Below are 56,694 nucleotides of genomic sequence, written 5' to 3'. Positions count from 1 at the left end.
CTGCCCGTCCACGGTGAGCCCGTCCGCCTCCGGAGCGGTCGGCCGACCGCGTCGCCGCCGGCCCGCCAGGACCCGGGGATGTCCGGAAGTCAACCGTCCGGATAGTCCCCGAGCCTGGGGGAGGGCGTCGGCGAGCGCGAGCGGTTCGCTCGGAGTCCACATCGACGCGACGCGCCGCTCGTGCCACCGCTGCCTGCCCTGGGATACGTCCGTCGTCACACGGGCGGCCCTGTTCACACGGGGCGGGTCAGCACTCGCAGGAGCAGCGGGTCAGCAGTCGCAGGAGCAGCAGCAGTCGCACCCGTCGCAGTCGCAGTCCCGGCAGGCACCTTCGCGCTTCTTCCGGGACCACGGCCCCTCGTACTCCTTGGCGCAGCACAGCTTGCAGGTGCAGCACAGCAGCCAGAACATCCCGCAGCCGGCCCAGAACCCACGCCGGCGGGGCGGCTGCGGCACCGGCGCGCCTCCACCGAAACCGCCTCCGCCGAAACCGCCGCCACCGAACCCGTCTCCGCCGTACGCCCCTCCGCCACCGGCGTACGGATTCCCGCCCCCGCCCGCGTACGGGTGCTGCGGGGAGCCGTAGGGCCCCGGCGGCTGCTGTCCGTGGGGGCCCTGCTGCCCGTAGGGCCCGCCGCCCTGGTGGGAGGCGCACACCGGCACCGTGCCGAAGGCCCGGTCCACCGAGCGCCGCAGTTCGTGCACGAGCAGCAGATGGACGAGCTGTGCGTCGGTGAACTCGACGTCGCGCAACGCCAGCCGGACGCCGTGCACCGCGTCGTCGGCGATCCGGCGGACCTCCGCGAGGGAGGTGCCGGTCGCGTCGATCGGGTTCCAGGCGCCTGACGCGGCGTCGGCATGCCGGTCCTCCACAGCGTCCAGCAGATGCGCGAGGCGCCCGAAGAGCCGTCCGGCCTCGGCGAGCGGCTGGGCGTTCCGCGGCCGGCCGGCGAGGATCGCCGTGTGTGCGAAGGCGGCGGCGGTCGCGGTCTCGGTCGGTTCGGTGACCGTCAGGAGCGGCGTCCCGGGGCCGGCCAGCGCCTCGATCCCGGCCTGCCGGTCCACGGCGTCGACCAGGAGGGCGGTGTCGAATCCCACGGCGGTGCCGGTCCGGGCGCCGGCCGTGTCCCAGCTCGCGGCGACCCGGCGCGCGGCACGCGCCACCGGCTTGCGGGCCAACAGCCCGTCACCGTCGGTGACGTGGTCGCGTACCTTCGCCGAGGCCAGCACCAGGGAGACGGCCGCCGCCAGCCGGGCCCCCTCGCCGTGCGCGACGGAGGCGGTGCGCATGCCACGCAGCGGGCACGGTCCGGCCGTTCGCCGCCCGGCACCGTCACTCTCCGTCTGAGCCTCCGTCAAAACCGATATGAGCAGTCCGTCATAGTTCGTCACTATCCGCGCGAGCTGTCCGTGGTCACCGCGCAGCGCGAGGCAGAGCCCGCACAAATGCGCCATCCACTGGCTTGTGAGCTTCTCTCCGAGCCGGTGTCTACAGGGCCTGACGATTCCGAACACAACGCTCCCCCGAGCTTCGTAACGATGCTGAGCTGCGGCATCGTATCGGTCCGCGCATTCACCCGTACGCCCCGGCCGTCACCCGTACGCCGAGAAGAATCATATTTCACTCACAGTCAGCAGCCGTTTGGGAAACGGCCCTTGGGACACACGGACTCTCGACGGATTCGCTGTGCACCAGTACCGTCACAAACCCCCCGTGCGGCGTCTATCCACTTGGCGCGCCATCCGCATCATGGACGACCATAGGGATGCGGAAAGCAGAAAGACCGCTGTGAGAGGAGGCGTCCATGGGATCGGTACGCAAGGCAAGTGCCTGGCTTGGCCTCGTCGACGACAACGAAGACGAGCGTTACTACGACGACGACTACTCCGACGGGACCGAGCCCGGGGAGGCCTGGGTCACTGATCCGCGCGTCAAGGTGGCCTCGGACGTCGCCGAGGAGAGGGGCCGCCGCATCGGCACGGTGACCCCGGACAGCTTCCGGGACGCACGCGCCATCGGCGAGCTGTTCCGCGAGGGCGTGCCGGTCATCATGAACCTCACGGCCATGGAGGCCTCCGACGCCAAGCGCGTGGTCGACTTCGCGGCCGGGCTGATCTTCGGCCTGCGCGGTTCGATCGAGAGAGTGTCGACCCGCGTGTTCCTGCTGACCCCGGCCAACACCGAGATCGTCAACGGCGACCCGGCCGCGCACCGCGCGGACGGCTTCTTCAACCAGAGCTGAGGCAGGGCCGCTCACCGGCCCTGCCCCCGCGCAGGGTTACCGGACCGGTCTACCGGAAGGCGTCGAGTCCGGTGAGCGCCTTGCCCAGCACGAGCTGGTGCATCTCGACGGTGCCCTCATAGGTGAGCACCGACTCGAGGTTGGTGGCGTGCCGCATCACGGGATATTCGAGCGAGATCCCGTTGGCGCCGAGAATGGTCCGGGCCGTGCGGCAGATCTCGATCGCTTCCCGGACGTTGTTGAGCTTGCCGAAGCTGACCTGCTCGGGACGCAGGCGGCCGGCGTCCATACGCCGCCCCAGATGATGGGCGAGCAGAATCCCCTTGTGCAGTTCGACCGCCATGTCGGCGAGTTTGGCCTGGGTGAGCTGGAAGCCGCCGATGGGCCGCCCGAACTGCTCCCGTGACTTCGCGTAGTCGACCGCGGCCTCGAAACTGCTGCGGGCCGCGCCCATGGCGCCCCAGACGATTCCGTAGCGGGCGTGGGAGAGACAGCTGAGGGGCCCGCGCAGACCGGTGACCTCCGGGAGGACGGCATCGGCGGGCAGCCGGACGTCGTCGAGTACGAGCTCGCTGGTGACCGAGGCCCTCAGGGACCACTTGTGCTTGATCTCGGGTGCGGAGAATCCGTCACTGTCGGTGGGCACCGCGAAGCCGCGGATGCCGTCGTCGGTCTGCGCCCACACCACCGCGACTCCGGCGACCGACCCGTTGGTGATCCACATCTTGCGGCCGTTGAGAATCCAGTCGGAGCCGTCGCGCTTGGCGTACGTCCGCATGGAGGCCGGGTCGGAGCCGTGGTCGGGCTCGGTCAGCCCGAAGCAGCCGATGACCTCGCCGGCGGCCATGCGGGGCAGCCACCGCTGCTTCTGTTCCTCGCTGCCGAACCGGTGAAGGGCGTACATGGCGAGGGAGCCCTGCACGGAGACGAGGGAACGGATGCCGGAGTCGGCGGCCTCCAGTTCCAGGCAGGCGAGTCCGTACTGCACGGCGGACGCCCCGGCGCAGCCGTACCCGTCGAGCGACATCCCGAGGGCGCCGATGCCGCCGAGCTCCTTGGCCAGCTCCCGGATGCCCGGCAGCTCCCCCTTCTCGTACCACTCGGCGACATGGGGCAGCACCCGGTCGGCGGCCCAGGCCCGCACCGTGTCCCTGATCCCGAGGTCCTCCGGCTCCAGCAGGTCGTCCAGACCGAGGGGATCGGCGGGATCGAAGGGAGGCAGCTTGGACGAACCGGACATGATCGACACCCTCCGAGACTCTTTAACTAGCACCGCTAACCAGACGCTACGACGCCCACCCACCCCGGCACCACCCGTAGCCGCACACCGGGAGTGGGGGTGTGCGTCACACCGAGACGCGTGAGTCCGCCGCGTCCCTGGGGGCGGGCAGGTCCACCGGACCCGGCTCGCACTGCATGACCCGCGGCAGCCGCAGGGCCATCACCGCGCCGAGCAGCAGCAGTCCGGCGCTCACCAGCAACGTCACATGCAGCCCGTGCACGAACGCGTCCCGGGCTGCATGGCGCAACGCGGCACCGGCGGACCCGCCCAGCCGCGCGGCGACCTCGTACGCCTCCCCCAGCGAATGCCCCGCGGACGCGGACGCCGAGGCAGGGACCCCCGGAACGCCCGACAGCCCGGGCGCGTAGGCCGCGTTCATCACCGTGCCGAGCAGCGCGATCCCGATCCCGGCTCCGAGCTGGTACGACGTCTCCCCGATCGCCGCCGCCCCACCGGCCTGCTCCTGCGGCGCCTCGCTCAGCATCGACTCGTAGGCCCCGAACAGCGTCGTCTCCAGCCCGAAGCCGAGCAGCACGAACCCGCTCACCATCAGCGCGCACTCGTCCGTCCGGCCCAGCGCCGTCAGCAGCACCACCGCGAACGCCGTGAGGCAGAACCCGGTGCACACCATCCGCCGCGGCCCGAACCGCCGCAGCATCCGCGCCCCGGCCAGCCCGGCCGCCATCGCCGCGAACGTCAGCGGCAGCAGCCGCAGCCCGGTCTCCAGCGGCGACAGCCCGAGCACCAGTTGCAGGTACTGCGCCGCGATCAGTTCCAGGCCGACCAGCGCGAGCATCGCCAGCACGATGCACCCGACGGATGTGCTGAACGCCGGCCGGGCGAACATCTTGAGGTCCACCAGCGGATAGGTCCGCCGTCGCTGCCGCCGGACGAAACCGGCCAGCAGGAGCGCGCCCACCACCAACGGCAGCACGGTGAGCAGGCTCCCCACCGACCCCCCGCTGCCGAGCCGCTTCACGCCCAGCACCACACCGAACAGCCCGGCCGCCGCCATCAGCGCGCCCACGACGTCCCAGGGGCCCTCGCGGTCGCCCTTCGACTCGGGCAGCAGCAGTCGTCCCACCGGGAGACTGACCAGCATCAACGGAATGTTGACGAGGAAGACCGACCCCCACCAGAAGTGCTCCAGCAGGAAGCCGCCGAGCAGTGGCCCGACCGCCGCGCCCACCGCGGCCACGGCGCTCCAGATGCCGATCGCGAGCGCCCGCTCGCGCCGGTCCGGGAAGACCTGCCGCAGGATCGACAGGGTCGCGGGCATGATCATCGCGCCGCCCACGCCGAGCAGCGCCCGCGCCACGATCAGCACCTCGGCGCTGTGGGCCAGGGCGGCTAGGCCCGAGGCGACGCCGAACAGCGTGTATCCGAGGAGCAGGACTCTCCGGCGGCCGATGCGGTCGCCCAGGGTGCCGAACAGGATCAGCAGCGAGGCGCAGACCAGTGGGTAGACGTCGACGATCCAGAGCAGCTCCATCCCGCCGGGCTTCAGGTCCTCGGTGACGGCGGGGACCGCCACGTGCAGCACGGTGGCGTCGACGGCGACCAGCAGCAGGCTGGCGCAGAGGACGACGAGAACCACCCAGCGGTCGGCACCGGCCCCGGCCGCCCGACGGCGCAGCGCAGCGGCGGCCGTGGTCGTCCCGGACATGTACGTACCTCCCAGATGTTCCCTCGCGATCGGCGGGCTCACGGGGTGGGGGACGCCCCCGCGACTCGGCCGGAGAGGAGCGGTGGTCTCCGGCCCGCGCAAACGAAAAGCGAGTGACACGTCAGCGTACGCGAGTCCCCGCCGGAGGCCAGTGGCGGACCTCTCACACCTCCAGCGGACGGATGTGGCGTACGCCACTGCCCTCGACCTCGTCGACGCCCCGGGCGGCCGGACGGTTGCGGCCCGGGTCGATAATCGGGGCCGTGACCGATCTTGAGACGCGCGCGGCCCCGTCCCGCGCCGGGGCCCTGCGCCGGGCGGCCCCGGCGCTCGCCGGGTACGCGGCCGTCCGCGCCCTGGGCCTGCTCGCCCTGTTCCTGTGGAGCGCGGCGCGGGACAAGAACGCGTACACACTGCTGACGGCCCGCTGGGACGCGCTCTGGTACGTCAGGGTCGCCGAGCTCGGCTACGGCTACGAGGTGCGCCTGGCGAACGGGGACGTGCACTCGAACCTGGCGTTCTTCCCGCTGCTGCCCTGGCTGGAGCGGCTGGTGGCGGCGGTGTCGCCGCTGTCGTACGCGGACGGGGGGTTCCTGGTCAGCCTGTGCGCCTCGCTCGCCGCCGCCTGGGGCGTCTTCGCCGTGGCGGACCATGTGTACGGCCGCCGGGCCGGGGTGTGCGCGGTGCTGCTCTGGGCCGTCCTGCCGGTGGGGATCGTGCAGTCGATGGCGTACAGCGAGGCGCTGTTCACGGCACTCGCGGCCTGGTCGCTGTACGCGGTCCTGACCGGCCGCTGGGTGACGGCGGGCGCGCTGGCCCTGTCGGCGGGGCTGACCCGTCCGGTGGGACTGGCCGTGGTGGCGGCGGTGTGGGTGACGGCGGTGGCCTCCTTCGTAGAGGAGAGAGGTGCGGCCGAGCCGGACGGCGCACCGGGCGCGCCACGCCCCGGTGCGCCCGGGACCCGCGCCCGGCGCTTCCTCGGCATGCTCCTGGCTCCCCTCGGCGCCACCGGCTACGTGCTCTGGGTCGGGCATCACACCGGCAGGGGCCCGCTGGGCTATCTCGACGTCCAGGCCGGGTGGCGCAACGGCTTCGACGGCGGTTACGCCTTCGGCCGGTTCGTCGCCGACAAGTTCACGTCGTTCCCGTCGGCCCTGGCCGGTGTGGGGCTGATCCTGGGGGTCGCGTCAGTCGTCTGGCTGTATGTGGCCGGAGTACGTCAGCGCCAGCCGCTGCCGCTGCTGGTCTACACGGGGATCGTGACGGCGCTCGCCCTGTGCGCGTCGAGCTACTTCGGCTCGAAACCGCGTCTGCTGATGCCCGCCTTCCCGCTGCTGCTGCCCCTCGCACTGGCCCTGGCGAAGACACGAACGCGCAGGTCAGCGGCGATACTCGGGGCCGTCGGGGTGGTCTCCGCGGTGTACGGGGCGTTCTGGCTGAACGGCTCCGGCCCGCCCTGACCCGCTGTGAGCGCCAGGGGAATTCCGCACCATGCCCGGGTGAACGAATTCAAAAGCGCAATAAAACGCGCATCCGGAATGATCAAAGGAATTGAAGGCCGCAGCCCCAGGCGATAGCAGATTCGGTGGAAATAAACCTCCTCCTGAGAGGAATCCCACATCACATCGTCATCACAAAGCCGTTGATTCGCACGGGATCTGAGCTCACTCGCTGTAACGTCGATTGGGTGCGTACCGAACCGAAGCTCACCCGTCTGGACCGGGTGTTCGCCCGGCTGGACCGTGAGCCGGAACGACCGGCCCACATCGATGTGCCGAAGATGAGCAGGCACCGCATCGTGCTCTTCGCGGCGACCCTGGCCTTCTACGGCGCGATCGTGTGGGCCGTGGTGATCACGTCCTGGCTGGTCCGGCTCGACTGGCAGGTCATGTTCTTCCGCCCGTACCAGCAGTGGTCGGAGATCCACTGGTTCGTCGACTACTACGTGGTCCTCGGACAGCGCGGCCCGACCGCCGTGATGGTCGCGGCCTGGCTGGGCTGGCGCTCCTGGCGGCAGCACACCCTGCGGCCGCTGCTCGCCCTCGGCGTCTCGCTGCTGCTGCTGAACATCACGGTCGGCGCCGCCAAGTACGGCATGGGCCGCCTGGGGCCGCACTACGCGACCACCATCGGCGCGAACGAGATGTGGCTCGGCGGCGATATATTTCCGAGCGGTCACACCGCCAACGCCGTGGTGACCTGGGGAATCCTGGCCTACCTGGCCTCCGGCGCGAGAGCGCAGCGCTGGCTGTCCGCCGTGTCCGCGGTGACCTCGCTCGGCGTGGGGATGGCCACCGTCTACCTCGGTACGCACTGGCTGAGCGACGTGCTGCTCGGCTGGACCGCCGGCCTGCTGATCCTGCTGGGCCTGCCGTGGTTCGAGCCGCTGATCGCCCGGGCCGAGGCCTGGATCTTCGACCTGCGCGACCGGCTGCGGGCCCGCGGGCGAGGCACCTCGGCCGTCCCGGCCGGCGCGCCGCCCGTGTCGGTCACGCCGCTGCCCGAGCGAGAGGACGTCGCGGCCCGCTCCCCCCGGACCCCGGTCTACCTGGCGCCGGGCCCGCACACGACCCGCTCCGAGCGCACTCCGGTCACCCCGGCCGGCAGTCGCCGCCCGCCGCACCCGGAGCGCCATCCGCGCGGTTCGACCCCCTCGGCCCGACCTCTGACCGGCGGCTGAGCACGGGACGGTGCGCACCCCGACCGGCAGGGCGAAGGCCCCGGTTCCCAGCGGAACCGGGGCCTTCGCCCTGTCTCAGCCCTTCCAGGCCCGCGCCACCCGGCCGCCCCTGACCTCGAAGTTCAGCCGGCCCACGCGGTACTCCATCGTGATGATCGCCCCCGGCGGCAGCGAGCGCACGGTCGGCCAGCCCCGCTCACGCGCGAGGTGTTCGGCCCGGCCGGCCTCCAGGCCGACATAGGTGTCCGGGCTGTCGTCGGGTTCCGCGGAAGGTGTCGGATTGGATGCCATGCCGCCACGCTATGTCCTGCCCGGCGACCGTGGAAGTCCGGGCCCGCCCGGTCACTGTCCGCCCCCGGTCACGCTTCTGTCACAAGATCACGACAGGCGTTTCGGGCGCCGTCCGTCACACGGACGAGCGGTTCCGTACGCCTTCCGCAGGCATTCGACCGTCATTTCCGCGTGTCACGTGAGCTCATGGAAAGGCCCCGCGGAAAGTGCCGGGAGAAGTGCCTTGGGGACTCCTTTCCTTTACGGTTCCGCACCCGTCAGGCGGAGCCGGCGCGCTTCGGGAAATGCATGGCTTCGGCGCGAAGAGGCCGGTACGCCCCCTGTCGGAGCGCGCGGTGACGCGAGCATCATGGCGTGAGCTCGCGGGTTCGTGGAGGCGCGGGCTACGGCGGGCCCGGGACGCGATGAGCGAAGGGGCGAGCGAGCGATGGGGACGCAGACCGTACAGGCGGCGGCACCGCACGCGCCGCGCACGCGGCACGGGCGGGTGGTGGTCGACTGGCTGACGACGACGGACCACAAGAAGATCGGCCATCTCTACCTGATCACGTCGTTCCTGTTCTTCATGGTCGCCGGGGTGATGGCGCTGCTGATGCGCGCCGAACTGGCCCGTCCGGGCCTTCAGATCATCGACAACGAGCAGTTCAACCAGGCGTTCACGCTGCACGGCACGATCATGCTGCTGCTGTTCGCCACCCCGACCTTCGCGGGCTTCGCGAACGAGCTGATGCCGTTGCAGATCGGCGCGCCCGACGTCGCCTTCCCACGGCTGAACATGTTCTCGTACTGGCTGTTCCTGTTCGGCGGGCTGATCGTGCTCGGCTCGCTGCTGGTGCCCTCCGGGCCGGCGGACTTCGGCTGGACCGCCTATGCCCCGCTCAACAGCGCGGAGCGCACGCCGGGCATCGGGGCCGACCTGTGGATCATGGGGCTGGCGCTGTCGGGCTTCGGCACGATCCTCGGCGCGGTCAACTTCATCACCACGATCATCGGGATGCGCGCCCCGGGCATGACGATGTTCCGGATGCCGATCTTCGTGTGGAACACCCTGTTCACGTCCATCCTGATCCTGATGGCGTTCCCGGTGCTGGCGGCGGCGCTGCTGGTGCTGGAGGCGGACCGGCGGTTCGGCTCGCAGGTGTTCGACGCGGCCAACGGCGGGGCGATCCTGTGGCAGCACCTGTTCTGGTTCTTCGGCCACCCCGAGGTGTACATCATCGCGCTGCCGTTCTTCGGCATCATCACGGAGATCATCCCGGTCTTCAGCCGCAAGCCGTTGTTCGGCTACCTGACCCTGGTCGGGGCGACGATGGCGATCACCGGCCTGTCGATGATCGTGTGGGCGCACCACATGTTCGCCACCGGCGCGGTGCTGCTGCCGTTCTTCTCCTTCATGAGCTTCCTGATCGCGGTGCCGACGGGTGTGAAGATCTTCAACTGGGCCGGCACCATGATGAAGGGCTCGCTGTCGTTCGAGACGCCGATGCTGTGGGCGACGGGCTTCCTGGTGACGTTCCTGTTCGGCGGGCTGACCGGGGTGATCCTGGCGTCGCCGCCGCTGGACTTCCATGTGACGGACACGTACTTCGTGGTCGCGCACTTCCACTACGTCGTCTTCGGCACGGTCGTCTTCGCGATCTTCGCGGGCTTCTACTTCTGGTGGCCCAAGTTCACCGGGAAGATGCTCGACGAACGGCTCGGCAAGATCCACTTCTGGACGCTGTTCGTCGGCTTCCACACCACGTTCCTGGTGCAGCACTGGCTGGGCGCCGAGGGCATGCCCCGCCGGTACGCGGACTATCTCGCGGCGGACGGCTTCACCGCGCTCAACACGGTGTCGACGATCGGGGCCTTCCTGCTCGGCATGTCGACGCTGCCGTTCCTCTACAACGTGTGGAAGACCGCGAAGTACGGCGAGAAGGTCGAGGTCGACGACCCCTGGGGCTTCGGCCGTTCCCTGGAGTGGGCGACCGCCTGCCCGCCGCCGCGGCACAACTTCACGACGCTGCCCCGGATCCGCTCCGAGTCGCCTGCGTTCGACCTGCACCATCCGCAGTACGCGGCGGTGACTGCGCAGCCCGAGCCAAAGCGCCATCAAGCCGGTCCCGAGTCCTCCTGATCGCCTCGACCAGCCCGTCCGGCTCCAGCACCTCGAACTCGAAGCCCAGCATCACCACGTGGATGACCATCACGTCGAGGCTGCCGGCGCCGCAGCGCAGCAGGCAGGTGTTCTCGGTCTCGGCCTCCAGCACCCCGGCGGAGGGCGAGATGTGCTGGAGCGCCTCCTCCAGGGGCGCCAGGAGCCGCACGACGGCGTGGGTGGCGTACGCGCGCGTGGAGACGCCCTGGGAGACGTAGGCGGCCAGGTCCTCTGCGGGCGGGTCGCGCGGCACGAACCGCGGGCCGTGCGGCGGCCGGGGCGTGACGCGGTCCACGCGGAAGGTGCGCCAGTCGTCCCGGTCGAGGTCCCAGGCGACGAGGTACCAGCGGCGCTCGGTGCACACCAGGCGGTGCGGTTCGACACTGCGGCGGGTGGCCGTGCCGTCGTGGCCGCGGTACTCGAAGCGCAGCCGCTCGGCGTCCCGGCACAGGTGGGCGAGTTCGGTGAGCACGGCCGGGTCGACCGAGGAGGGCAGCGTGCTGCGCAGCATCGGCACGGTGACGGCGTTCAGGGCGCTCACCCGGCGGCGCAGCCGGTTGGGCAGCACCTGCTCCAGTTTGGCGAGGGCCCGGACCGAGGTCTCGCCGATGCCCTCGATGCCCTGGCCCGCGGCCGTGCGCAGTCCGACCGCCACGGCGACGGCCTCGTCGTCGTCCAGGAGCAGCGGCGGCAGTTCGGCGCCCGCCCCCAGCTGGTACCCGCCGCCGGTGCCGGGGCTGGCGTTGACCGGGTAGCCGAGTTCGCGCAGCCGGTCCACGTCCCGGCGCAGGGTGCGGGCGCTGACGCCGAGCCGGTCGGCCAGGTCGGGGCCGGACCACTCGCGGTGGGCCTGGAGCAGGGACAGCAGACGCAGCAGGCGGGCCGAGGTCTCCAACATGGGGCGAGTCTGCCAGGCCTTGCGGACAGCCACTGTCCTCAAGGCCGGTAGGCCAGTTGCGGGACGGTGAAACAGGTGCGGTTCATGTCCCCCTGGCCGACCCAGCCCTTCCCGTCCTGCCAGCGGGCCACGGACAGGCAGGACCTGCTGCTCCTGGGTGGTTCTGCCAGCCGTTCGAAGCGGACGGGGAGCAGCAGCCCCCCGGCGGTGTAGCCCTGGCTGCGGTTCATGAAGCTGTCGACGCACGCGCGCGTGATGCCCGTCCGCGCGCAGGACCTCGCCGCGTCGGTGAACCAGCGCGCGGCCGCCCACCCCTCGAGCTGCCACTGGGAGTGCGTCTTCAGGTCCTCGGTCGCCTCGCGGAACTCCCGTACGGCCGGGTGGCCGGTGTCCTCGAAGTTGCGGCTGGCGCCGGTCGCCCAGAGGGCGTTGCGGCAGCGCGGGGCGTCCTTGTGGTCGTCGGCGACGGTGGACGTCCAGTTCTGCACGTTGGTCACCTTGGCGGTGACGGCGGCCCCGGCCTCGTCCATGGCCTGGCAGAGCCGGGCGTTGCCGTGCCCGTCGATGGCGTCGAACACCAGGTCGGCGCCCTGCTCCTTCAGGTCGGCGGCGACGGCACGGAAGTTGGGCAGGGCGAAGTCGACCTGCTCGGTGACGACCTTGTAGCCCTCGGCGCGCAGGCCCCGCTCGACGAGCCGGGCGTAGGCGGCCGAGGCGGACTGGTTGTAGGAGACGACGGCGGCGGTGCGGGCGCCGTGCTCGCGTCTGAAGTAGCGGTAGACCTCGGTGCCGCCGTACAGCGTGCCGTCCCAGCCGGGGGTGCCGTCACGGGGCGCGAGGCTGCCGTAGATGCCGTAGAGGTGCGGGTAGGTGTCGTAGGCGCTGCCGAGGGGCTGGCCGCCGATGTCCGGCACGCGTGCGCGGGAGACACGGGAGGCGCCCGCGTAGTCGAGGGCGGTGGTGGCGACCAGGGCGACGACCTTGTCCTCCTCGACGAGCCGGTGGACGCACTCGTTGTTGCCGACGCCGCTGCCGCCGTCGTCGCACCGGCGCACCTCCACCCGGCGCCCGTCGATGCCCCCGCGCGCGTTGAGCCGGTCGAAGAAGGCCCGGGCGCCGTCGCGCGGGCCGGTGAAGGCACCGCCGCCGACCGGGCTGGTGGCGCTGGTGATGATTCCGACCCGCAGGGGCGCGGCATCGCGGGGCGCGGGGGTGCGGCCGTCGTGCTCGAAGTCGCTCTCCGGTAGCCGGCTGCCGCAGGCCGCGCTCAGGGCGAGCAGCAGCGCCGCGGCCAGGGCCTCAGCAGCCCGGGACCGGTGACGCATTGCCGCTCAGTTGCACCAATGCGCACAGCGTCTTCGCGGACACCTTCCAGGTGCCGTCCTGCTCGACGGCGCTTCCGGAGGCGTCGGGCAGGGCGGTGGCGCCCTTCAGGGTCAGCGTGTACGTCACGTCCGCCTCGGTGGCCGAGGTGAACTCGACCTTGGTGACCTTCGCCTGGACCTGCCCGCCGCGTTCGTCACCGCTGAAGGCCTGCAGGACCGGGCCCATCCGGTCGCCGTTCTGCAGGACGGCCTGCTTGTCTTCGGCCGAGGTCTTCGGGTCGAAGAACTTCTGCCAGTTCTGTTTGATCTCCGCCTCCGCGGCGGCCCGGTCCGCGGGCGCGGTGGCCGGTGCGCTCGTGGTGCGCTCGGCGGTCGGTGTGGGAGGCGTGGACGCGCTGCCGCCGCTGTCGTCGCTGCAGGCCGCCAGGGCCGGGGCGAGGGCCAGGACCAGGGCGGCGGCGATCGCCGTACCCCGTCCCGCGGCTCGTGGACCCCCCGTCGCGTTCCCCCTCTTGAGGTCGCTGCCGAGAACCATCTGGCTCACCACCGGGTGTCGGTCCGGGCCATGCGCGCCCGGTGCTTTCAGGGTCAGCTTCCACAGGGCATAGTGCAAGCGATCGGCGGACTTGAACAGGCAGCCAGGCGCGTGCACAGCACATCCGACGTGTGGGAGCCAGCGATGCGGACCAGTCGACTGCGGAGCGTGCATCCCGTCCTGTGGGCCGGCTGGGCCGCGCTGGCCGCCGGCGCGGTGCTGTGCGTCGTCGGCTGGTACGGCGTCTCCGGCGAGCGTTACGCCGAACGGCAGCTGCCCTACCTGGCGTCCTGCACGATTCCCGGTGCCGCGCTGGTCGTCGCCGGGGCGGTGCTGCTGGCCCACGGCCGGGGTGCGATCGCCGCCGCGCGCGTGGAGGAGCTGTACGGCCTGCTGGTGGCGGCCGGGCCGGACGAGACGGAGGAGACCGGCCGGGCCGTGCTCGCGCCGCTCGCGGTCGGCGGCGACCTGCTGATGGTGCCGGGCGGCACGCTGTGGCACCGCGCGGACTGCCCGCTGGTGGCGGGGAAGGCGGAGGCGGTCCCGGTGGACTCCGAGCTGGTGGCGAGCGGCGAGCTGGACCCCTGCCCGATCTGCGAACCGGCCGAAGAAACCGACTGATGTCGTCGCTGACGTACGACCTCACCCTCGCGGGGCTCTCGGTCGGCAGCGCGGCGGCGCTGACCGGGATCGGCCTGATCGTGACGTACCGCGCGACGGGCGTGCTCAACTTCGCGCACGGCGCGATCGCCATGGTGTGCGCGTACGCGCTGCGGCAGTGCGTGGTCGAGTGGGGCTGGCCCTTGTGGCTCGGGGCGGCCGTGACGCTGCTGGTGCTGGCTCCCGGGCTGGGTGTGGTCCTGGAGCGGTTCGTCTTCCGGCCTCTGGCGGTCCTGGGCGGTGATCCGGCGCAGACGCTGGTGGCGTCCATCGGGGTGTTCGTGCTGCTGGTGGGCGGGGCGGCGCTGGTGTGGGGGCAGGGGGCGCGCGACGACGCGCCGGTGCTGGTGCCGGACGAGCCGTGGGGGCAGCTGGCGGTGGTACTGGTGCTGGCGGCCGGGGTCACCGCGGTCACCCGCCGGACGCGGTTCGGGCGGGAGTTGCGGGCCGTCGTCGACGACCGGCGACTCGCCGTGCTGGGCGGTGTCGACGCGGACCGGGTCGCGGCGACGGGCTGGGCGTTCGGTGCGTTCACGGCGGGCCTGACCGGCGTGCTGCTGGCACCGTACGTGCGACTCGACCCGTACGGCCTGTCGCTGCTCGTGATGGAGGTCGTGGCGGTCGCGGTGGCCGCGCGGATGCGGAGCCTGCCGGTGGCGGTGGTGGTGGCGCTGGGCATCGGGGTGGCGCAGAGCCAGCTGACGCGGCTGCACCCGTCAGGCTGGGCCGAGCCGCTGCTCGGGGCGGTGGGCACGAACCTGTTCGTCGTGGCGCTGCTGGTCGCGGCGCTGGTGCTGCCGGGCGTCGGGGAGCGGGACGCGCTGCCGCGTACGGCATCGGCGCGGGTGCCGACGCCGCCGGGGGCCTGGATCGTGGTCCTGGTGCTGTTCCTGCTGCCGCTGGGCTTCGCCGGCCGGGACCTGCACACCTCCGTCCAGGTGCCGGCGCTGGCCGTGATCCTGCTGTCCCTGGTGGTGGTCACCGGCCGCGGCGGTCAGATCTCGCTGGGGCAGGCGGCGTACGCGGGGCTGGGCGCCCTGTTCACGGCGCTGCTGGCGGCGGGCCGCTTCCCGGGACTGCCCGCCCTGCCGGAGCTGGTGGCGCTCGCGGTGTCGGTGGTCCTGGTGGCGCCGCTCGGCCTGCTGACGGGCTGGCCGGCGATCGGCCGCCGGGGCCTGGCGCTGGCGCTGGCGACGTTCGCGGTGGGCGTGGGGGTGAGCCGCTTCGTCTTCGCCCAGCCGTACGCCACCTCGGGCCTGTCCCTGGGCCGCCCGGCGGGCTTCGACGGGGACCGGGCGTACTACGTGCTGGAGCTGCTCCTGCTGGGGGTCGCGCTGCTGGCGACGCACGCGCTGCGCCGGGGGCGGACCGGCCGGGCCCTCGCCGCCCTGCGGGACCACGAGGAGGGTGCGCAGGCCGCGGGCGTCCGGGTGCCGTCCCTGAAGCTGCTGGCCTTCGTCGCGGGTGCCGCGCTGGCGGCGCTGGGCGGCGGCATGCTCGGCATGGGCCTGCGCGCCTTCGACGCCGCCGCCTACGACCCCGTGCGCGGCCTGCTGTGGTTCGCCGCGGTGGTCGTGCTGGGCGCCGACAGCACCCTCGGCGCCCTCGCCGCCGCGGCCCTCCTGGTCGGGCTGGACGCGGGTACCCGGGGCGGCGTCGCGGCGGCCCTGATCGGCGTCCTGGCGATCCTGGTGGGCCGCTTCCCGGGCGGACCGTACGAGGCTCTGCGCACAGCGGCGGAACGCCTGCGGCTGCGCCGCACCCCGGCACTGACGCCGGTGGGGGCCCGGGCCCGCGGGCTGCTGCGCCCCGCGGAGCCACGGGCGGCCCGGAGGCCACCCGTGCCGACGGGGGCGACCGGCGTGGCGCGGGGCGCCGAGCGCACGGGAGCCGAGCGGGTCTGGGGTGTGAGCGGCGCGCGGCACCGAGCGGCCGCACGCGGGGCCGCCGCCGAACCCGGTGCGGCGCACACCCGACCGCCCGCCGCGGGGGCCCCGCCCGCCACCGCCGTCCTGACCGCCCGCCACCTCCACGCCCACTACGGCGGCTTCACCGCCCTCGACGGGGTCGACCTGGACCTCTCCCCCGGCCGGATCACCGCGGTCGTCGGACCCAACGGGGCCGGGAAGAGCACCCTGTTCCACTGTCTGGCCGGGACGCTGCGGCCCTCGCGCGGCACCGTGCGTCTCGGCGGGCGGGACATCACCGCGCTGCCCTCCCACACCCGCACCCGGCTCGGTGTCGCGCGGACCTTCCAGCAACTGGCCGTCTTCCCGTCGCTGTCCGTCGCCGAGAACGTCCGGGTGGGCGCCGAGCAGGGCCGGCTGGCCGACCCGCGGGCCGTGGAGCGCACCCTCAGACTGCTCGGACTCGACGGACCGGTGCGCGCACGGCCCGCCGCCGGGCTGCCCACCGGGACGCTGCGCCGCGTCGAACTGGCCCGGGTTCTCGCGGGCAGCCCCCGCGTCCTGCTCCTGGACGAACCCGCCGCCGGTCTCGACACCGCCGAGGTGACCGCCCTGGCCCGGGTCCTGAAGGCTCTGGCCGCCGACGGCACGGCCCTCCTGGTCGTGGAGCACGACCTGGATCTGGTGGCGGGTCTCGCCGATGTCGTGCAGGTGATGGCGGCGGGCCGGATCGTCGCCTCCGGCCCGCCGGGGCAGGTCCTCGACGACCTGGGAACGGGGGCCGGCCGATGACGATCGTCTCCCTGCGCGACGCCCGGGTGCGCTACGGCCCCCTGGAGGCCCTGCACGGCATCACCCTGGCGGCTGCCGGTCCGGGCCTCACCGTGCTGCTGGGCCGCAACGGCTCCGGCCGCTCGACCGCCCTGCGCGCCCTGGCCGGAACGGTTCCCCTGTCGGGCGGCGCGGTCGTGTGGGACGGCACGGACGTGACCCGCCTCCCCGCGTACCGACGGGCCCGGCGAGGGCTGTGCCTGGTGCCGGAGCGGCGGGCCGTGTTCGGGTCGCTCACCGTGCGCGAGAACCTCGAACTCGCCGCGCGCGACCACGCCGCGGCCCTCGACGCCTACCCGCAGCTGCGGCCCCTGCTGGAGCGGCGCGCGGGCACCCTCTCCGGCGGGGAGCAGCGCATGCTCGCCCTCTCCCGGGCGCTGCTGACCCGCGCGCGCGTGGTGCTCGTCGACGAGCCCGCCCAGGGCATGTCGCCCTCGGTCGCGGCCCGGACGTACGAGCTGCTGGGCGCGCTGGACGCGTGTGTGGTGGTCGCCGAGCAGCGACTGCCGCCCGCTTGGCGGGACCGTCCCGCGATCGTCTACGAACTGCGCCGTGGCACGGTCGTGTTCGCCGGGGAGGCGGGCGAGCTCACAGGGTGATCCAGGACGGCGAGACCCCGTCCGGTCGGCCGGCCGGACGGGGCCCGTGTCCCGGCGAGGGGGAGCGTCGGCTCAGAACTCGAGACGCAGGCCGGGCACGATCACGTCGGGATCCTCACCGATGGCGGCCTTGTTGGCGGCGTAGAGACGCTGCCAGGTGGTCCCGTGCCGGGCGGCGACGCCGCTCAGCGTGTCGCCCCGGCGGACGGTGTGGTCGCCGCGGGACGCGCCGCGGTCCGCGTGCTCCGTGGAACGCGCCGGCGCCTTCGACGGCTTCGCCGGGGCCGTCGTGGTGGAGGAGACCGGGCCGGCGGCGGGTGCGCCACCGCTCGCCCCGGCGCGTGCCGAGCAGGTCGGCCAGGCGCCCCAGCCCTGGGCGCGCTGGACCTTGGTGGCGACGGCGATCTGCTGGGACCTGCTCGCCCGGTCGGCGGTGGGCGCGTAGGCCGTGCCGCCGTAGGCGTTCCAGGTGGAGGCGGCGAACTGGAGTCCGCCGTAGTAGCCGTTGCCGGTGTTGATGTGCCAGTCGCCGCCGCTCTCGCACTGGGCGATGCGGTCCCACACTCCGCTGTCGGCCGCCACGGCGTTTCCGGTCGCGGCGAGCAGTCCGAGGGGCGCGAGCAGTGCCGCCCCGGCGAGGACCGCCGTCGTACGGACCTGGGTCTTCCGGGCGTCGGAGCGAGTGGTGTCGGCACATTCGGACATGTAGGTCCCTCTCGAAACACCCGGGGATCCCCCAGGCGGAACGCCACTCCCGCGCCATGGGGCACGTGGGTCGCGCTCGCCCCGTCCGCCGGTGCGGTGCTGTGCCCGGTTCCTGGGAAACGGGCGGCCGGCGGACGTTACCCGAGCGGTGCTCGTTGCACACGGCGGAGGAATCTAAGGAGGCCGACGGTCCGGCATCAACCAGTCGCCCGTCGGAGCAGGCCAGTTCACCGATACCCTGGGTAACGGCGATTTCCGGACACCCACTTCATTCGCGGATTTCCGGATTTGTCGACCAACCGCCCCCTCGGCCTGTGACCCACTTCACCCTCTCAACATCCGCCTCCCTGTGCGGAGTTGACGGTGAGTGCGCGATTCCGCGCCGAGCGTGACCCTGCGCGCTGGATGGTTCGATTCCGTTCGCCCTGGGGCGTGACTCCCGCCACAGATCGCCCGTTGTCTTCTTCATGAGCCGGGACCTACCCGGACCACGGGCCGGGAGCCACCCGGCTTTGCCACGCACCGCATCCCCGAGGGAGCCACCCGTGCCGCGCATGCTCGACGTCAGCGACGAGGTACGCGCCGAGATCGGCGACGAAGAAGCCGACCGCCTGCTCGCCGGAGAGACCGCCCCGGGCAGTTACGACTGCACGTCCTGCCGCACTCCGGGCGACTCCGACCAGGAGCGCACCAGCACCGTGCTGTTCATCGGGGACGAGACCGCCGTCCTCGCCTTCGCCCACGCCGGCTGCCTGCCCTCGCAGGTCGTGCAGGTCACCGAGGAGCAGCTGCGGGGCGCCGTGAAGTCCATCGCCGGCGACACCGTCGACCTGGAGCCCGACAAGGTGGTGCCCGAGCAGGCCGTGCTCGGCGTGACCAGCGGACTCGTCCTGATCGCCGGCGAGCTGCACCCGGCCCTGGTGGTGGAGCCGACCGGGCCCATCGCCCGGCCCGGCGCGACCGGTGCCGGCGACGACTTCCTGCCGCTGCTCATCGAACAGGGCTTCATGCCGCTGACCGAGCTGTCGGCCGTACCGCCGGTGCTGCACGGCTGGTCGGTGCTGCTCGCCGTGGGCCAGCTGCACGCGGTGCTCCAGCCGGGCGGCAACGGCGGCCAGCCGGTGGCCTGGTGGCAGGCGCACCAGCCGCTCCAGGTGACCGAGGGCTGGCGCGCAGCCGCCAACAAGCACCAGCAGGTGCTGATGTTCGCCGCGCCCGCCGGCTCGATCGGCCGCCAGCCGCGCGAGGACCTGCTGCGGGACGCGCTGGACAAGGCTGCGGCGAACGGAAAGCTGGTCGCCTCGGCGCTGCCGCTGGCCGGCACCTGAGCCGCGCGTCACCCACGCACGCCGTACACCTGCGAAAGCCGTATCCGGGCCGCATCCCTTGACCCGCGGGGTCGTTTGGACATACGTGCACGCATACGACGTTTCCCGCCGCCAGTCCTTCACGCCGATCCCGTCCGCGCGATCGGCTCAGGACTCCCAGGGCGGCCCATCGGCCACGCCGATCTACGACGCGCTCTACGCCGAGTACGTCAAGTCCTTCCGCGCACTTCCCGGCGACCGCAGTGGCGAGGAGAAGCTGGGTTTCACCGCCTTCGGGAACCCCCCGCACGGCTCGGGCTCGTACGGAGGGACGTACGGCAGCTCGTACAGCGCCTACAGCGCGGGTGCCCAGAGCGCCCGCCATGCCGCAGGGCAGCAGCCGCAGTGGCAGCGCGTCGGGACCATCGCGCACGGCACGGGCATGCACTACGTACCGGCCGCGCTGCCGCCGGGGCGGCGCGGCGGCGTCTGAGCGAGCACCGGACACCGGAAAGGGCGGCCCCGTTCGGGGCCGCCCTTTCCGGTGCTTCGCGCTACTTCTTCTTGCCGCGCTTCTCGCGCACCCGCACGGAGATGTGGATCGGCGTCCCGTCGAAGCCGAACTCCTCGCGCAGGCGGCGCTCGATGAAACGCCGGTAGCCCGCCTCGATGAAGCCGGAGGCGAACAGCACGAACCGCGGCGGCTTGGTGCCCGCCTGGGTGCCGAACAGGATGCGCGGCTGCTTGCCGCCCCGGACCGGGTGGGGGTGGGCGGCGACCAGCTCGCCGAGGAAGGCGTTCAGCCGGCCGGTCGGCACCCGGGTCTCCCAGCCCGCCAGGGCCGTCTCGATCGCCGGGACCAGCTTCTCCATGTGCCGCCCGGTGCGCGCCGAGACGTTCACCCGCGGCGCCCACGCCACCTGGCCGAGCTCGGTCTCGATCTCCCGCTCCAGGTAGTAGCGGCGCTCCTCGTCGAGGGTGTCCCACTTGTTGTACGCGAGGACGATCGCGCGGCCGGCCTCGACGGCCATGGTCACGATCCGCTGGTCCTGCACCGAGATGGACTCGGAGCCGTCGATCAGGATGACCGCGACCTCCGCCTTCTCGACGGCGGCGGCGGTGCGCAGCGAGGCGTAGTAGTCGGCGCCCTGCTGGAGGTGGACGCGCTTGCGGATGCCCGCCGTGTCGACGAACTTCCAGGTGACACCGCCGAGTTCGATGAGCTCGTCGACCGGGTCACGGGTGGTGCCCGCCAGCTCGTTGACGACGACGCGCTCCTCGCCCGCCACCTTGTTCAGCAGGGAGGACTTGCCGACGTTCGGGCGGCCGATGAGGGCGATGCGGCGCGGTCCGCCGGTGCCGCCCGCGCCGAACGTCTGGCGCGGCGCCTCGGGGAGCACCTCCAGGACCTGGTCGAGCATGTCGCCGGTGCCCCGGCCGTGCAGCGCGGAGACCGGGTGCGGCTCCCCCAGGCCCAGCGACCACAGGTAGGCCGCGTCGGCCTCGCCGCTCGGGCCGTCCACCTTGTTGGCACACAGCACGACCGGCTTGCCGGCCTTGCGCAGCAGCCGGACGACGGCCTCGTCGGTGTCGGTGGCGCCGACCTTGGCGTCGACGACGAAGACGACCGCGTCGGCGGCCTCGATGGCGTACTCGGCCTGGGCCGCCACGGAGGCGTCGATACCGAGGACGTCCTGCTCCCAGCCGCCGGTGTCGACGACCTTGAAGCGGCGGCCGGCCCACTCGGCCTCGTAGGTCACCCGGTCGCGGGTGACTCCCGGCTTGTCCTCGACGACGGCCTCGCGGCGCCCGATGATGCGGTTCACCAGAGTCGACTTGCCGACATTGGGGCGGCCGACGACGGCGAGCACGGGCAGCGGGCCGTGGCCCGCCTCCTCGAGGGCGCCCTCGACGTCCTCGAGGTCGAAGCCCTCCTCCGCGGCGAGCTCCATGAACTCCGCGAACTCGGCGTCGCCGAGCGCCCCGTGGTCGTGCTCGTACGCGCCCTCGGACGCGTCCGAGCCGTCGGGCTGGATGTGGTCGTTCATGAAGTCCGTACCTCGTCGTTCATCGTGGTGGTCGGTGGAGTACCCGCTGTGTTCGGGCTGATCCACTACTCAGTGTCGCTCAGTGCCTGGTCAGGCGCCTGGCGTTTTCCAGGTGGGCCGCGAGCTGCTTCTGGATGCGCCCGGTCGCCTCGTCCAGCGCCTTGCGCGTCCGGCGTCCGCTGCCGTCGCCCGCCTCGAAGGGCTCGCCGAAGACGACGTCGACGCGCGAGCGCAGCGGAGGCAGCCCCTTTATCAACCGTCCCCGCTTCCCGGAACTTCCCAGCACGGCCACCGGGACGATCGGGGCGCCGCTGCGCACGGCGAAGTAGGCGAGCCCGGCGCGCAGCGAGGCGAAGTCTCCCTCACCCCGGGTGCCCTCCGGGAAGATGCCGAGCACGCCGCCGCCCGCCAGGACGCCCAGCGCCTGGGTGATCGCCGTGCGGTCGGTGGTGGTGCGGTCGACCTTCACCTGCCCGATGCCGAGCAGGAAGGGGTCCAGCGGCCCGATGAACGCTTCCTTCTTGATCAGGAAGTGCGTCGGCCGGGGCGCCACGCCCATGACCATCGGGCCGTCGATGTTGTGGGAGTGATTGACCGCGAGGATCACCGGGCCGCCGGCCGGCACGCGCCAGGCGCCGAGCACGCGCGGCTTCCACAGCCCGTACATCAGGCCGACGCCGATGCGCCGCCCGACCTCGGCGCCCCGCGCCGATGGCAGTTCGGTCACTTTCCGGCCCGCTTCTCCTCGACGAGGGTGACGACGCACTCGATGACCTGGGCCAGTGTGAGCGCGGTGGTGTCCACCTCGACGGCGTCGGCCGCCTTGGCGAGCGGGGAGGTCTTACGGCTGGAGTCGGCGGCGTCCCGCTTGATCAGGGCCTCACGGGTGGAGTGGACGTCGGCGCCCTTCAGCTCGCCGCTGCGGCGGGCGGCGCGGGCCTCGGGGGAGGCGGTGAGGAAGATCTTGAGGTCGGCGTCCGGCAGCACCGTGGTGCCGATGTCCCGGCCCTCGACGACGATGCCCTGCTCCGCGGAAGCGGCGATCGACCGCTGCAGCTCGGTGATCCGGGCGCGCACCTCGGGCACCGCGCTGACGGCGCTGACCTTGGAGGTGACCTCCTGGGTGCGGATCGGGCCGGCCACGTCGACGCCGTCGACGGTGATGGTCGGCCCCTCCGGGTCCGTACCGGAGACGATCTCGGGCTTGCCCGCGGCGGCGGCGATGGACGCCGGGTCGTCGATGTCTATGCCGTTGTTCACCATCCACCAGGTGATCGCCCGGTACTGGGCGCCGGTGTCCAGGTAGCTCAGCCCCAGCTGCGCCGCCACGGCCTTCGAGGTGCTCGACTTGCCCGTGCCGGACGGGCCGTCGATGGCGACAATCACTGGCGTGGCGCTTTCCACAGTGGGGACCTTCCTGAACCGGGCTCGGCGGGGTGAGGGCGCGACTGCCCCGCACAAGGTTACTGGGTGCGGGTCACTCGTCCGGCCGCGCGTCCACGGCGACGGCGCGCGGCCGGGTGCGGCGACCTGCCGCACCCGCCCCGTCCGGTGCGGGGCCGACGACACCGCCCGGCCGCACCCGCCCCGTCGGGCGCGGGCTGACGACGATGCGCAGCCCCATCCGGCCCGGCCCGTCCGGCGCGCGATGGACCATGGCACCGGCCACGTCCAAGCCCGTCCGTCGCTTGCGGGCGAGGCCGTTCAGGCCGAAGCGGGGGCCGGGGCGGCAGCCCCCGGACGCGGCGCACGAACCGGCCGGACTCCTACTGCCGGAGCGCCCAGCCCCGTTCCCGCAGCGCAGCGCTCAGCACCGGGGCCGCCTTCGGCTCCACCATCAACTGCACCAGACCCGCCTGCTGACCTGTCGCGTGCTCGATCCGTACGTCCTCGATGTTGACGCCGGCCATGCCCGCGTCGGCGAAGATCCGGGCGAGCTGTCCCGGCTGGTCGTCGATGAGCACGGCCACGACCTCGTAGGCCCGGGGCGCGGACCCGTGCTTGCCGGGGACGCGGACCTGCCCGGCGTTGCCGCGCCGCAGCACGTCCTCGATCCCGCCGGCGCCCTCGCGGCGCTTGTGCTCGTCGGAGGACTGCAGGGCGCGCAGGGCCCGCACGGTCTCCTCCAGGTCGGCGGCGACGTCCGTGAGCAGGTCGGCGACGGGCGCGGGGTTCGCGGAGAGGATGTCGATCCACATCCGGGGGTCGGAGGCGGCGATCCGCGTCACATCCCGGATGCCCTGACCGCACAGCCGTACGGCGGTCTCCTCGGCGCGCTCCAGCCGCGCGGCGACCAGGCTGGAGACCAGGTGGGGCATGTGGGAGACGAGGGCGACGGCACGGTCGTGGGCGTCGGCGTCCATCACCACCGGCACCGCACGGCAGTGCGAGACCAGCTCCAGGGCGAGGTTCAGCACCTCGGTGTCGGTGTCCCGGGTCGGGGTCAGCACCCAGGGGCGGCCCTCGAAGAGGTCCCCGGTCGCGGCCAGCGGGCCGGACTTCTCCCGTCCCGACATGGGGTGGGAGCCGATGTACGCGGACAGGTCGAGGCCGTGTTCCTCCAGCTCGCGGCGCGGCCCGCCCTTGACGCTGGCGACGTCGAGGTAGCCGCGTCCCGCGCCGCGGCGCATGGCGTCGGTGAGCACGTCGGCCACGTGCGCGGGCGGGGCGGCGACGATCACGAGGTCGACGGGCCCGTCCGGCGCCTCGTCCGTCCCGGCGCCGAGCGCGGCCGCCGTACGGGCCTGCTCCGGGTCCGGATCGGCGAGGTGCACGGTGACGCCCCGCTGGGACAGCGCCAGGGCGGCGGAGGTCCCGATGAGGCCGGTGCCGATGACGAGTGCGGTCCTCACTGGGCGATGTCCTTGCGCAGGGCGGCCGCGGCGCCGAGGTAGACGTGGGCGATGCCGGCCCGGGGCCGGTCGGACTCGATGTGCGCGAGGACACGGACGACGCGCGGCATGGCGCCCTCGATGTCCAGTTCCTGGGCGCAGATCAGCGGGACGTCGACGATGCCCAGCTTGCGGGCGGCGGCCGCCGGGAAGTCGCTGTGCAGGTCGGGCGTGGCCGTGAACCAGATGCTGATCAGGTCGTCGGCGGCGAGATCGTTGCGCTCGAGGATCTCCGTGAGCAGGGCTCCGACCTGCTCGTCCATGTGCCCGGCCTCGTCCCGTTCGAGTTGGACGGCGCCCCGGACCGCTCGTACCGCCACGGCGATGCTCCTTGCTGACGTACGTGTCGCTCTGCCTCCGGCCAGCCTAGTCAGCCCGCGCGGCCCGGGTGCGCGGCGCCCGTCCGATGAGACGCCGGGTTAGAGAGCTTTGGGTAGGTTCAGTGCAAAATGAACCACACTCTGATTCATCCTCTCTTTGGCACTTCCGGAGTGACGACATGAGCTACGAGACCACGCGCCGCACGGTTCTCCTCGCCACGGGCGCGTCAGGTGCGGCGGCGCTCGTCGCGGCCTGCGGCGGGGGCGGCGGCGACAAAGGCTCCGCGTCCACGGACTCCCCCACCGGCGAGGGAGCGTCCAGCGGGCCCCCCGGCCCGGTCCTGGCCAACATCGACGAGATCCCGGTCGGCGGCGGCAAGATCTTCAAGGACGAGGAGATCGTGGTGACCCAGCCGGAGCAGGGCCGGTTCAAGGCCTTCTCGGCGATCTGCACCCACCAGCGCTGCACGGTGGGGTCCGTCTCCGACGGCACGATCAACTGCCCCTGCCACGGCAGCAGGTTCGAGATCGCCGACGGCGCGGTGGCTCACGGGCCGGCGACGCGGCCGCTGCCCGCCGAGCAGATCACCGTGGAGGGGAACTCGATCCGCCTGGCGTGAGGGCCCTCCTCACGCGTCCCACAGCGCCCCGAGGGTGAGCAGGTCGCTCCGGTACTCGACGCGGTCGGCCCACTCGGTGGGCCAGGCCTCCGCGCCCCGGTAGGCGCCCGCGAAGGCGCCCGCGAGGCAGGCGATCGAGTCCGAGTCGCCGACGGTGCAGGCAGCCCGCCGCAGGACCGTCACCGGCTCGTCGACGAAGAGCAGGAAGCACAGCAGCCCGGTCGCCAGGGCTTCCTCGGCGATCCAGCCCTCGCCGGTGGCCAGGCACGGGTCGGTCTCCGGCGAGACGGTGCGCACGGCGTGCTGGAGCCGGTCGAGGGCCTCCAGGCACTCGTCCCAGCCGCGCGCGATGAACCGCTCGGGGCTCGGGTCCTCGGCCCGGCGCCACAGGTCGCCGAGCCAGCGCTCGTGGTAGTGACCGCGGTTCTCCAGGGCGTACGAGCGGAGCAGGCCGACCAGCCCGGTCGGCTCGGCGCCCTGCGCGAGCAGGCGTACGGCGTGTGCGGTGAGGTCGGAGGCCGCCAGGGCCGTGGGATGCCCGTGTGTCAGCGCCGCCTGCAACTGGGCGGCGCCGGCCCGCTGTTCGTCACTCAGGCCGGGCACCAGCCCCAGGGGCGCGACGCGCATGTTGGCACCGCAGCCCTTGGAGTGGATCTGGCTGGCGTCCTGCCAGGGGCGGGTCTCGTCCTTCAGCAGCATGCAGGCCTTCAGACAGGTGCGGCCCGGAGCCCGGTTGTTCTCCGGGGACTGGTACCAGTCCACGAACTCCTCCCGCAGGGGCCGGGCCAGTCGCAGCGGCGTGAGCAGCCCCCGGTCCATCGCCGTCCGGACCGCGCGGCCCAGCGCCAGCGTCATCTGCGTGTCGTCCGAGACGAAGGCGCGCTCGGGCAGCTCCATCTCCCGCCACGGTCCGCACTTCGCGAGGATCGAGGGCACGTCGTTGAACTCGGTCGGAAAGCCCAGCGCATCCCCGAGGGCGAGGCCCGTGAGCGCTCCGGTGGCGGCTTGCTTGTGGACGAGCGTGGTCATGCGGGGCGTCCTTCCCGGGCGGGCCGGAGGAGAGGCGGGTGAAGGGCGGCGGCGGTGCCGGCGCGGTACAGCGCGGCGGGTTTGCCCCGGCCGCCGGTCAGTCGCGCCGCACCCGGGACGGGTTCGACGAAGCCCGGCGTGGCGAGCACCTTGCGCCGGAAGTTGGGCCGGTCGAGTGCGGTGCCCCACACGGTCTCGTAGACCTGCTGGAGCTCGCCGAGGGTGAACTCGGGCGGGCAGAAGGCGGTGGCGAGGCCGGTGTACTCGAGCTTGGAGCCGACGCGGTCGTGGGCGTCGGCCAGGATGCGGTCGTGGTCGAAGGCGAGCGGCCCCGCCGTGCCGTACGGCAGCCAGTCGGCCCGGGCCGCGTCACTGCCGCCGTGCGCCTCGGGTGCGTCGGGCAGCAGTGCGGCGAAGGCCACCGACACGACCCGCATCCGGGGGTCACGGCCGGGCTCGCTGTAGGTCCGCAGCTGCTCCAGATGCAGCCCGGAGACGTCGGACAGGCCGGTCTCCTCGGCGAGTTCACGCCGGGCGGCCGTCTCCGCGGACTCGTCCGGCTGCACGAACCCGCCGGGCAGGGCCAGGCGCCCGGCGTACGGCTCCTGCCCGCGCTCGACGAGCAGCACGTGCAGCGCGCCCTCGCGGAGGGTGAACACGGCCAGGTCGACGGTGACGGCGAAGGGTTCGTGGGCGTACTTGTCGTAGCCGTCCATGCACCTGCACCCCCTTTTATAGTCGCTCTGACTATAAAAGGGGGTGCAGGTGACGCACAAGCCCTCGGAGGCGGTGGTGCCTAGAGGTCGACCTCCTGCATCAGCATCCCGACCTCGGTGTTGGACAGCCGCCGCAGCCAGCCCGACTTCTGGTCGCCCAGGGTGATCGGCCCGAACGCGACCCGCACCAGCTTGTCGACCGGGAAGCCGGCCTCCGCCAGCATCCGGCGCACGATGTGCTTGCGCCCCTCGTGGAGGGTGACCTCGACGAGGTAGTTCTTGCCGGTCTGCTCGACGACCCGGAAGTGGTCCGCGCGCGCGTAGCCGTCCTCCAGCTGGATGCCGTCCTTGAGCTTCTTGCCCAGGTCGCGCGGGATGGGCCCGACGATGTGCGCGAGGTAGGTCTTCTTCACGCCGTACTTCGGGTGGGTCAGCCGGTGCGCCAGCTCGCCGTGGTTGGTGAGCAGGATGACGCCCTCGGTCTCGGTGTCGAGCCGGCCCACGTGGAAGAGCCGGGTCTCGCGGTTGGTGACGTAGTCACCGAGGCACTGCCGGCCCTCCGGGTCCTCCATGGTCGACACGACACCGGCGGGCTTGTTCAGCGAGAAGAACTGGTAGCGCTGCGTGGCGACGGTCAGCCCGTCGACCTTGATCTCGTCCTTCTCCGGGTCGACCCGCTTGCCCTGCTCCATGACGATCTCGCCGTTGACCTCGACCCGGGCCTGCTCGATCAGTTCTTCGCAGGCGCGCCGGGAGCCGAAGCCCGCGCGGGCGAGGACCTTCTGCAGCCGCTCGCCCTCCTGCTCGGCGCCGGGGAAGGTCTTCGGGAGCTTGACCTCCTTCTTGCCGGCGTACCGGTCGCGGTTGCGCTCCTCGATCTGCGCCTCGTACTCACGGGGGCGCGCCGGGGCCGTGCGCCCCTGCCTCTGGGGCTGCTTGGGACCGCCCTTGGCGCCGCCGCGCGCGGCACCGCCGCGACCGGCCTTGGGGCCGTCCTTCGTCGCCCCGGGGCCCACGTCGTAGCGGCGCTCCTCGGGGCGCGGCTTCTTAGGACGGCCACTGCCCTGCTTGTCGTCGCGGTTGTTGCCGGCGCCGCGGAAGTTGCCGCGACCACCACCACTCCCGCCGCGGCCGCCGCTGTTGCCACCACGGCTCCCGCCGTTGTTTCCGCTGCTGTTCCTGCCGCTGCTGCTTCGCATCAAAGTTCCGTCTGGTCGTCTTCGTCGTGGGTCCCCGGGCTCACCGGGCGGCCCGGCGCGTCGTCGTCGGGCGCGTCCGGGTCGAACGACGGTACGCCCTCCTGGGTCTCGGCCTCGATCGCCTCCGCCTCCGGGAGGAAGGGCGCGAGTTCCGGGAGCTCGTCCAGACCGCGCAGGCCCATCCGCTCCAGGAAGTAGTTCGTCGTCGTGTACAGGATCGCACCTGTTTCGGGTTCCGTGCCCGCCTCCTCTATCAGACCGCGCTGGAGGAGGGTGCGCATGACACCGTCGCAGTTGACTCCGCGGACGGCCGAGACCCGGCTGCGGCTGACCGGCTGCCGGTAGGCGACGACGGCCAGGGTCTCCAGGGCGGCCTGGGTGAGGCGGGCCTGCTGGCCGTCCAGGACGAAGCGCTCGACGGCCGGGGCGAACGCGGCCCGGGTGTAGAAGCGCCAGCCGTTCGCGACGTGGCGCAGCTCGAATCCTCGGCCCTGCACGGTGTACTCGTCGGCCAGCTCGCGCAGGGCGTCCGCGATCTGGCGTCTGGGCCGCTCCAGTATCTTCGCGAGGTGCTCCTCGGTCGCCGGCTCGTCCACGACCATGAGGACGGCCTCCAGGGCCGGCTTGAGGTCGAGATCGGCGACGGTACGCGGCCCGGCCGGCAGGTCGGTCGTTCGCTCGCTCACGCCTTCTTCTCCTCCTTCGGCGGCTCGGGCGGCCGGTCGAACTCGTCGGTGACGGTCGGGGTCTCGTCCCCGTCCCCGCCGGTCCACCGTACGAGCAGGTCCCCGAGCGCGGTCTCCTGCTCCAGCGCGACGGCCTTCTCTCGGTACAGCTCCAGCAGGGCGAGGAACCTCGCCACGATGGTCAAGGTGTCGTCGGTGTCCGCCACGAGGCCCTGGAAGCCGGCCTCGCCGAGCTCCCTGAGCCGGGCCACGACGATCTGCGCCTGCTCCTGCACGCTGACCAGCGGGGCGTGGATGTGGTCGACGTAGACCTGCGGCCTGGGCTTGGGCTGCATCGCCTTCACGGCGAGCTTCGCGAAGCCCTCCGCGCCGATGCTGATGACGACGTCGGGCAGCAGCTCGGCATGGTGCGCCTCCAGCCCGACGGTCCTCGGGTAGCGCCGGGCCTCGTCGTCGAGGCGTCCGCTGAAGATGTCGGCGATCTGCTTGTACGCCCGGTACTGCAGCAGCCGGGCGAACAACAGGTCCCGCGCTTCGAGCAGCGCCAGATCGCCCTCGTCCTCCACCTCTGCGGCGGGCAGCAGCCGCGCGGCCTTCAGGTCCAGCAGCGTGGCGGCGACGACCAGGAACTCGGTCGTCTCGTCCAGGTCCCAGTCCGGCCCCATGGCCCGGATGTACGCCATGAACTCGTCGGTCACCTTCGACAGCGCGACCTCGGTGACGTCCAGCTTGTGCCGCGAGATCAGCTGCAACAGCAGGTCGAAGGGCCCTTCGAAGTTGGCGAGCCGGACCTTGAAGACCCCGCCGTCGGCGTCGGTGCCGTCGGCCGGTGCGGCCGGGGGCGGCGCGGAGGCGACCGCGGGGGAAGCGGCCTGGGGCTCCCCGGCGGCGTACTGCTCCGCGGCGAGCGCGACCGGCCGCTCCTCGGCGGCCGGCGCCTCCACGACGACCGGATCCACCACCGCGGCCTGGCTCCCCGTGGCCTGTGCCGGCTCAGCCGGCGCGGGCGCCTGCGAAGCCGCCGCTCCCCGGCCCAGCGCACGCCGGCGGCCGGACCGGCCGCCGGGGGGTGGTGGGGAAGCGTTCGAGGTCATGGCCCCCGCAGGCTACCGCTACCGCCCGCGCAGTCGTCGTACGAGGATGCTGGCGTCTCCACGGGTCTCCAGGTCGGCGAGGACCACGGCGACCGCCTCGCGGACGATGCGTCCGCGGTCGACGGCCAGGCCGTGCTCGCCGCGGAGCACGAGACGGGCGTGCTCCAGGTCCATGAGCTCCTCGGCCGACACGTACACCGTGATCTTCTCGTCGTGCCGCTCACGGCCGCTGGGGCGGCGCGAGGGGTTGCGCCCGCGCTTGCGCGACGTGGCTCCCGCGGCACCCGCGGTCCCGGCGGCAGAACCTTCCTGCGCCGTCTGCCGACGGGCGGAGCCGGAGCGCTCGGCGGCCGCGGAACGGCTGTGGGCCTCCCCGGCCTCGGCCGGTTCGGCGTCCGCCGCGACATGCTCGGCGCCCTCGCCGTCGCCACCCTGCGCGGGCACCGACTGCGGCGCGTCCTCCGCGGCCGCCGCGGCGTCGCCCTCCCCCGCCGGAGCGGGCACCCGGGCGTCACCGTTGGCCTGACGCCTGGGCTGGGACGACTGAAGCGCCATCCCCCCTGTCGTACGGAAGAGTTCGTCGGCCCCCGGCAGACTCACTCGGCGTGACACCGGGCGAGCACCTCCCTGGCGAGCTGACGGTAGGCGGCGGCGCCGACGGAGTTGGAGGCGTACGTGGTGATCGGCTCACCGGCGACCGTGGTCTCCGGGAAGCGGACCGTGCGCCCGATGACCGTGTGGTAGACGTGGTCGTCGAACGCCTCGACCACCCGCGCGAGCACCTCACGGCTGTGCACCGTGCGCGAGTCGTACATCGTGGCGAGGATGCCGTCGAGCTCCAGCTCCGGGTTGAGCCGTTCCTGGACCTTCTCGATGGTCTCCGTCAGCAGGGCCACACCGCGCAGTGCGAAGAACTCGCACTCCAGAGGCACTATCACCTTGTGGGCGGCCGTCAGGGCGTTCACCGTGAGCAGGCCGAGCGAGGGCTGGCAGTCGATGACGATGAAGTCGTAGTCGGGCAGCAGCGGCTTCAGGGCGCGCTGCAGCGTCGACTCGCGGGCGACCTCGGAGACCAGCTGGACCTCGGCCGCCGACAGGTCGATGTTGCTGGGCAGCAGGTCCATGTTGGGGACCGCCGTCTTCAGCAGCACCTCGTCGGCCGCCATCCCCCGCTCCATGAGCAGGTTGTAGACGGTGAGGTCGAGCTCCATCGGATTGACACCGAGTCCGACCGACAGCGCGCCCTGCGGGTCGAAGTCCACGAGCAGGACCCGGCGTCCGTACTCCGCGAGCGCGGCACCCAGGTTGATGGTCGACGTGGTCTTGCCGACGCCGCCCTTCTGGTTGCACATCGCGATGATCTTCGCGGGGCCGTGGTCGGGCAGCGGCCCCGGGATCGGGAAGTACGGCAGCGGGCGCCCGGTCGGGCCGACCCGCTCCCGGCGCTGTCTGGCCGCGTCGGGCGCGAGAGTGGCCGCGTACTCGGGGTCGGGCTCGTACTCCGCGTCGGGGTCGTAGAAGTGCCCCTCGGGCAGTTCGTCGTAGTCGGCGAAGTGGTTGTGGGGCGCGCCACTTCCGTCGCCGGCCATGGCGTTCACGTGATGGCCATCCATCTTCTGGTGTGCTGTGTGAGTCGCCTGCTGACTCTGGTGGGCTGCGAAGGTGCGCACAGCGACGGAGCCGACAGCCTCGAACCCCGCGGGACCCTGGTCCCGTGCAGGCATTCCTGGTTGACCACCCCCGGGAGTAAATGTCGACTCATTCACAAGTCGTCTTACCTCCTTGGTGACCAGGAAACTTCTAGACAGGTCAGCGTGGCACCATGCCGACGATTGGCGACTCTATGGCGTGTCGGGCGTCCGCAGCAACACAATCCGCCGGACCCGGCCCGATGTGTCGGCAATGAAACATCCGGCTGTCAAGGGCGTACGGCCGTCGCACGGCAGGTTTCACCGGTGTGCGAATCGGTTGAAGGGTTACGTTCGAGGCGAGTTGCTCGAGAATCGCGAAGTGACCATACACACATCCGGCCGGACCTTGTCGGGCAAGGTCCGGCCGGGTGCGCGGCGTTGACGACCGGTGTTGACGTATCGCCTTTGCCGGTTGGTTACTTAGCCGACTTACCGGCTGCGAGGGTTCAGCCGAGCAGCGAGGACAGCTCCACGTGCTCCACGCCGTGCGCCTCGGCGACCTCGCGGTAAACGACCTTGCCGTCATGCGTGTTGAGACCCTTGGCCAGCGCGGGGTCGCGACGCAGGGCGCCCACCCACCCGTGGTTGGCCAGCTCGACGATGTACGGCAGCGTGGCGTTCGTCAGCGCGTAGGTGGAGGTGTTCGGCACCGCGCCGGGCATGTTGGCGACGCAGTAGAAGACCGAGTTGTGGACCTGGAAGGCCGGCTCGGCGTGGGTGGTCGGACGGGAGTCCTCGAAGCAGCCGCCCTGGTCGATCGCGATGTCGACAAGAACACTTCCGGGCTTCATCCGCGAGACGAGCTCGTTGGTGACCAGCTTCGGGGCCTTGGCGCCGGGGATCAGCACCGCGCCGATGACGAGGTCGGCCTCCAGGCAGGCCTTCTCCAGCTCGAAGGCGTTCGAGACGACGGTCTGGATCTTGGTGCCGAAGATCTTGTCCGCCTCGCGGAGCTTGTTGATGTCCTTGTCGAGCAGGGTCACGTGGAAGCCCATGCCGATGGCGATCTGCGCGGCGTTCCAGCCGGAGACACCGCCGCCGATCACGACGGCCCGGCCGGCCAGCACGCCGGGGACACCGCCGGGCAGCACGCCCCGGCCGCCGTTGGCCCGCATCAGGTGGTAGGCGCCGACCTGCGGGGCCAGCCGGCCCGCGACCTCGGACATCGGGGCCAGCAGCGGCAGCGCGCGGCTGGGCAGCTCGACGGTCTCGTAGGCGATCGCCGTGGTGCCGGACTCCAGGAGGGCGTCCGTGCACTCCTTGGAGGCGGCCAGGTGCAGGTAGGTGAAGAGCGTCTGGTCCTTGCGGAGGCGGTGGTACTCCTCCGCGATGGGCTCCTTGACCTTCAGCAGCAGGTCGGCGGCGGCCCACACCTCGTCGGCGGTGTCCAGGATCTGCGCACCGGCGGCGACGTACTCGGTGTCCAGGATCGAGGAGCCGACGCCGGCGCCGCGCTCGATGACGACCTGGTGGCCGTGGCGCACCAGCTCGTGCACACCGGCGGGGGTGATGGCCACCCGGAACTCGTTGTTCTTGACCTCGCGGGGGATGCCGACCTTCACGTCGATCACGGTCCTTGGCTCAGAGGGTATGGGGGTCTTACTAAGACATACCCGGGCACGCACGGGCACACCGGGAGAGACCGCAGGAGAACGTGCGGCAGAGCCAGTCTAATGAAGGTGTTCTCGCTGTCTAGCCTTTCATTGCATCAATCTTCAGCTGATGCGGTACGGATTTCGCAGGCGTCGGGTTCATTTTGAAGGTTTGAGTCGCCGAGAATCCGCTCGGCGGCGCCCCGGTGCAGCCCGGCCGACGCGGGATCACCCAGGTGTTCGAGGGTGTCGGCGACCCGCAGATGCAGGGCGGCCTGGAGCCGCGGGTCCTCGGCGCGCCGCGCCCACTCCACGGCCTCGCGGCAGGTGCGCAGCGACTCCTCGGGCCGGCCCGCGTACTCCTGGACCCGCGCCAGCTCGCTCAGCGCCCGTGCCTGGGCGGCCACATCGCCGTTCTTGCGGTGCCCGGCGATCGCGGCGCGCCAGTTCCGCAGGGCCTCGCCGTAGCGGCCCGCGAAGGTGTGGGCCGCGGCGATCCGCCCGTAGAGCCGGGCGGCCTCGGCGCGCTCGTCCCGGGCGAGCCGCTCGACCAGGGCGCGACCGAACCAGTCGGCTGCCCGGTCGTAGTCGCCGAGCTCCAGGTGCGCGCCGCCTACGGATTCCATCGCGCGGCCGGTCGCGTACGGGTCGTTCACCTCACGCCCGGCGTCCAGCGCGACCCGGTAGCGCGCCAGGGCGTCGGCCGTGCGGCCCGTGCGGGCGTCGAGGTCGCCGAGGTTCAGCAGGGCGGCGGCCCGCTCACGGGGCAGGTTCCGGCGCTCGGCGACGTCGAGGACCATGCCGTGGATGTCGTAGAGGTCGGGCGCGGCGGCCTGGGTGCCGATGTGCGCCGCCATCGCCCGGACCAGCTGCGACATCAGCCGTCGGGCCAGGGTGTCCAGCTCCCCGTCGGCGACCGCGAGCCGGGCCGAGGCCAGCAGGGCGGGCCGGGTCAGGCGCAGCCACTCGGCGGCCGCCCGCGGGGTCGGGAAGCGCAGGGCGCGCGGCATGTCGAGGAGCTTCTGGCGTGCCTGGGGGCTGTCGGTCTCGGTGATGGCCCGGCAGGCCTGGAGCAGCCGTACGGTCCGCTCCAGCATGCGGGCGCGGGCCAGCTGGAGCTCGGCGGGGCGTTCGTGGTGCTCGGCGAGGACCCGCAGATGGGGGTGCAGGCAACCGGGCACCTCGTACTGCGGCAGCGGGGAGTCCACCGCGTGCAGGAAGCCGAGGGCGACGAAGTCGTCCAGGAGGGTACGGGCCCTGCCGACCGAGCAGCCGACGAGCGCGGAGGCGGTCTGCGGATCGACCAGCCCGGCCGGGGCGAGGGCGAGCAGGCGCAGCATCCGGGCGGCGGTCGCGGGCAGGGCGGCGTGGGCGAGCCGGAAGACCCGGGTCAGGGCGGTGCCCTCGGTGTCCTCGGCGCGCAGCTGCTTGGCGAGGTCGGAGACGGCGGCCTTGGGGCGGGCCGCGAGCCAGCCGCCCGCCAGCATCAGCGCGGCGGGCTGCCCCTGGCACTCCTCGGCCAGGCCCTCGGCGGCCCGGGGGTCGACGGTGATGCGGACCGAGCCGGTGTGCCGGGTCAGCAGCTCCACGCCGGACTTGGCGTCCAGGCCGCCCAGGGTGCAGGGGCGGACGTCCGAGATGCCGGTCAGCGGGCCTTCGGAGACCGCGACGACGAGACAGTCCGGGGTGTCGGGCAGCAGGGCGTCGACCTGCTCGGCGTCGGCCGCGTCGTCCAGCAGGAGCAGGGTGCGGCGGTCGGCCAGGGCGGTGCGCAGGGCGTCGGTGAGGTCGTCCTCACAGGCTCCGGCGGGCGCCTGCTCGTCCAGGGCGGTGAGGAGGTCCCGGGCGGCACGTCCGACGGGTACCGGAGTGCCGTCGGGGTCGGTGAGGCGGGCGCGCAGGACCCCGTCGGGGTAACGGTCCGCGACCTGCCGGACGAGTTCCTCGGCGAGCGCGGTGCGGCCCGAGCCGGGCCGTCCCGCGATGAGCAGCACGCGCGCGCGGGGTGCCTTGCGGCCCGCCAGGGTGTCCAGTCCGGCACGCTCGATGTCGGCGCGCAGTTCCTTCAACTCCCGTGTGCGGCCCAGGAACTCGATCTCCCCGGCAGCGCGCCCGGCCGGCCGCACGTCGCCTGTCTCCACGACCTGATCCGTCACGGGCCACACTCCCGTCCCACCGCACACGCAAGCCCGCCGGGACTCCGGTTCGGGCGTGCCACAGAGCCTAGTTCACGCTCTGCAACGTTCCCGGGTGGAGCGCGGGGGGCGGGACGGCCCTTCCCCCGATCGGATCAGCCGATCTTCACATCGCGGGGTTTGCGGTCGGCCTCACCCCGAGGAGACCGTGCCGGGCGGCGGACGGAGCCGGGCCCGTGCCCGGGTTCCGTACCCGCCCTGCACGCGGGGCCGGCGCCGGACGCGGTGCCCACCCCGTTCGTCCGGGCACGGGCCGCGCCCGACCACCCCGGCGCCGGGTCGCGCAGCGGCGGGCCGTGGCGACGGCGGTCTCGCGGGCCACCCGGACGACCGGAGACCGGGACGACCGGAGACCTCATCTCGGGGGTCGCTCCGCATCCCGCGGGGCGCCCCCCGGCTCACCGGCCGCCGATAGTCGGTACGGGGCGATGGCCCGGTACGGGCGACAACGCGCCCGGCGGAGCGGTCGAGCACGCGGCCCCGCTGTGCGTCCGGCGGCTGACGCCCGTCGCGGCCCGGACACGGGCACGCCGCCCTGGGCGAATCAGGAACCCCTCAGCCCCCGGACGGTTCAGGAACCCCTCAGCCCCGGAGGGTTCAGGCCTCGAACGGACGGGCCGGCCACGGGGCCTGGGCCGGGCGCAGGGCGTCCAGGCCGTCACCGCCCCGTGCGGCGACCAGGGAGAGGACGCCCACGACCAGGCAGTTGTTGTGCAGCTCGCCGGCCAGCACCCCCCGCACGAGGTCCTCGACCGGCACCCGGTCGAGCTCCATGTCGGCCTCTTCCTCCTCGACCGCGAAGCGCTCGCCCTCGGCCTCGGACAGATCGCGCGCGAGGAAGATCCGCACCGCCTCGTCACAGCCGCCGGGCGTGGTGTAGACGTCGGTCAGCACCCGCCAGTCCTCGGCCTTGACGTGCGCCTCCTCGTACAGCTCGCGCTGCGCGGCGTGCAGCGGGTTCTCGCCGGGGACGTCGAGCAGCCCGGCCGGGATCTCCCACAGCTTGTGGCGCACGGGGTGGCGGTACTGGCGCAGGACCAGGACGCGGTCGGCCTCGTCGAGGGCGAGGACGGCCACGGAGCCGGGGTGGACCTGGTAGTCACGGCCGACCACGGTGCCGTCGGGCATGACCACGTCGTCGGTGCGGACGGAGGTCTTGTTGCCCACGAAGGGGGTCTGGGTCGCCCGGATCTCCCACGCCTCCGGGGTGTCCTTGATCGTCATGCCTGTCCTTCCACGTGCCCTGCGCGACCTGCCGAAACGAAACCGGGGTGCACACCCTTTGAAGGGATGCACCCCGGCCACCGTACAACTGGTGTGTTACTTCGAAGTCTTCCGCTCGACCGCGGCCTTGACGAGCCCGGCGAACAGCGGGTGCGGACGCGTCGGGCGCGAGCGCAGCTCCGGGTGAGCCTGCGTGGCGACCAGGTACGGGTGGACGTCGCGCGGGTACTCGACGTACTCGACGAGCTTGCCGTCCGGCGAGGTGCCGGAGAACAGGATGCCCGCCTGCTTCTCCAGCTCCGCCCGGTAGGCGTTGTTCACCTCGTAGCGGTGCCTGTGGCGCTCCTCGACGTACTCCTTGCCGTCGTACACCTCGCGCACGATGGAGCCCTCGGCCAGCTTCGCCGGGTACATGCCGAGCCGCATGGTGCCGCCCATGTCCCCCTCACCGGCGACGATGTCCATCTGCTCGGCCATGGTGGAGATGACCGGGTGCCCGGTGGCGGGGTCGAACTCGGTGGAGTTGGCGTCGGAGATGTCGGCGAGGTTGCGCGCGGCCTCGATCACGATGCACTGCAGGCCGAGGCAGAGGCCGAGCAGCGGCACCTTGTTCTCGCGGGCGTAGCGGATGGCGCCGACCTTGCCGGTCACGCCGCGCTCGCCGAAGCCGCCGGGGATGCAGATGCCGTCGACGTCGCCGAGCTGCGCCGCGGCGCCGGCCGGGGTCTTGCAGTCGTCGGAGGTGACCCACTTGATCTTCACGCGGGCACGGTTGGCGAAGCCGCCGGCGCGCAGCGCCTCGGTGACCGACAGGTAGGCGTCGGGCAGGTCGATGTACTTGCCGACCAGGGCGAGGGTGATCTCGTGGTCGGGGTTGTGGACGCGGTCGAGCAGGTCGTCCCAGGTCGTCCAGTCGACGTCCCGGAACGGCAGGTCGAGCTTGCGGACGACGTAGGCGTCCAGGCCCTCGCCGTGCACGGTCTTCGGGATGTCGTAGATCGAGCGGGCGTCGGGGCAGGCGACGACGGCGGCCTCGTCGACGTCGCACATCAGCGAGATCTTCCGCTTGATCGCGGTGGGCACCTCGCGGTCGCAGCGCAGCACGATGGCGTCCGGCTGGATACCGATGTTGCGCAGGGCCGCAACCGAGTGCTGGGTCGGCTTCGTCTTCAGCTCACCCGAGGGACCGATGTACGGCAGGAGCGAGATGTGGACGACGAAGACGTTGTCACGGCCGACCTCGTGCCGGACCTGGCGGACGGTCTCCAGGAACGGAAGCGACTCGATGTCGCCGACCGTGCCGCCGACCTCGGTGATCACGACGTCGACCTCGTCCGTCGCCATGCGGCGGATGCGGTGCTTGATCTCGTTGGTGATGTGCGGGATGACCTGCACGGTGTCGCCCAGGTACTCGCCGCGCCGCTCCTTGGCGATCACGGTCGAGTACACCTGGCCGGTGGTGACGTTCGCGGAGCCGTCGAGATCGCGGTCGAGGAAGCGCTCGTAGTGGCCGATGTCCAGGTCGGTCTCGGCGCCGTCGTTGGTGACGAACACCTCACCGTGCTGGAAGGGGTTCATCGTGCCGGGGTCGACGTTCAGATACGGGTCGAGCTTCTGCATCACGACGCGCAGGCCCCGGGCCTTGAGCAGCATGCCGAGGCTGGAGGCCGTCAGGCCCTTGCCGAGCGAGGAGGCGACACCCCCGGTGACGAAGATGTGCTTGGTCGTCGAGTTACGAAAAGCGGCGGGCGGCATGGCCAAGACGGGGCTCCCGTGGTCGCGGTCTGGGGGTGCGGTGCGGCTCGCCGCCGGAATGCTCCGGGGCGCCGTCGCTGCGGTTCGGGGGTTCCCTGTCGGGAAGGGGCCCACCGGTCCACGGGCTACCAGCGTATCAGCGCCGCGGGGGGATGGCTTCCGGCCACGCTCCGCACACATTCCGACACGGAGACGGTCGTCGACACCGGTCTCTCACCCGCTGCTCACTCGTTCGGCGTACCCGCCTTGCCTGGACGGGCACCCGGATCACCCGCGTGCGTCGTATCCTGCTCGGACACTCGCTGCCGAGCCCGTCCGGCCCAACGGCACCACCCCCCGCCCGTAACCACCGGAACAACGTGAGCTCGTCAGTTCGTTGAGCAACAATTGGCGCTTTGCATCACGGCTGAGTGACCTGTTTTGCTTCATCGCTCAACGACGCATTGCTGGACCTGCTGAAAACCCCCCTTGACCGCACTAGCGACAGCCCCCTCGCGGGGTGACGTGGCCGTTCGACTGGAGTTGCACGTGGCCGGGCGCATCGAAGATTACGCACTCATCGGAGACATGCAGACCGCTGCCCTGGTCTGCCGGGACGGGACAGTCGACTGGCTGTGCCTGCCCCGCTTCGACTCGCACGCCATCTTCGCCGGCCTGCTGGGCACCGAGGAGCACGGGTTCTGGCGGCTCGGTCCCGCGTACGCCTCCGACCAGGAGCCGCCCACCGCGGCGCGGCGCAGCTACCGGGGTGACTCGCTGATCCTGGAGTCCGAGTGGGACACCCAGCGGGGCACGGTCCGGGTGACCGACTTCATGCCGCCGCGTGACGGCGCCCCGCAGCTGATCCGGATCGTGGAGGGCGTCTCGGGCCGGGTGCCGATGCGCTCCGCGCTGCGGATGCGGTTCTCCTACGGCCGGGTGGTGCCGTGGGTGCACAAGCACGAGGGGCGCACGGTGGCCGTCGCGGGTCCCGACTCCGTGTGGTTCGACACATCCGCGGAGACCTATGGCAAGTCGCTGACGACCTACGCGGACTTCACGGTCGCCCCGGGCGAGCGGATCGCGTTCACGATCTCCTGGGAGCCCTCGCACAAGGAGCCGCCGCCGCTGCCCGAGCCGGAGCAGTCGCTGGAGGCCACGGAGGACTTCTGGCGCGAGTGGGTCGACCACTGTACGTACCACGGCCCCTACCGGGAGGCCGTGGTCCGCTCGCTGATCACGCTGAAGGCCCTGACGTACGCCCCGACCGGCGGCATCGTCGCCGCGCCGACCACCTCCCTGCCGGAGGACATCGGCGGCGTCCGCAACTGGGACTACCGCTACACCTGGCTGCGCGACGCGGCGATCACGCTGTCCTCGCTGCTGCGCACCGGCTACCGCGAGGAGGCCCGCGCCTGGCGCGAGTGGCTGCTGCGGGCCGTCGCCGGCGACCCGGAGAACCTGCAGATCATGTACGGCATCGCCGGCGAGCGCGAGCTGGGCGAGGCGGAGCTGGACTGGCTGCCCGGCTACGAGCACTCCGGCCCGGTCCGGGTCGGCAACGGCGCGGCGCACCAGCTCCAGCTGGACGTCTACGGCGAGGTCACCGAGGCCCTGCACCTGGCCCACATGACGGGTCTCGCGCGCAACGACTACGCCGCGCTGCTCCAGCTGAAGCTGATCCGCTACCTGGAGGACCACTGGCAGGAGCCGGACGAGGGCATCTGGGAGGTGCGCGGCCCACGCCGCCACTTCGTGCACTCCAAGGTGATGGCCTGGGTGGCGGTCGACCGCACGATCAAGCTCATCGAGTCCGGTGACGCGGACGGCCCGCTGGAGCGCTGGCGCGAGCTGCGCGACGACATCCACCGGGACGTGTGCGACAAGGGCTACGACAAGGAGCGCAACACCTTCACGCAGTCGTACGGCTCGAAGGAGCTGGACGCCTCCCTGCTGCTGATCCCGCAGATGGGCTTCCTGCCGCCGGACGACAAGCGGGTCATCGGCACCATCGAGGCGATCCAGCGTGAGCTGTCCACGCCGGACGGCTTCATCCTGCGTTACCCGACCTCGGGCGGCGACGAGGGCGTGGACGGCCTGCCCGGTGACGAGGGCGCGTTCCTGGCCTGCTCGTTCTGGATGGCCGACGACCTGGCGATGATCGGACGCGTGGACGAGGCCCGCAAGCTGTTCGAGAAGCTGCTGTCCCTGCGCAACGACCTCGGCCTGCTGGCCGAGGAGTGGGACCCGCGGCTGCAGCGTCAGGTGGGCAACTTCCCGCAGGCGTTCAGCCACGTGCCGCTCATCGACACGGCGCTGCGCCTGACGGCTTCGGGCGCGTACGGCGGCTGAGCGGGGCGGCCCGCGGGGGTGTCATTGCGGCCTGAGGGCCGTGAGCGTGCGCTCCCCCGCGGGATCGCCCGCCGTGGCCGGGACCAGGGCGATCTCGTCGAGTCCGGCCTCGGCGTAGGCGGCGATACGGGCGCGGACGGTGCCGGCGTCGCCGACCAGGGCGACCGTGCCGGCGGCCTCGGGCGGCAGGGCCCTCAGCAGGGTCTCCGAGTCGGCGCCCTTGGCCGCCAGTTCGACGACCTCGGCGAACCCCGCGTCGACGAACATGTCGCTGTAGCCCGGCACGGCGAGGTAACCCACGACGCTGCGCAGGACCTGGGTGAGCGACTCCGGGTCCGGGTCCACGGCGGCGGGCAGCCACGCGGTCAGCCGCGGCGGCGTGCGGCCCGCCTTCTCGGCGGCCGCGAGCATCCGGTCCCGCAGCATGCGGACCTGCCCGGGCGAAACGATGTCGAGCAGCATCCGATCGGCGTGCGCGACGGCCGCGGCGACCGCCCGTTCCCCGAACGCCGCGACGGTGACCATGCCGCCGGGCGGCGGCAGCCGGCGCGGAAAGGCGCTGCCGGGCACGATCGGCTCGCCCGGGACGCTGTGCATCAGCGCCCGCACGGCCTCCGCCGACTCCGCGAGGGCGGCGGCGGGCCGGGTCCGCGGCCGGCCGTGCACGCCCTCGACGACCCGCTTGCTGGAGGTGCCCAGGGCCACGCCGACGGGCCGGCCGGTGACGGCCGCGGTGGAGGCGGCGCCCCGCACGATGGTGAGCGGGTCGCGCACCGACACCGGCACGGGCCCGGCGGTCAGCGCGACCTGCTCGGTGGCCGCGCCGATCGCCGCCGCCAGGACGAACGAGTCCCACGTCGGTCCCTCGCCCGCCCACACCTCCCGGTACCCGAGCCGGTCGGCGAGCACCGCGACCCGCAACGGCTCCTCGACCGGGCTGTCGTCCTCCCGCCCCACCGCGACCACGCTCATGTCCATGAGGGCGCCCGTACCCGGTCGATCACCGGGTATTCCAGGGCGTGATCGTCCTCGTGTCCCTCCGGAGATGTCCGGGGGGCACCCGCGCGGGTAGCGTCCGGCACATGGACAGCGCGACGGACAGCGGTTACGACACCCAGGGCGCCGGGATCACCGTGCAGCGGGCGCTGGAGCTGCCGGGGCTGCGCAGTGGGCTGCCCGAGGTGCTGGCGGGAGCCGAGCGGCTCGGGCGGACCGTGCGCTGGGTGCACGCCGGGGAGGTGCCGCACATCGCCTCCCTGCTCAAGGGCGGCGAACTGCTGCTGACCACCGGCTACGGCCTCGGCACCCGCCCCGCCGAGCAGCGGGCGTTCGTGCGCACCCTGGCCGAACGCGGCATCGCGGCCCTGGTCGTGGAGCTGGGTCCGCGGTTCACCCGGCTGCCCGCGGCCCTGGTCGACACGGCACGCGCGGCCGGGCTGCCGCTGGTCCAACTGCACCGCGAGGTGCCGTTCGTCACGGTCACGGAGGAGGTCCACACCGAGATCGTCAACGGCCACTACGCCCTCCTCCAGCGGGCCGAGGAGGTGCACCGGCGGTGCACGCAGGCCGTGCTGGGCGGCGGCGGAGTGCCCCAAGTGCTCGGCATCCTGGCCGACTTCGCCGGCAACCCGGTGTTCCTGGAGACGGCGGACGGGCAGTTGCTGTACGCGGCGGGGGCCGGTCCCGAGGGCGCGGACCCGCTCCAGGTGTGGGAGGGGCTGCGGGGCCAGCACAAGGAGGAACCGCCGCTGGCGGGTTCGGTCCTGGTGGACGTGCCGGGCGGCGGGCCGGGCAGCGGGGGCGTCCGGGCACGGCTGGTTCTGCTGCCCGTACGGTCCGCGCCGGCGCCGGTGCACCGGATGGCGGCCGAGCGGGCCGCGGGCATCCTGGCCGTGGTGCTGATGCAGGCCCGCCAGGAGGAGGAACTGGCGGCGCGTGGACGCGGCGACTTCCTCACCGACCTCGCCGAGGGCCGGGTCACGGCCGAGGACGCCCCGGCGCAGGCACGCGTGCTGGGCTTCCGGCCGGGCGAGGGCCCGCTGCTGCCGGTGGTCATGCGGCTCGGGGACGCCCTGTCCTCGGGCGGGGGCTGGGCCGTGCTGGCCCGGGCGATCGCGGAGGAGCTGGCGTCGGTGGGCGTGCCGGTGCTGCTGGGGGTGCGGCCGGTGGAGGGCCGGGTGCTGGTGCTGCTCGGCCTGCGCGCGGAGCCGGAGCGGGAGACGGTCGCGGACCGGGTGGCGGCGGCGCTGCGGGCGGGGGCGGGCCGGGCCGGGATGCCACGGCCGGGCGGGCAGCCGCCGGTGGTGGTCGTGGGCATGGCCGGAGGCTGGACGGCGGCGGCCTCGGGCCTGCGGCACGCGGCCGAGACGGCCACGGCGGCCCAGGGCCTGCCGGACCGGCCCTGGTACGACGCCCGCCGCCTCGACATCGACCTGCTGCTGTGGCGGCTGCGTGACCAGCCGGACCTGGCGGCGTTCGTCGACCGCGCTCTCGGTCCGCTCCTGGAGCACGACCGCCGCTCCCGGCCGCCGCTGCTGCCCACGCTCACGACGTATCTCGCCCACGCGGGCCGCAAGGCGGAGACGGCGCGGGAGCTGCACCTGAACCGGCAGACCCTTTACAACCGCCTGGCACGCATCGGGGAGTTGCTGGGCACGGACCTCGACGACCCGCAGACGGTCCTGGCCCTGAGCCTGGCCCTGCGGGCCCGCAGGCACGTGCCGTAGGGGCCTCTACGGCAAGGGCCGGGGCTGGGTCAACTCGTCGTACACGCTGAGGACTTGCGCGACCGTCTCGTCCTCGGTCGGCCAGGTGGCGGCCTGCCGGGCGCCCCTGGCCGTCAGCAGTTCCCGGCGCGTCCGGTCGCCGAGCAGCCCGACGACGGCGTCGGCGAGGGCCTTCGCGTCCCCGTACGGGACGAGTTCGGCGGCGTCGCCGACCAGTTCGGGGATGCCGCCGACCTCGGTGGCGACGAGCGGCACGCGCGCGTGGAGGGCCTCCTGGGCGAGGACGGACCGGGCCTCCCAGCGGCTCGGCAGCAGGGCGAGGTCGGCGGCGGCGAGCAGGTCCGTGATGTCGTCGCGTCGCCCGATGAGCCGGACCGGCAGTCCCTCCTCCTCGATCCGCGTCTGAAGTTCACCGCGCAGCGGCCCCTCCCCGGCGATCACGACCAGGGGCACGGGGTCGAGCCGGCGCCAGGCGCGCGCGGCGTCCAGCAGTACGTCGTATCCGCGGTGCCGGTCCAGGGAGCCGACGGCCATCAGCAACGGCCGTCCGATGGCGCCGAGTTCGGCGCGCACCTTGGGCCGCAGCCGGTCGGGGTCGTCGGGCTCCGGGGGCCTGCGGGAGCCGGGCAGCGCGACGGCCGCGAGCCGGGCGTCGCGCGCGCCGGTGAGCCGGGCCCGATCCACGAGGGCCGAGGTCGTGCCCAGCACCACGGTGGACGCCTTCACGACCCTCCGCTCCAGCACCCGCAGCATGTGGGCACGCGCACCGTCGGCGTGCGCCCGGTCGTGCCACGTCACGACCAGCGGAGTGCGCACGCGTCGCCCGCTGAGGGCGAGCACGGTACGGAAGGAGGCGTGCAGCCCGTGCGCGTGCACCAGATCGGCGTCGGCGCAGGCCGCCCGCAGGGCCGCCACCGACACCGGGTCGCTGCTGCGCGGCACATGCACGTGGTCCGCGCCGACTCCACTGAAGTCATAGGCGCGGTCGGCCTCATAGGGGGCGCACACCGTGACTTTCACGCCCCGCGCGACGAGCCCCGCGGCCAGCGAGCGCACATGCGCACTGCTGGCGGCGTTGCCTCCGCCCAGCACCTGCACGGTGCGCAGCGGCAACTGGCCATGCGGTGCGTGGCTGCTCACGGGGGTCACGTGGCCGGGCTCCTGGTTCGGGTCGGGCGGTCACGACGCGGTTTCGCACGCGTACTCCGCCAAGGATGCCAGGACATACGGGGGTTCCGGGAACGCCGGAACGCCGACGGCCCGACGGCGGGGCGCGGCACCGGGGGAATGCACCGGGCCGAGTCACCCACACGAGTGAACTTGGGTGACCCGCCCGTTCCCTGCCGGCACTCCCGCCGGTGCGCCGCCCCGGCTAGCCGTCCGCCCGGGCCGCCGCCAGCAGCTCCTCCGCGTGGGCCCGCGCCGTCTCGGAGTCCTCCTGGCCGGCGAGCATGCGCGACAGCTCCCGGACCCGGTCCTCACCCTCGAGGACCTTGACGCCGGAGCGGGTCACGGACCCGTCGTCGGTCTTCTCGACCAGCAGCTGCCGGTCCGCGAAGGCGGCCACCTGCGGCAGATGCGTCACCACCACGACCTGCGCGGTCTTCGCCAGCCGCGCGAGCCGCCGGCCGATCTCGACCGCCGCCTTGCCGCCGACTCCGGCGTCGACCTCGTCGAAGAGGTACGTCGGCACGGGATCCGTCCCGGCGAACACGACCTCCACGGCCAGCATCACCCGCGACAGCTCACCGCCGGACGCGCCCTTGGCGATCGGCCGGGGCGGCGCGCCCGGGTGCGGGGCCAGCAGCAGCTCGACCTCGTCGGCGCCCGCGGGCCCGTAGGCGACCGGACGCCCGCCGACCTCGACGCCCTCCGGGTCCTCGGTCTGCCGGATGTCGAAGGACACGCGCGCGTGCGGCATGGCGAGCGAGGCCAGCTCGGCGGTCACGGCGGCGGCGAACCGCTCGGCGGCCTCCGCCCGGGCGTCCGTCAGGGCCTGGGCCAGCCCGCCCAGTTCGGACCGCAGCGCGTCCCGCTCGGCGGTCAGCTCCCCGATCCGCTCGTCGTCGCCGTCGAGTTCGGTCAGCCGGGCGGCACTCTGCTCGGCCCAGGCCAGCACGGTGGCGATGTCCTCGCCGTACTTGCGCGTCAGCCCGGTGAGCGCGGCCCGCCGCTCCTCGACGGCCGCCAGCCGCAGCGGGTCGGCGTCCAGGTCGTCGGCGTATCCCGCGAGGTCTCCGGCCGCGTCGCGCAGCAGGATCCCGATCTCCCCGATGCGGTCGGCGAGCGTGGCCAGCGCCGGGTCGTGCGACCGTACGGCGTCCAGGGCCCGCTGGGCGCCCGCGACGAGCGTCCCGGCGTCGACGCCCTCCGGGTCCTCGGGGTTGCCCGCGAGGGCGGCGTGCGCGGCCGCGGCGGCCGACGCCAGTGCCTCGGCGTGCCCGAGCCGCTCGGCCTCCTCGGCCAGCTCCACGTCCTCACCGGCACGGGGTTCCACGGCGGCGATCTCGTCGAGTCCGAAGCGCAGCAGATCGGCCTCCTGGGCCCGCTCGCGCGCCCGGGTGGTGATCTCGTCGAGCTCGGCGGAGACGGCCCGCAGCCGCTTGTACGCCTCGCCGTACTTGGCCAGCGGCCCGGCGACCGCGTCGCCCGCGTACCGGTCGAGCGCCTGCCGCTGCCGGGACAGCTTGAGCAGCCCCTGCTGGTCGGTCTGCCCGTGCACGGCCACCAGCTCGTCGGCGAGCTCGGCCAGCACGCCCACGGGCACGCTGCGCCCGCCCAGGTGCGCCCGTGAGCGCCCCTCGGCGGAAACGGTACGGCTGATCAGCAGGGCCCCGTCGTCGAGCTCGGCCCCGGCCTCCTCGGCACGCACCGCGGCCGCGGCGTCCCGGGGGACGGTGATCCGCCCCTCCACGACCGCCTTGCCGGCCCCGATCCGCACGAGCGCCGGGTCGGCCCGCCCGCCCAGCAGCAACCCCAGGCTGGTGACCACCATGGTCTTGCCCGCACCCGTCTCACCGGTGACCGCGGTGAACCCGGGCGACAGCTCGACGACAGCATCGTCGATCACGCCCAGCGACCGTATCCGCATCTCCTCCAACACGGACACGACCTTACGAGGTCCGGGCCGGGGATTGCGACCGGCCTGCCCTTGTCACCCACGCGAGTGGACGGCGGCTAGTGGGGAGCCCCCCGCCAGCCGGAGACCGGCAGCGCGAACTTGGCCACCAGCCGGTCCGTGAAGGACGCGTGGTGCAGCCGGGCCAGCCGCACCGGCACGGCCCCTCGCCGCACCTCCACCCTCGCCCCCGGCGGCAACTCCACGGTCCGCCGGCCGTCACACCACAGCACACCCGGCGGAATGTGCGGCAGAACCTCCACAGCCAACACGGAATCCGGCGATGTCACCAACGGCTTCGCGAACAGCGCGTGCGCGGAGATCGGCACCATCAGCAGCGCCTCGACCTCCGGCCACACCACCGGCCCGCCCGCGGAGAACGCGTACGCCGTCGACCCCGTGGGCGTCGCGCACACGATCCCGTCACAGCCGAACCCCGTCACCGGCCGCCCGTCGATCTCCAGGACGACCTCCAGCATCCGCTCGGCGGACACCTTCTGCACGGCCGCCTCGTTCAGCGCCCAGTCGGTGTGCACGATGTCCCCGTTGCGGTGCACGACGACGTCGACGGTCATCCGCTCCTCGACCTCGTACGCCTTGGTCACCACCCGGTCGACGACCTTGTCGAGGTCGTCCCGCTCGGCCTCCGCGAGGAACCCGACGCGCCCGAGGTTGACGCCCAGCATCGGCACACCCGACGCCCGCGCGAACTCGGCACCGCGCAGCAGCGTGCCGTCGCCGCCCAGCACGATGAGCAGCTCACACCCGTCGAGGCACTGCGGAGTGGCCTCCTTGATCAGCTCCACCTCCGCCGGCAGCGGCAGGTCGCGTGCCTCGGCCTCCAGGACGCGCACGCCGAGACCGGAGCGCAGCAGCCCCTTCACCACGAGCTCGGCACTGCGCACGGCGGCGGGCCGCCCCGTGTGGGCGAGCAGGAAAACAGTACGAGCTCGGTTCTCGGTCAACGCGGCCCCTCCGCCACTGCACGGTCAACGTCGGCCGGGTCCAGTTCCGGTGCCCCGGCCCGCAGCCACAAGAAGTATTCGACATTCCCCGACGGCCCGGGCAGCGGACTGGCCGTCACGCCCTTCACCCCGAGCCCCAGCCCCCAGGCCTTCTCGGCCACCCCCCGCACCGCCTCGGCGCGCAGCTGGGCGCTGCGTACCACTCCCCCGCTGCCCAGCCGCTCCTTCCCGACCTCGAACTGCGGCTTGACCATCATCACCAGGTCGGCGTCCGGTTTCACGCACCGCACCAAGGCGGGCAGGACCAGCCCGAGCGGGATGAAGGACAGATCCCCCACGACAAGATCCACTGGCTCCCCATCGATCGCTTCAAGCGTCAACTCGCGTACGTTCGTACGGTCCTTGACGGTGACGCGTTCATCCTTCTGGAGGGACCACGCGAGTTGTCCGTATCCGACGTCCACAGCGACGACGTGGGCGGCGCCCGCCCGCAGCAGGACGTCGGTGAAACCGCCGGTGGACGCGCCCGCGTCGAGCGCCCTGCGCCCCTCGACGGGCAGCCCCTGCGGCCCGAAGACCGCGAGCGCCCCGGCGAGCTTGTGGCCGCCCCGGGAGACGTAGTCGGGGTCGTTGTCGTCCTGGGCCACCACGATCGCGGCCGCGGTCTCCACCTGCGTGGCGGGTTTGGTCGCGACGGTCTTGCCGACGGAGACGCGTCCGGCGGCGATCAGCTGGCCGGCGTGCTCACGCGAACGCGCGAGCTTCCGGCGGACCAGCTCCGCGTCCAGACGGCGGCGTGCGACTCCTGCCACGTTCGGTTCAGCTCCTAGGTCCAGGCGGCGTCGGGGGCGCGGGAGGTCCCGGGCGTACGTCGAGCGCGGTGAGCGCGTCGCGCAGCCCCCGGTGTACATCCTCGTACACCTCGATGTGTCCGTCCGTGGCGAGGTGGTCCGCGTCGCCGAGCCGGTCCAGCGCCGCGTCCACACCGGCGTCGCCGGTGGGGGTGCGGGGCACGTTCAGCGGAGCGGGGGCGGCGGGGTCGTACGCCGGCTCTTCCTCCGCCGCCGGCGGGGTCTCGGGAACTGCGTCGTCCATGCCCCGACGCTACCGCGAACCGCTGCGGTACCGTCGACCGCGATGGCCACGATCGAGGAGTGCCGCAGCGCACTCGACAAGCTCTCGGACAACATGCAGCGCGCCGAAGGGGACGTCCGCGACGCCGCGGCACTGGACCGCTCGGTGAGCTGCCACATCACGGACCTCGACATCACCTTCGTCGGCCGCATGCGCGGCGGGCGGATCGACGTGCACGACACCGTGCCTGGGCCGCCGCCCGGCAGGGCCGAGATCAGACTCGCCATGACCGGCGACGACCTGGTGGCCCTGGTCGGCGGCGAGCTGAACTTCGCCAAGGCCTGGGGCTCCGGCCGGGTCAGGCTGCACGCGGGCGTGCGGGACCTGTTGCAGCTCAGGAAGCTTCTGTAGCCGCGACCTTGCCGCCCGTGCCCTGAGCGCGGGCCTTGCGCGCCGCCGGCACGACCAGCGGCGTGCCCGTCTCCGGGTCGTCGATGACCTGGCAGCGCAGCCCGAAGACCTCCTCGACCAGTTCCGCCGTGACGATGTCCTTCGGTGCGCCCTCGGCGATGACCCGGCCCTCGCGCAGGGCGATGAGGTGGGTGGCGTAGCGGGCGGCGTGGTTCAGGTCGTGCAGCACGGCGACGAGCGTGCGCCCCTGCTCCTCGTGCAGCTCCGCGCACAGGTCCAGTACGTCGATCTGGTGCTGGATGTCCAGGAAGGTCGTCGGCTCGTCGAGCAGCAACAGCGGTGTCTGCTGGGCCAGCGCCATGGCGATCCACACGCGCTGGCGCTGACCGCCCGAGAGCTCGTCGACGTAGCGGTCGCCGAGTTCGGCGACGCCGGTCTGCCGCATGGACTCCTGGACGACCCGCTCGTCGTCCGTGGACCACTGGCGCAGGATGCCCTGGTGCGGGTAGCGGCCGCGGCCGACCAGGTCGGCGACGGTGATGCCGTCGGGCGCGACGGACGACTGGGGCAGCAGGCCGAGGGTCCGCGCGACCTTCTTCGCGGGCATCGACTGGATGACCTGCCCGTCGAGCAGCACCCGGCCCTCGCTCGGCTTGAGCATCCGCGACAGCGCCCGCAGCAGCGTCGACTTGCCGCAGGCGTTGGGGCCGACGATCACCGTGAACGACTGGTCGGGTATCTGCACCGACAGTTGCTCGGCGATGACCCGCTGGTCGTAGGCGAGGGTGACCTTCTCGGCGGACAGGCGGTTCACGGGGCTCCTTCGGTTGTTCAGTCCGCTGCTGGTACTGCTTGCGGGGCGTGTGCCCGCCCTCATATCCGGCCCGCCCTGCGCTCGCTGACCAGCAGCCACAGCAGGTAGACCCCGCCGAGCACACCGGTGACCACGCCCACGGGCAGCTGCTCGGCGCCGAACGCCCGCTGCGAGACCCAGTCGGCGACGACCAGCAGGGCGGCGCCCATGCACAGCGACGGCAGCAGGTTCGGGCCGGGCGAGCGGGTCAGGCGCCGGGCCAGCTGCGGCGCGGTGAGCGCGACAAAGCTGACGGGACCGGCCGCGGCGGTGGCGGACGCGGTGAGCAGCACCGCCGCCACCATGAGCAGCAGCCGGACGCGTTCGACCCGCACCCCGAGGGCGTACGACACGTCGTCGCCCATCTCCATCATCCGCAGCCCGCGTGCGTTGACGAGGACGAGCGGCACCAGCACGGCGGTCAGCGCGAGCAGCGGCCACACCTGGTCCCAGTCCCGGCCGTCGAGGGAGCCGGTCATCCACACGACCGCGCGGGCCGCGTCCACGATGTCGGACTTGGTCAGCAAAAAGCCGTTGACCGCCGTGACGATGGCGGAGACGCCGATGCCGACCAGGACCAGCCGGTAGCCGTGCACGCCCCGCTTCCAGGCGAGCACGTAGATGGCGAGCCCGGTCACCAGGCCGCCCACCAGCGCCCCGACGGCCACCTGGCCGGCGCTTCCCGAGGTCAGCACGATCACCACGAGCGCGCCGGCCGTCGCCCCCTGCCCGAGGCCCAGCACGTCCGGACTGCCCAGCGGATTGCGGGAGATGGCCTGGAACAGCGCGCCGCCGAGTCCGAGCGAGGCGCCGACCAGCAGCCCGACCAGGACCCGGGGCAGCCGCAGTTCGTTGACGATGAACTCCTGGCCCGGGTTGCCCTCGCCGACCAGGGTCCGCAGCACGTCGGCGGCGGGGATGGGGAAGTCGCCGGTGCCGATGAGCACGACACTCGCCGCGAGCGCCGCGACGAGCAGCAGGAGCACGACGGTGACGGCCCGCACGTCCAGGCGTATCGAGAGCCCGCCGGTCCGCACGGCACGGTTGGTGGTCTTCACAGCTGCGCCGTCCTCCGCCGTCGTACGAGAAAGATGAACACCGGTCCGCCGAGGATCGCGGTGACGATGCCCACCTGGAGTTCCGAGGGCCGGGCCACGATCCGCCCGATGACGTCGGCGCCGAGCAGCAGCACGGGCGACAGGATCGCCGCGTACGGCAGGATCCAGCGCAGGTCGGGCCCGGTGAAGGAGCGCACGACGTGCGGCACCATCAGCCCGACGAACACGATCGGCCCGCAGGCGGCGGTCGCGGCCCCGCACAGGACGGTCGCGGCCAGCATGGACAGCGCCCGGGTGCGGTTCAGGTTGGCGCCGAGGGCTTTGGCGGTGTCGTCGCCCATGGCCATCGCGTTGAGCGGCCGGGCCAGGGCCAGGGCCAGGGCCGTGCCGGTCAGCAGGAACGGCAGCACCTGCGTGATGGTCGAGTCGGTCGCCGAGGCCAGCGAACCGACCGTCCAGAACCGCATCTTGCCGAGCGCCGCCTCGTCCATGATCATCACGGCTTGGAGGTAGCCGTAGAGCGCGGCGCTGATCGCCGTACCGGCGAGCGCGAGCCGCACCGGTGTCGCGCCCCGGCTGCCGCCGAGGAACCAGACCAGCGCCCCGACCGCGGCCGCGCCGAAGAACGCGAACCAGACGTAGCCGTTGAGCGAGGTGACCCCGAAGTAGGTGATGGCCGTGACGACCGCGGCGGACGCGCCGGCGTTGATGCCGAGCAGTCCGGGGTCGGCCAGCGGATTGCGCGTGAGGGCCTGCAGCACCGCCCCGGCCAGGCCGAGGGCGGCTCCGGCGAGCAGTCCGAGCACGGTCCGCGACACCCGCTCCGCGACGACGACGTCCCCGTAGGTCCCCGAGTCCTCGAACAAGCCGTGCCAGACCTGCCCGAGGGACAGCTCTTTCGCTCCGATCGCGATACTCGCCAGCGCGACGAGCACCAGGATCGCGACGGACAGGAGCAGCCCGAAGGCTCGTACCGCCCGTCGGTTCGAGGGCGCGGGGGCGGTCTCCGCGCGCTGTTCGGGGGGACTCTCTACCAACACGCAGTTAGGTTAGCCTACCCTCGCATTCGAGCGAGATTCGGCTTCCCGGCCCGCCTCGGCACCCGGCGCGTGCACTGACAGACGCTCAGATGCCCAGCCGCGCGAGCGCCTTCCCCCCGTCCAGCTCGCACACACCCTCACCGGCGGCCGTCCACGCCACGGCGCACAGCGCACGCAGCCCGTCCAGAGCCTCGCCCTCCCCGTCGAGCTCCAGCCGGTCCGCGCCGGCCCTCGCCGTCCAGCCACCGCACCGGAACCCGCCCTCGCCCGCCTCGACGACGTCCGGCTGACCGCCGAGCATCCCGCGCAGATCGGCGTCCACGAACGTCGGCCGGTGTTGCGGCGGCGCGGCGAGCAGCTGCCCGCCGTCGGTGACACCGGTCAGGACGAGCAGCGAGTCGACCTCCCCGTTGAACGCGCCCTCGATGTCCGTGTCCAGCCGGTCCCCCACCACCAGCGGCCGCTTCGCGCCGGTGCGCAGAATGGTCTCCCGGTGCATCGGAGGCAGCGGCTTGCCCGCGACCTGCGGCTCGGCACCCGTGGCGATCCGGACCACCTCCACCGCGGCCCCGTTGCCCGGTGCGATGCCGCGACCGCTCGGAATCGTCAGGTCGGTGTTGGACGCGAACCACGGCACACCGCGCGCCACGGCGTAGGAGGCCTCGGCGAACCGGCCCCACGGCAGATCCGGCCCGCCGAACCCCTGCACCACCGCCGCCGGATCGTCGTCCGCCGACTCCACGGGCACCAGCCCGCGCTCGCGCAGCGCGACCCGCAGCCCCTCACCACCGATCACCAGCACCCGGGCGCCCTGCGGCACCTGCTCGCTGATCAGCCGCGCGACCGCCTGCGCCGAGGTGATGACGTCCTCAGCGCCGGTCGGTATCCCCAGCTCCGTCAGATGCTCGGCCACGGCGGCGGGCGTCCGCAGCGCGTTGTTCGTCACGTACGCCAGACGCATCCCGCCCTCCCGGGCCGTGGCCAGCGACTCGACCGCGTGCGCGATCGCCTCACCCCCCGCGTACACGACGCCGTCCAGATCGAGCAGCGCCGTGTCGTACGCCTCGCTCAGGGCCTGCCCACTGGCCTCGGGCCTCGTCCTGACGCTCCGGCTCATCCCGCATCGCTCCTCGTTCGACGGCTTTCCCCCGATCATCCCCCATGCCACCGACAGCCGTACGATGCCGGGATGAACTCAGCAGGTCACTCGGAGGCAACGACGCACCGAGGCCTGGAACTCACCCCGTTCCGAGGCCTTCGTTACGACCCCGACCGGGTCGGCAGCCTTGCCGCCGTGACATCTCCGCCGTACGACGTCGTGGTGCGCCCCGACGGCCTGCACCACCTCGAATCCGCCGACCCGTACAACATCGTCCGCCTGATCCTCCCCCAGGCCGCCACCCCCAGCGCCCGCAACGAACGGGCCGCCGACACCCTGCGCCGCTGGCTGTCCGAGGGCGTCCTGACCACCGACCCGGAACCGGGCCTCTACGTCTACGAACAGCAGGACGGCGACGGCATGCTGCAGCGCGGCATCATCGGCGCCCTGCGCGTGTCGGACCCCGCCGAACAGGTCGTGCTGCCGCACGAGGACGTCATGCCGCACATCGTCGCCGACCGCGCGGCCCTGATGCGGGCCACCTGCGCGAACCTCGAACCACTCCTGCTCACCTACCGGGGCAACGGTTCGACGACCACCACGGCGGACCTGATCGAGCGCACCGCCGACCGGCCCCCGCTCCTCGCCACCACCACGGAGGACGGCTTCCGCCACCGCCTGTGGTCGGTCACCCACCCCGACGACCTGGCCGCGATCCAGAGGGACCTCGGCCGGCACCAGGCCCTCATCGCCGACGGCCACCACCGCTGGGCGACCTACCGCCGCCTCCGCACGGAGCACCCCTCCCCCAGCCCGTGGGACCACGGCCTGGTCCTCCTGGTCGACACGGCCCGCTACCCCCTGCGAGTCCGCGCCATCCACCGCCTTCTGCACGACCTGCCGGTCGGCGATGCCGTGGCCGCCCTGGAGGGCCACTTCCGCGTGCGCCGCCTCGAAGTCCCGCTGGCCGACGCCCTGGACACCCTGGCGGACGCGGCCTGCGCCGGCAACGCGTTCCTGCTGGCCGGCGACGGCGCCTTCCACCTCGTCGACCACCCGGACCCGGACCTGCTGGCCCGTACGATCCCCACCGACCGCCCCGCGGCCTGGCGCACCCTGGACGCGACAGTCCTGCACGCCACGCTCCTGGAGCACGTCTGGCGCATCCCCGAGGACTCCCCCGCCCACATCGCCTACATCCACGACACGGCCGCCACGGTCGAGAAGGCGGAACGCGACGGCGGTACGGCCGTCCTGATGCACCCGGTCCGCGAGGAGGTCGTCCGCGACCTGGCCCGCCAGGGCGTGACGATGCCCCGCAAGTCCACGTCGTTCGGCCCCAAACCGGCGACGGGTCTGGTCCTGCGAGCGCTGGACCTCTGACCGGACCGGACCCGCCGGACACGTCAAACCGGGCACCCAAAAGCCGGGCACGAAAAGGGGGCGGGACCCCGAGGCCTCACGGCCGGGATCCCGCCCCTTCTCCTACGGACGTCAGTCCTTGTCGTCCGCGTCCTTGTCGTCCGCGTTCTCCTCGTCCGCGTCCTTGTCGTCCGTGTCCGCGTCGTGCTCGATCTCGTCGCGCTCGTGCGTGTCGCGTTCGTCCTCGGCCGGTTCCGGCGAGGCGGAGGCCGGGACGACGTCGTCCTCGTGGTCCTCGTCCTCGACCAGGGCGTCCACGAACTCCACGCCGTCCAGCTCGGCGAGCCGGTCCGAGGCGTCGGTGCTGCCGTCCCGGTCGGCCTCGACGGCCTTGGCGAACCACTCCCGCGCCTCGCTCTCCCGCCTGGCGGCGAGCAGCGCGTCGGCGTACGCATACCGCAGTCGCGCGGTCCACGGCTGCACGGAGTTCGCGGCCAGTTCCGGGCTCTGCAGCGTCACGATGGCCGCGTCCAGCTGCCCCAGGTCCCGCCGCGCACCGGCCGCGACAAGCCGCATCTCGACCTGACCGGCCTTGTCGAGCTTGTGCACCTCGGGCGCCCCGGCCATGTCCAGCGCCTTCTCCGGCCGCCCGAGCCCACGCTCGCAGTCGGCCATGACGGGCCACAGGTCGATGTTCCCGGTCATCCGCTTGGCGGCCCGGAACTCGGCCAGCGCCTCGCCGTACTTCTGGGTGGCGTACGCGGCGAAGCCGGCGGCCTCCCGAACGGCGGCGACTCGCGACGCCAGTCGCAGCGCCACCCTGGAGTAGCCGTACGCGCCCTCGGGGTCCTCGTCGAGGAGTCGCGCGACCATCACCAGGTTCCTGGCGACGTCCTCCGCGAGCGTCTTGGGCAGGCTCTGCAGCTCCTGCCGTACGTCCTTGTCGATCTCGTCGCCCGTGACGTCCTCGGGGATCGGCAGCCGCTTGATGGGCTCCCTGTCCCGCTCGCGCTCCTCACGGAACCGGCCGGGGGCATGCCGGTCGTCCCGGCCGCGGAAGCCGCCCCGGTCGCCGTCACGCCGATCACCGTCGCGCCGGAAACCGCCACCGCGCTCACCACGGTCGTCACGCCGGGGACCGCGCCCGCCGCGGTCGTCGCGGCCGTCACGGCCGCGGAAGCCACCGCGCTCACCACCGCGGTCGCCGCGGTTGTCGTCCCGACGGAACTCGCCACGGTCACTGCGGGGGCCGTCCTCACGCCGGTAGCCGGGACGCCCGCCCCGGCCGGCGTCGTCGCGCCGGAAGCCGCCGCCGCGCTCGCCACGGTCGTCCCCACGGCGCTCGTCGCGGCCCTCGTCACGGCCCCGGAAACCACCGCGGTCGTCACGACGGAAACCACGGTCGCCGTCGCGGGGACCACGGTCACGACTGTCGTCGCGGCGGAAACCGCCACGGTCCCTGTCGTCGCGCCGGGGGAATCCGCCGCGGTCACTCTCGCGCCGCTCGCCACGACGGTCATCGCGCCGGTCGTCACGCCTGTCATCCCGGCGGTCGTCACGGCGGAAGGCGGGACGCTCACCACGGTTGTCCCGGTCGTCACGGCGGAAGGGCGGACGCTCACCGCGGTTGTCACGGTCGTCACGCCGGAAGGGCGGACGCTCACCGCGGTTGTCACGGTCGTCACGCCGGAAGGGCGGACGCTCACCGCGGTTGTCACGGTCGTCGCGCCGGAAGGGCGGACGCTCACCGCGGTCGTCCCGACGGAACCCACCGCGATCGCGGTCGTCCCTGCGCGGTCCGCGGTCACGGTCGTCACGCCGGCCGAAGCCACCGCCACGGTTGTCGTCGCGCCGGAAACCACCACGATCGTCCCGGTCGTCGCGCCGGAAGGGCGGACGCTCACCGCGGTTGTCACGGTCGTCACGCCGGAAGGCGGGACGCTCGCCACGGTTGTCACGGTCGTCACGCCGGAAGGGCGGACGCTCACCACGGTCGTCCCGACGGAACCCACCGCGATCGCGGTCGTCCCTGCGCGGCCCGCGGTCACGGTCGTCACGCCGGCCGAAGCCACCGCCACGGTTGTCGTCGCGCCGGAAACCACCACGGTCACCACGGTCGGGACGGTCACCGCGGTCGCCTTCACGACGCCCGGAGCTCCCACGGTCATTGCCGCCACGATCGTTGTCGCGGCGGAAGCCTCCACGGTCTCCGCGGCCCCCGCGCTGACCGCCGCGGTCGTTCCGGTCGCTCCGATCCCCCTCCCGTCGCCGCTGGTCGCGCTCCGGTCGGTCCTCGGGGGAGTTGGTGGACATGGTGACTCCTGTCTTAGGTACCGCAAGTCATTCTCGCGCAGCCGGGTACCCGGCGCGCACTGCAAAAACAAAAAGGACCCCTGGTCCCAGCTGAACGCTGGGACCAGGGGTCCTTCCAAAGATTGTTCGGCGGCGTCCTACTCTCCCACAGGGTCCCCCCTGCAGTACCATCGGCGCTGTAAGGCTTAGCTTCCGGGTTCGGAATGTAACCGGGC

General features: G+C 72.7%; 49 protein-coding genes, 1 rRNA gene and 2 pseudogenes. 14 read left to right on the top strand and 38 right to left on the bottom strand.

From position 1 onward, the window contains the following. Positions 1–270: 270 nt before the first annotated feature. Positions 271–1,515, bottom strand: a complete 1,245-nt coding sequence (locus ACFY9E_RS36715; protein ID WP_390992067.1) for a DUF5685 family protein — start codon at positions 1,513–1,515, stop codon at positions 271–273. A 290-nt stretch (positions 1,516–1,805) separates the two neighbouring features. Here ACFY9E_RS36715 and ACFY9E_RS36710 point away from each other — a divergent pair, with 290 nt between their 5' ends. Next, on the top strand, positions 1,806–2,243 hold the full coding sequence (locus ACFY9E_RS36710) for a cell division protein SepF (protein ID WP_390992064.1): 438 nt from the start codon (positions 1,806–1,808) through the stop codon (positions 2,241–2,243). A gap of 49 nt (positions 2,244–2,292) precedes the next feature. Here the strand turns inward: ACFY9E_RS36710 and ACFY9E_RS36705 are convergent, their stop codons facing one another. Both ACFY9E_RS36705 and ACFY9E_RS36700 read right to left on the bottom strand, forming a co-directional pair. Continuing rightward, positions 2,293–3,483 carry an acyl-CoA dehydrogenase family protein gene (locus ACFY9E_RS36705; protein WP_390992061.1) on the bottom strand — a complete coding sequence of 397 codons (1,191 nt, stop codon included), beginning with the start codon at positions 3,481–3,483 and terminating at the stop codon, positions 2,293–2,295. A 106-nt stretch (positions 3,484–3,589) separates the two neighbouring features. Next, positions 3,590–5,191 (bottom strand): MFS transporter, encoded by a 1,602-nt coding sequence (locus tag ACFY9E_RS36700; RefSeq protein WP_390992058.1) that lies wholly within the window; start codon positions 5,189–5,191, stop codon positions 3,590–3,592. A gap of 263 nt (positions 5,192–5,454) precedes the next feature. On the opposite strand from ACFY9E_RS36700, the gene ACFY9E_RS36695 reads away from it, so the two are divergent. Both ACFY9E_RS36695 and ACFY9E_RS36690 read left to right on the top strand, forming a co-directional pair. Further along, the gene (locus ACFY9E_RS36695; protein WP_390992055.1) at positions 5,455–6,651 is read left to right on the top strand and encodes a hypothetical protein; all 1,197 of its coding nucleotides are present in this window, start codon (positions 5,455–5,457) and stop codon (positions 6,649–6,651) included. A gap of 227 nt (positions 6,652–6,878) precedes the next feature. Next, a complete protein-coding gene (locus ACFY9E_RS36690; RefSeq protein ID WP_390992053.1) occupies positions 6,879–7,871 on the top strand; it encodes a phosphatase PAP2 family protein in 993 nt (330 codons plus the stop codon). A 75-nt stretch (positions 7,872–7,946) separates the two neighbouring features. Here ACFY9E_RS36690 and ACFY9E_RS36685 read toward each other — a convergent pair whose 3' ends face one another. After that, on the bottom strand, positions 7,947–8,162 hold the full coding sequence (locus tag ACFY9E_RS36685; protein ID WP_390992050.1) for an I78 family peptidase inhibitor: 216 nt from the start codon (positions 8,160–8,162) through the stop codon (positions 7,947–7,949). Positions 8,163–8,589: 427 nt separating this feature from the next. On the opposite strand from ACFY9E_RS36685, the pseudogene ctaD reads away from it, so the two are divergent. Then, positions 8,590–10,116 (top strand): annotated as a pseudogene (ctaD, locus tag ACFY9E_RS36680) (cytochrome c oxidase subunit I); the annotation flags it as partial. Between the two features lie 43 nt (positions 10,117–10,159). Here ctaD and ACFY9E_RS36675 read toward each other — a convergent pair. From ACFY9E_RS36675 to ACFY9E_RS36665, 3 genes are read right to left on the bottom strand one after another with little or no spacing between them, the layout of a single operon-like run. Continuing rightward, complete coding sequence (locus tag ACFY9E_RS36675; RefSeq protein ID WP_390992047.1) at positions 10,160–11,200, bottom strand: WYL domain-containing protein; 1,041 nt, start codon at positions 11,198–11,200, stop codon at positions 10,160–10,162. 38 nt (positions 11,201–11,238) lie between these two features. Continuing rightward, positions 11,239–12,525 carry an ABC transporter substrate-binding protein gene (locus ACFY9E_RS36670; protein WP_390992046.1) on the bottom strand — a complete coding sequence of 429 codons (1,287 nt, stop codon included), beginning with the start codon at positions 12,523–12,525 and terminating at the stop codon, positions 11,239–11,241. Continuing rightward, the gene (locus tag ACFY9E_RS36665) at positions 12,500–13,060 is read right to left on the bottom strand and encodes a hypothetical protein (protein WP_390992043.1); all 561 of its coding nucleotides are present in this window, start codon (positions 13,058–13,060) and stop codon (positions 12,500–12,502) included. The genes ACFY9E_RS36670 and ACFY9E_RS36665 overlap by 26 nt, the downstream gene beginning before the upstream one ends. A 144-nt stretch (positions 13,061–13,204) precedes the next feature. On the opposite strand from ACFY9E_RS36665, the gene ACFY9E_RS36660 reads away from it, so the two are divergent. From ACFY9E_RS36660 to ACFY9E_RS36650, 3 genes are read left to right on the top strand one after another with little or no spacing between them, the layout of a single operon-like run. Further along, positions 13,205–13,681: a hypothetical protein gene (locus ACFY9E_RS36660; RefSeq protein ID WP_390992040.1), complete on the top strand. Its 477-nt coding sequence runs from the start codon at positions 13,205–13,207 to the stop codon at positions 13,679–13,681. Further along, complete coding sequence (locus ACFY9E_RS36655; protein WP_390992037.1) at positions 13,681–16,419, top strand: ATP-binding cassette domain-containing protein; 2,739 nt, start codon at positions 13,681–13,683, stop codon at positions 16,417–16,419. The genes ACFY9E_RS36660 and ACFY9E_RS36655 overlap by 1 nt, the downstream gene beginning before the upstream one ends. Continuing rightward, entirely contained in the window at positions 16,416–17,057 is a 642-nt protein-coding gene (locus ACFY9E_RS36650; protein ID WP_390992034.1) for an ATP-binding cassette domain-containing protein, read from the top strand. The genes ACFY9E_RS36655 and ACFY9E_RS36650 overlap by 4 nt, the downstream gene beginning before the upstream one ends. 72 nt (positions 17,058–17,129) lie before the next feature. Here ACFY9E_RS36650 and ACFY9E_RS36645 read toward each other — a convergent pair whose 3' ends face one another. Then, positions 17,130–17,762 carry a transglycosylase family protein gene (locus ACFY9E_RS36645; RefSeq protein ID WP_390992031.1) on the bottom strand — a complete coding sequence of 211 codons (633 nt, stop codon included), beginning with the start codon at positions 17,760–17,762 and terminating at the stop codon, positions 17,130–17,132. A gap of 545 nt (positions 17,763–18,307) precedes the next feature. Between ACFY9E_RS36645 and ACFY9E_RS36640 the strand changes: the two genes are divergently transcribed. Together ACFY9E_RS36640 and ACFY9E_RS36635 are read left to right on the top strand one after the other, a co-directional pair. Then, positions 18,308–19,090, top strand: coding sequence for a hypothetical protein (locus ACFY9E_RS36640; protein ID WP_390992028.1), 783 nt, complete (start codon positions 18,308–18,310; stop codon positions 19,088–19,090). An 85-nt stretch (positions 19,091–19,175) separates the two neighbouring features. After that, positions 19,176–19,562 (top strand): hypothetical protein, encoded by a 387-nt coding sequence (locus tag ACFY9E_RS36635; protein ID WP_390992025.1) that lies wholly within the window; start codon positions 19,176–19,178, stop codon positions 19,560–19,562. A gap of 61 nt (positions 19,563–19,623) precedes the next feature. On the opposite strand, the gene der is transcribed toward ACFY9E_RS36635, so the two are convergent. From der to aroH, 6 genes are all read right to left on the bottom strand, one after another. After that, positions 19,624–21,117 carry a ribosome biogenesis GTPase Der gene (gene der / locus ACFY9E_RS36630; protein WP_390992022.1) on the bottom strand — a complete coding sequence of 498 codons (1,494 nt, stop codon included), beginning with the start codon at positions 21,115–21,117 and terminating at the stop codon, positions 19,624–19,626. Positions 21,118–21,196: 79 nt separating this feature from the next. Next, positions 21,197–21,844: a 1-acyl-sn-glycerol-3-phosphate acyltransferase gene (locus ACFY9E_RS36625; protein ID WP_390992019.1), complete on the bottom strand. Its 648-nt coding sequence runs from the start codon at positions 21,842–21,844 to the stop codon at positions 21,197–21,199. Beyond that, entirely contained in the window at positions 21,841–22,503 is a 663-nt protein-coding gene (gene cmk / locus ACFY9E_RS36620; RefSeq protein WP_390992016.1) for a (d)CMP kinase, read from the bottom strand. Before cmk ends, ACFY9E_RS36625 begins: the two co-directional genes overlap by 4 nt. A gap of 91 nt (positions 22,504–22,594) precedes the next feature. Then, positions 22,595–22,786, bottom strand: a complete 192-nt coding sequence (locus ACFY9E_RS36615; protein ID WP_390992013.1) for a hypothetical protein — start codon at positions 22,784–22,786, stop codon at positions 22,595–22,597. Between the two features lie 97 nt (positions 22,787–22,883). After that, the gene (locus ACFY9E_RS36610; protein WP_390992010.1) at positions 22,884–23,969 is read right to left on the bottom strand and encodes a prephenate dehydrogenase; all 1,086 of its coding nucleotides are present in this window, start codon (positions 23,967–23,969) and stop codon (positions 22,884–22,886) included. Beyond that, on the bottom strand, positions 23,966–24,328 hold the full coding sequence (aroH, locus tag ACFY9E_RS36605; RefSeq protein WP_184844540.1) for a chorismate mutase: 363 nt from the start codon (positions 24,326–24,328) through the stop codon (positions 23,966–23,968). Before aroH ends, ACFY9E_RS36610 begins: the two co-directional genes overlap by 4 nt. Before the next feature lie 179 nt (positions 24,329–24,507). Between aroH and ACFY9E_RS36600 the strand changes: the two genes are divergently transcribed. Continuing rightward, the gene (locus ACFY9E_RS36600) at positions 24,508–24,948 is read left to right on the top strand and encodes a Rieske 2Fe-2S domain-containing protein (RefSeq protein WP_390992007.1); all 441 of its coding nucleotides are present in this window, start codon (positions 24,508–24,510) and stop codon (positions 24,946–24,948) included. Positions 24,949–24,957: 9 nt separating this feature from the next. On the opposite strand, the gene ACFY9E_RS36595 is transcribed toward ACFY9E_RS36600, so the two are convergent. From ACFY9E_RS36595 to ACFY9E_RS36545, 11 genes are all read right to left on the bottom strand, one after another. Continuing rightward, positions 24,958–25,977, bottom strand: a complete 1,020-nt coding sequence (locus tag ACFY9E_RS36595; RefSeq protein WP_390992004.1) for an ADP-ribosylglycohydrolase family protein — start codon at positions 25,975–25,977, stop codon at positions 24,958–24,960. Further along, positions 25,974–26,693, bottom strand: coding sequence for an NUDIX domain-containing protein (locus ACFY9E_RS36590; protein WP_390992001.1), 720 nt, complete (start codon positions 26,691–26,693; stop codon positions 25,974–25,976). The genes ACFY9E_RS36595 and ACFY9E_RS36590 overlap by 4 nt, the downstream gene beginning before the upstream one ends. An 80-nt stretch (positions 26,694–26,773) precedes the next feature. Then, positions 26,774–27,892 (bottom strand): pseudouridine synthase, encoded by a 1,119-nt coding sequence (locus tag ACFY9E_RS36585; RefSeq protein ID WP_390991998.1) that lies wholly within the window; start codon positions 27,890–27,892, stop codon positions 26,774–26,776. After that, a complete protein-coding gene (scpB, locus tag ACFY9E_RS36580) occupies positions 27,892–28,578 on the bottom strand; it encodes an SMC-Scp complex subunit ScpB (protein ID WP_390991995.1) in 687 nt (228 codons plus the stop codon). The genes ACFY9E_RS36585 and scpB overlap by 1 nt, the downstream gene beginning before the upstream one ends. Then, positions 28,575–29,672 carry a segregation/condensation protein A gene (locus tag ACFY9E_RS36575; RefSeq protein ID WP_390991992.1) on the bottom strand — a complete coding sequence of 366 codons (1,098 nt, stop codon included), beginning with the start codon at positions 29,670–29,672 and terminating at the stop codon, positions 28,575–28,577. Before ACFY9E_RS36575 ends, scpB begins: the two co-directional genes overlap by 4 nt. 18 nt (positions 29,673–29,690) lie before the next feature. After that, the gene (locus ACFY9E_RS36570) at positions 29,691–30,284 is read right to left on the bottom strand and encodes a hypothetical protein (RefSeq protein WP_390991989.1); all 594 of its coding nucleotides are present in this window, start codon (positions 30,282–30,284) and stop codon (positions 29,691–29,693) included. Continuing rightward, a complete protein-coding gene (locus ACFY9E_RS36565; RefSeq protein ID WP_283973253.1) occupies positions 30,269–31,396 on the bottom strand; it encodes a ParA family protein in 1,128 nt (375 codons plus the stop codon). Before ACFY9E_RS36565 ends, ACFY9E_RS36570 begins: the two co-directional genes overlap by 16 nt. A 413-nt stretch (positions 31,397–31,809) precedes the next feature. Further along, a complete protein-coding gene (ald, locus tag ACFY9E_RS36560) occupies positions 31,810–32,934 on the bottom strand; it encodes an alanine dehydrogenase (protein ID WP_390991986.1) in 1,125 nt (374 codons plus the stop codon). Positions 32,935–33,071: 137 nt separating this feature from the next. Then, the gene (locus tag ACFY9E_RS36555) at positions 33,072–35,111 is read right to left on the bottom strand and encodes a tetratricopeptide repeat protein (protein WP_390991983.1); all 2,040 of its coding nucleotides are present in this window, start codon (positions 35,109–35,111) and stop codon (positions 33,072–33,074) included. 636 nt (positions 35,112–35,747) lie between these two features. After that, positions 35,748–36,374 (bottom strand): NUDIX domain-containing protein, encoded by a 627-nt coding sequence (locus tag ACFY9E_RS36550; protein ID WP_390991980.1) that lies wholly within the window; start codon positions 36,372–36,374, stop codon positions 35,748–35,750. Positions 36,375–36,470: 96 nt separating this feature from the next. Further along, positions 36,471–38,129 carry a CTP synthase gene (locus ACFY9E_RS36545; protein WP_352119912.1) on the bottom strand — a complete coding sequence of 553 codons (1,659 nt, stop codon included), beginning with the start codon at positions 38,127–38,129 and terminating at the stop codon, positions 36,471–36,473. 528 nt (positions 38,130–38,657) lie between these two features. Between ACFY9E_RS36545 and ACFY9E_RS36540 the strand changes: the two genes are divergently transcribed. Next, positions 38,658–40,460, top strand: a complete 1,803-nt coding sequence (locus tag ACFY9E_RS36540) for a glycoside hydrolase family 15 protein (protein ID WP_390992326.1) — start codon at positions 38,658–38,660, stop codon at positions 40,458–40,460. Between the two features lie 21 nt (positions 40,461–40,481). Here ACFY9E_RS36540 and ACFY9E_RS36535 read toward each other — a convergent pair whose 3' ends face one another. Further along, positions 40,482–41,438 carry an LLM class F420-dependent oxidoreductase gene (locus tag ACFY9E_RS36535; protein ID WP_390991978.1) on the bottom strand — a complete coding sequence of 319 codons (957 nt, stop codon included), beginning with the start codon at positions 41,436–41,438 and terminating at the stop codon, positions 40,482–40,484. 104 nt (positions 41,439–41,542) lie between these two features. Between ACFY9E_RS36535 and ACFY9E_RS36530 the strand changes: the two genes are divergently transcribed. After that, a complete protein-coding gene (locus ACFY9E_RS36530) occupies positions 41,543–43,186 on the top strand; it encodes a PucR family transcriptional regulator ligand-binding domain-containing protein (protein WP_390991975.1) in 1,644 nt (547 codons plus the stop codon). A gap of 6 nt (positions 43,187–43,192) precedes the next feature. On the opposite strand, the gene ACFY9E_RS36525 is transcribed toward ACFY9E_RS36530, so the two are convergent. The 5 genes from ACFY9E_RS36525 to ACFY9E_RS36505 all read right to left on the bottom strand — a co-directional run bounded on the left by ACFY9E_RS36525 (position 43,193) and on the right by ACFY9E_RS36505 (position 48,364). Then, the gene (locus tag ACFY9E_RS36525) at positions 43,193–44,335 is read right to left on the bottom strand and encodes a glycosyltransferase (protein WP_390991972.1); all 1,143 of its coding nucleotides are present in this window, start codon (positions 44,333–44,335) and stop codon (positions 43,193–43,195) included. Between the two features lie 223 nt (positions 44,336–44,558). Next, entirely contained in the window at positions 44,559–46,277 is a 1,719-nt protein-coding gene (gene recN, locus ACFY9E_RS36520) for a DNA repair protein RecN (RefSeq protein WP_390992324.1), read from the bottom strand. Between the two features lie 86 nt (positions 46,278–46,363). Further along, entirely contained in the window at positions 46,364–47,269 is a 906-nt protein-coding gene (locus ACFY9E_RS36515) for an NAD kinase (protein ID WP_390991969.1), read from the bottom strand. Continuing rightward, a complete protein-coding gene (locus ACFY9E_RS36510; RefSeq protein WP_390991966.1) occupies positions 47,266–48,081 on the bottom strand; it encodes a TlyA family rRNA (cytidine-2'-O)-methyltransferase in 816 nt (271 codons plus the stop codon). Before ACFY9E_RS36510 ends, ACFY9E_RS36515 begins: the two co-directional genes overlap by 4 nt. 7 nt (positions 48,082–48,088) lie before the next feature. Continuing rightward, positions 48,089–48,364, bottom strand: coding sequence for a hypothetical protein (locus ACFY9E_RS36505; RefSeq protein ID WP_390991963.1), 276 nt, complete (start codon positions 48,362–48,364; stop codon positions 48,089–48,091). A gap of 42 nt (positions 48,365–48,406) precedes the next feature. On the opposite strand from ACFY9E_RS36505, the gene ACFY9E_RS36500 reads away from it, so the two are divergent. Beyond that, on the top strand, positions 48,407–48,754 hold the full coding sequence (locus ACFY9E_RS36500) for a sterol-binding protein (protein ID WP_283973263.1): 348 nt from the start codon (positions 48,407–48,409) through the stop codon (positions 48,752–48,754). Here the strand turns inward: ACFY9E_RS36500 and ACFY9E_RS36495 are convergent. From ACFY9E_RS36495 to ACFY9E_RS36480, 4 genes are all read right to left on the bottom strand, one after another. Next, entirely contained in the window at positions 48,738–49,631 is an 894-nt protein-coding gene (locus tag ACFY9E_RS36495) for an ATP-binding cassette domain-containing protein (protein ID WP_390991960.1), read from the bottom strand. The two genes, ACFY9E_RS36500 and ACFY9E_RS36495, sit on opposite strands and share 17 nt — an antisense overlap. Further along, entirely contained in the window at positions 49,628–50,665 is a 1,038-nt protein-coding gene (locus ACFY9E_RS36490; RefSeq protein WP_390991957.1) for an iron chelate uptake ABC transporter family permease subunit, read from the bottom strand. Before ACFY9E_RS36490 ends, ACFY9E_RS36495 begins: the two co-directional genes overlap by 4 nt. Then, complete coding sequence (locus ACFY9E_RS36485; RefSeq protein WP_390991954.1) at positions 50,662–51,705, bottom strand: iron chelate uptake ABC transporter family permease subunit; 1,044 nt, start codon at positions 51,703–51,705, stop codon at positions 50,662–50,664. The genes ACFY9E_RS36490 and ACFY9E_RS36485 overlap by 4 nt, the downstream gene beginning before the upstream one ends. An 85-nt stretch (positions 51,706–51,790) precedes the next feature. Then, positions 51,791–52,822 carry an HAD hydrolase-like protein gene (locus ACFY9E_RS36480; RefSeq protein ID WP_390991951.1) on the bottom strand — a complete coding sequence of 344 codons (1,032 nt, stop codon included), beginning with the start codon at positions 52,820–52,822 and terminating at the stop codon, positions 51,791–51,793. A 72-nt stretch (positions 52,823–52,894) separates the two neighbouring features. Between ACFY9E_RS36480 and ACFY9E_RS36475 the strand changes: the two genes are divergently transcribed. Then, positions 52,895–54,187 (top strand): DUF1015 family protein, encoded by a 1,293-nt coding sequence (locus ACFY9E_RS36475; protein WP_390991948.1) that lies wholly within the window; start codon positions 52,895–52,897, stop codon positions 54,185–54,187. Between the two features lie 111 nt (positions 54,188–54,298). On the opposite strand, the gene ACFY9E_RS36470 is transcribed toward ACFY9E_RS36475, so the two are convergent. The 3 genes and pseudogenes from ACFY9E_RS36470 to rrf all read right to left on the bottom strand — a co-directional run. Beyond that, on the bottom strand, positions 54,299–55,147 hold the full coding sequence (locus ACFY9E_RS36470; protein WP_390992322.1) for a hypothetical protein: 849 nt from the start codon (positions 55,145–55,147) through the stop codon (positions 54,299–54,301). A gap of 471 nt (positions 55,148–55,618) precedes the next feature. Beyond that, a pseudogene (locus ACFY9E_RS36465) lies at positions 55,619–56,419 on the bottom strand (hypothetical protein); the annotation flags it as partial. 184 nt (positions 56,420–56,603) lie between these two features. Further along, positions 56,604–56,694, bottom strand: a 5S ribosomal RNA gene (rrf, locus tag ACFY9E_RS36460); the annotation flags it as partial.

Source organism: Streptomyces sp. NPDC012466, assembly GCF_042955215.1.
GTDB lineage: Bacteria > Actinomycetota > Actinomycetes > Streptomycetales > Streptomycetaceae > Streptomyces.
The sequence above is the reverse complement of the archived record's forward strand: the minus strand, read 5'-3'. Positions and strand labels throughout refer to the sequence as shown.

Excerpts from the sequence above, each read along its gene's own strand:
- ACFY9E_RS36710 (WP_390992064.1), top strand. The coding sequence starts at position 1,806 with ATGGGATCGGTACGCAAGGCAAGTGCCTGGCTTGGCCTCGTCGACGAC.
- ACFY9E_RS36705 (WP_390992061.1), bottom strand. The coding sequence starts at position 3,483 with ATGTCCGGTTCGTCCAAGCTGCCTCCCTTCGATCCCGCCGATCCCCTC.
- ACFY9E_RS36700 (WP_390992058.1), bottom strand. The coding sequence starts at position 5,191 with ATGTCCGGGACGACCACGGCCGCCGCTGCGCTGCGCCGTCGGGCGGCC.
- ACFY9E_RS36685 (WP_390992050.1), bottom strand. The coding sequence starts at position 8,162 with ATGGCATCCAATCCGACACCTTCCGCGGAACCCGACGACAGCCCGGAC.
- ACFY9E_RS36675 (WP_390992047.1), bottom strand. The coding sequence starts at position 11,200 with ATGTTGGAGACCTCGGCCCGCCTGCTGCGTCTGCTGTCCCTGCTCCAG.
- ACFY9E_RS36670 (WP_390992046.1), bottom strand. The coding sequence starts at position 12,525 with ATGCGTCACCGGTCCCGGGCTGCTGAGGCCCTGGCCGCGGCGCTGCTG.
- ACFY9E_RS36665 (WP_390992043.1), bottom strand. The coding sequence starts at position 13,060 with ATGGTTCTCGGCAGCGACCTCAAGAGGGGGAACGCGACGGGGGGTCCA.
- ACFY9E_RS36660 (WP_390992040.1), top strand. The coding sequence starts at position 13,205 with ATGCGGACCAGTCGACTGCGGAGCGTGCATCCCGTCCTGTGGGCCGGC.
- ACFY9E_RS36655 (WP_390992037.1), top strand. The coding sequence starts at position 13,681 with ATGTCGTCGCTGACGTACGACCTCACCCTCGCGGGGCTCTCGGTCGGC.
- ACFY9E_RS36650 (WP_390992034.1), top strand. The coding sequence starts at position 16,416 with ATGACGATCGTCTCCCTGCGCGACGCCCGGGTGCGCTACGGCCCCCTG.
- ACFY9E_RS36645 (WP_390992031.1), bottom strand. The coding sequence starts at position 17,762 with ATGTCCGAATGTGCCGACACCACTCGCTCCGACGCCCGGAAGACCCAG.
- der (WP_390992022.1), bottom strand. The coding sequence starts at position 21,117 with ATGAACGACCACATCCAGCCCGACGGCTCGGACGCGTCCGAGGGCGCG.
- ACFY9E_RS36600 (WP_390992007.1), top strand. The coding sequence starts at position 24,508 with ATGAGCTACGAGACCACGCGCCGCACGGTTCTCCTCGCCACGGGCGCG.
- ACFY9E_RS36595 (WP_390992004.1), bottom strand. The coding sequence starts at position 25,977 with ATGACCACGCTCGTCCACAAGCAAGCCGCCACCGGAGCGCTCACGGGC.
- ACFY9E_RS36590 (WP_390992001.1), bottom strand. The coding sequence starts at position 26,693 with ATGGACGGCTACGACAAGTACGCCCACGAACCCTTCGCCGTCACCGTC.
- ACFY9E_RS36585 (WP_390991998.1), bottom strand. The coding sequence starts at position 27,892 with ATGCGAAGCAGCAGCGGCAGGAACAGCAGCGGAAACAACGGCGGGAGC.
- ACFY9E_RS36575 (WP_390991992.1), bottom strand. The coding sequence starts at position 29,672 with ATGACCTCGAACGCTTCCCCACCACCCCCCGGCGGCCGGTCCGGCCGC.
- ACFY9E_RS36565 (WP_283973253.1), bottom strand. The coding sequence starts at position 31,396 with ATGCCTGCACGGGACCAGGGTCCCGCGGGGTTCGAGGCTGTCGGCTCC.
- ACFY9E_RS36550 (WP_390991980.1), bottom strand. The coding sequence starts at position 36,374 with ATGACGATCAAGGACACCCCGGAGGCGTGGGAGATCCGGGCGACCCAG.
- ACFY9E_RS36545 (WP_352119912.1), bottom strand. The coding sequence starts at position 38,129 with ATGCCGCCCGCCGCTTTTCGTAACTCGACGACCAAGCACATCTTCGTC.
- ACFY9E_RS36535 (WP_390991978.1), bottom strand. The coding sequence starts at position 41,438 with ATGGACATGAGCGTGGTCGCGGTGGGGCGGGAGGACGACAGCCCGGTC.
- ACFY9E_RS36530 (WP_390991975.1), top strand. The coding sequence starts at position 41,543 with ATGGACAGCGCGACGGACAGCGGTTACGACACCCAGGGCGCCGGGATC.
- recN (WP_390992324.1), bottom strand. The coding sequence starts at position 46,277 with ATGCGGATACGGTCGCTGGGCGTGATCGACGATGCTGTCGTCGAGCTG.
- ACFY9E_RS36505 (WP_390991963.1), bottom strand. The coding sequence starts at position 48,364 with ATGGACGACGCAGTTCCCGAGACCCCGCCGGCGGCGGAGGAAGAGCCG.
- ACFY9E_RS36500 (WP_283973263.1), top strand. The coding sequence starts at position 48,407 with ATGGCCACGATCGAGGAGTGCCGCAGCGCACTCGACAAGCTCTCGGAC.
- ACFY9E_RS36495 (WP_390991960.1), bottom strand. The coding sequence starts at position 49,631 with ATGAGGGCGGGCACACGCCCCGCAAGCAGTACCAGCAGCGGACTGAAC.
- ACFY9E_RS36480 (WP_390991951.1), bottom strand. The coding sequence starts at position 52,822 with ATGAGCCGGAGCGTCAGGACGAGGCCCGAGGCCAGTGGGCAGGCCCTG.
- ACFY9E_RS36475 (WP_390991948.1), top strand. The coding sequence starts at position 52,895 with ATGAACTCAGCAGGTCACTCGGAGGCAACGACGCACCGAGGCCTGGAA.